We start from the raw sequence: 55,963 nt of genomic DNA on the forward strand, positions 1-55,963 counted from the left end.
GTTCTTCCCGATCTCCGACCGGCCCGAAGTGCTGGTGGAAGTGCAGCTGCCGTACGGCACCTCGATCAACCAGACCAGCACGGCTGCCGCCAAGGTGGAAGCCTGGCTGTCCAAGCAGAAGGAAGCAAAGATCGTGACCGCCTACATCGGTCAGGGCGCGCCGCGCTTTTTCCTGGCGATGGGTCCGGAACTGCCGGACCCCTCGTTCGCCAAGATCGTGGTGCGCACCGACGACCAGCACGAGCGCGATGCGCTGAAGCTGCGCTTGCGTGAGGCGATCGCGCAAGGCCTGGCACCGGAAGCGCGCGTGCGCGTGACGCAATTGACCTTCGGCCCGTATTCGAAGTTTCCGGTCGCCTACCGGGTGAGCGGTCCGGACCCGAAGGTGCTGCGCGGTATCGCTGCGCAAGTCATGCAGGTGATGCAGGACAGCCCGATGCTGCGCACCGTCAATACCGACTGGGGCGTGCGCACACCGACCCTGCATTTCAGCCTGGACCAGGATCGCCTGCAGGCGGTGGGGCTGACCTCGGCCGCGGTCGCCCAGCAGTTGCAGTTCCTGCTCAGCGGCGTGCCGATCACGCTGGTGCGCGAGGATATCCGCAGTGTGCAGGTGGTGGCGCGGTCGGCCGGCGATACCCGTCTGGATCCGGCACGCATCGCCGACTTCACCCTGGCCGGCGGCAACGGCCAACGCGTCCCGCTGTCGCAGGTAGGTAAGGTGGATGTGCGGATGGAAGAGCCGGTCATGCGGCGCCGCGATCGCGTGCCGACCATCATGGTGGGCGGCGATGTCGACGACACGCTGCAGCCGCCGGATGTCTCGGCTGCGATCACCAGGCAGCTGCAGCCGATCATCGACAAACTGCCCAGCGGATATCAGATCAAGGAGGCCGGCTCCATCGAGGAGTCCGGCAAGGCCATCGCCGCGATGCTGCCGCTGTTCCCGATCATGCTGGCGGCCACGTTGCTCATCATCATCCTGCAGGTGCGCTCGATCTCGGCGATGGTGATGGTGTTTCTGACCAGCCCGCTCGGCCTGATCGGCGTGGTGCCGACCTTGATCCTGTTCCAGCAGCCGTTCGGCATCAATGCGCTGGTGGGATTGATTGCGCTGTCGGGCATCCTGATGCGCAACACGCTGATCCTGATCGGACAGATCCATCACAACGAAGCCGAGGGTCTGGATCCGTTCCATGCGTTGGTGGAAGCCACCGTGCAGCGTGCGCGTCCGGTGATTCTGACGGCACTGGCGGCGATCCTGGCATTCATTCCACTCACCCATTCCGTGTTCTGGGGCACCTTGGCCTACACGCTGATCGGCGGCACGTTGGCCGGCACCGTGTTGACCCTGGTGTTCCTGCCGGCGATGTATTCGATCTGGTTCAAGATCCGGCCCGATCCCGGCAAAGGGAATAACGCACCGAACATTGCCCGGCCTGCATGAAGCACTTCTGCGACGGTGGCCACGGTGCCGTCGCAGCGCAATGTCGTGCGCCATCGTCACCACCTTCCGAACGCATGCCCTGCAGGCCGCACGCGTATCGCCGATGTCTTTCTCTTGATTGAAGGAACCGCAATGCAACAGCAGACCGTTGTGCTGATCACGGGCGTGTCGTCCGGCATTGGCCGTGCCGCCGCAGAACGCTTCGCCCGAGCCGGCTGCCTCGTTTACGGCAGCGTGCGTCACCTGGCCGGTGCCACACCGCTGACGGCCGTGGAGCTGGTGGAAATGGATATCCGCGATGCCGCTTCGGTGCAGCGTGCGGTCGATGGCATCATCGCCCGCGCGGGCCGCATCGATGTGCTGGTCAATAACGCAGGCACCAATCTTGTCGGTGCCATTGAAGAAACCAGCGTCGACGAAGCGGCCGCATTATTCGACATCAACCTACTCGGCATCCTGCGCACCGTGCAGGCCGTGCTGCCGCACATGCGTGCACGCGGCCAGGGCCGCATCGTCAATGTCAGCTCGGTGCTGGGGTTCCTGCCGGCGCCGTACATGGGCGTGTATGCCGCCTCCAAACATGCGGTGGAAGGGCTGTCGGAAACGCTGGATCACGAGCTGCGTCAATTCGGCATTCGCGTGACGCTGGTGGAGCCTGCGTATACGAAAACCAGCCTGGGCAGCAATTCGCCGGTGGTGCAGGCCACCATTGCCGGTTACGACCGCGAGCGTGGCGTGGTGGCGCGGGCAGTCACGCACAGCATCGACACCGCGCCGGAACCGCATGGCGTGGCCGCCACCGTGGTGGAGGCGGCGCTGGGCAGGTGGCGCATGCGCCGCACACCCGCCGGGCAGGCATCGCTGCTGAGCAAGCTGCGCCGGTTCCTGCCCGCCAGCGCGGTGGACGGCAGCCTGCGCAAGCAGCTCGGGCTGCGGTGAGATGCGTCAGGGCGTCGATGCGGCCGTGAACGCAGGGGTGGGCCGTACGGCGCGATTGCGTCAGTCCAGGCGCGCATGCCGCCATTTGGCGGTTCTGCAGCGCCACTTGATGCTGGATTCACCGAGGATGCCGCCTTGGCCTCACAATAGGCGGCCAGTCCCCACCACCGATGTCGCCATGCGCAAGACCTACCAGCTCAACCTCGAAGGCAAGAACCGCGATCGTCTGCTGGAATCCAGCAAGCACGATATCCGCAAGTACATCCGCCGCGAGCGCCGCAAGGAGCTGCCGGCCGGCGCGGACTACTGGGACTTCGAGATGCGCTTCGGTGTGGATGAAGCCAGCGCCGTGGCACTGCCGCCGGCCGAGCTGATCCGCTCGATCAACGCACTCGTCGCCGACGGTGGCGAGCAGTTCTTCGTCGAAATCCTGCGCAAGCCGGGCAAGCGCACGCCACGCGCGCAGAGCGATCATGCGTTCGGTGATGGCGAACTGGATTTCGAGCAGGATTGAGGTTTGATCGTCGTCCCGTCGGCGGCGCACCGCTGCGGAACGAGCAGTTGCTGGCGGAATGTCGACCGTATCGCATGGACGAGCCAGGCCTCGCGCGTTGCGGATGGCAACTGGCAGGGGTGCAGGAGGCCTGCGGGGACTTGACGCTGGCGAGCGTCCTTATTGGCGAAGCGACGGGGACGCTGCCACCGGCCAACCCTGCTGGTGCTTGGTAGCGGACACTTACCGCTCGGACGCAGCGGTTCGAGCGGGCCGTGGCTGGCCGACGCTGTTGCGCCAGCGCGTTTTGCTGGGCGGTTGCGGCTTAGGCATGCTGAGCGCGTTCGGCTGCCGAGGCGGGCGGTTGCCAGGCCAGCCCGCGCTGCAGTGCGGCGGTGTGGGCGCAGTCATCACGCGCCGGTGCTACGACTGCTCGCGACGATGCGTTCGCTACTCTCAGCCCGGCTTGCCAGCCTGCGCCTGCGCCGCGGCGCGTAATTTGTCTTTCTTGCTCGGCCGCTTGCCCTTGATGCCGCCGTTGTCATCCGCTGCACGCACCGCTGCGCCGGGCGCATGGTCGGGGGCAGGCGCCTGGACCGGAGTTGGCTCGAACCCTTCGATCACGCTGGTCGGCACGCGCAGGCCCTGGCGTTTTTCGATCAGCCGCCACTGCTGGGCGCTGTCTGCCGTGACGAAGCTGATCGCCACGCCGCTGGCACCGGCGCGTGCGGTACGACCGATGCGGTGGGTGTAGTCGACAGTGGAGCGGGGCAGGTCGTAATTGAGCACGGCCGGCAAGGCGTCGATGTCGATGCCGCGCCCGGCCAGGTCGGTGGCCACCAGCACCTGCACGTCCGCCTGTTTGAAGGCGCGCAGCGTGCGTTCGCGGCGGCCCTGGCTCAATTCGCCGTGCAGCGGCAAGGCGGCGATGCCGGTCTTGCTCAGTTTCTCGGCAACCTTGTCGGCGCCGTGGCGGCTGGCGACGAAGACCAGCAGTTGCGGCCATCCGTGTTCCAGCAGCAGGTGACGCAGCAGCTGCGTAAGTTGGCCGGCATCCACTGCGATGGCGCGTTGCGCGATCGATGGTGCCTGTTCGGGCATGGCGTCGTGGGTGATACGCAACGGATCGCGCAGGCGACGCTTGGCCAGCGACGCGATGGCGGCTGGGAAGGTGGCGGAGACCAGCACGCTTTGCCGCTGCGCCGGCAGCAAGGCCAGGATGCGATCGAGCTCGGCGCCAAAGCCCAGGTCGAGCAGGCGATCGGCTTCGTCCAGCACCAGCGTGCTTACCTGCGAGAGGCCCAGCGCATTGTGCGTCACCAGGTCCAGCAGCCGCCCCGGGGTGGCGATGACGATGTCGGCGCCACCGCGCAAGGCCATCAGCTGCGGATTGATGGCTTCACCGCCGGTGGCGGCGACGATCTTCAGCCGTCGCGGCAAGGCGGCGGCCAGCGACAGCAGGGTCTGCGCAACCTGCGCGACCAGCTCACGCGTCGGTACCAGGATCAGCCCGCCCAGCACGCGCGGCGCCTGTTCCGGCGCCTGCAGGCGCTGCTGCAGCAGCGGCAAGGCATATGCCAGGGTCTTGCCCGAGCCGGTCTGCGCGGTGGCGATCAGGTCGCGTGCGGCCAGCATCGGCGGAATCATCGCGACCTGGATCGGCGTGAGCGCATGCACACCGGCCCTGGCGAGCGCGGACTCGAATACGGGCTGTAGCTGTAGCGACAGCAAATCTGCTTTCAGTGACATCGCGCGATTATCCGCGCATTGTCGACGGCGTGCATGCCGAAACGAAGTGCAGGTGCGCTGGCCGCGCATGGCGCTCCATGGCGCCGCCAAGCGGCAGTGGCAACAACCGGTGTGTCGACCCGAGGTCTGCTACGTCCAATGCGACTAATCCACGGCCGTGGCCAGTGATCGCCAGCGTTGTGGCCCTGTGCAATGTCATCTGCGATGGTCGCAGCCCTGATGGCATTGCTGGATTGGCATGCGGCTGCCGCAGGGTATTGCGCTCGGTGCTACCGAAGGTTCGCAAGGATCTACAAAGTTGCAGGCGTCGAGCGTGCCGTCAAGTGAGCGAGAGTATATTAAAAGCCGAAACATGAAGCGGTGTGCGGCTAATTAATTAAACAAATGAATGTCTCGCTAACTATCTGATGAAGTCGCCTTGCGTGTGGCAGGCCGTGTTATCTAGCTTCGATATGTGGATCAGAAGTGACCTCTGGTCCTAGCCAAGAGATTGAGTAGATACACGGCATTGGTTGACGTAGTCCTGCTGGTGTCGGCGTAACGCCCCGCTGCTTGGGGTTGCCCAATTGTAATGTGGTATTCAAACCGTTTTTCGGATCAAAGAGGTGTAATGATGAAACCGAGTCACATCGGCAACGTGCATTCTTCCTATTACGGCGGCACCGATGAAGCGGTGGGCGGCACAGCAACCGGCAGCAGCAATCGTCCGGAGCCGTTTCGCATGAGCAGGTAAACCCCGCGCTACAAGGGTTGACCAGTGCATCCCGCAGCCGACGGGTCAGCTTCGGGAGTTGGGTTGGTGTGCAAGGCGAGTCTCATCCCGTCGGTCTTGATTCAAGGGAGAAGCACGAAAAATATCCGGACGCTAAATACAAATCTTCTACTGAAAACAGGGAGATGAAGATCTCGGATAACGCGCACAAGAGTGCTGCGAACTCGTACGATATGTTTCAAGGATCTCCATTGTCCAAGAGCGATAAGAAGGGTTACGAGTCAGGAAATTACGCAAGAATTGATGGAAATAAGAAGGAAAGGAAAAAAGAGGGAAAGATGGCATTGCAACAATATGAATACTTTAGGCGTGATGCCGCCGACCCCGAAGTGAATTACGAACACAAGACGCTACGGGCGCCCAGAGGCGAAAGGGAACGTTTTCTCCGTGAGCTGAAACGTGCTGAGAAAGAACAAGGCGGTGCTTCCGGTAGTGGCAGCTGAATCGGCCAATGCGCTCGCTGCAACCAAGCGTGGCCACTGACGCTGCGAAAGACGAGAGCGTCAGTTCGTTAGCACACACAAATTTTGCGCGGCGGCCGGCACCGTGATGTCTGGAATCGGCAACTGCCTTGCGCTCGCTTAGCTGCTCCGCGCACGCATCCGTCTGCGCCAACATTGACCGGTTGCGATAGCGCGTCCTGGTCCAGCCTGCGCGGCGAGCCGGCAAGCCCGCCGCGCAAGTGCTCAGTTGGCCAACGCCAGATCGTCCAGCAAGGCGCGCAGGAAGCGCGCCGCTTCACCGCCGGTGGCGGCGCGGTGATCGAAGGTCAGCGACAGCGGCATCACCTTGTGCGTTTCCACTCCGCCCATCACCGGGGTGAGCTGGTAGCGCGCGCGGCCGGCGGCCACGATCGCCACGCAGGGCGGCACCACCACCGGCGTGGCGTAGCGGCCGGCAAACATGCCGAAGTTGGACAGCGAGATGGTGTAGCCGCTCAGCTCGGACGCGGCGATGCTGCGGCTTTCCACCTGCTGGCGCAGCCGGTTGACGCCTTCGCGAATGCCATGCGCATCCAGCATGTCGGCGTTGCGCAACGCCGGCACGAACAAGCCTTCTTCGGTATCCACGGCAATGCCGATGTCGACCTGGTGGTGCAGGGTGCGGCTGAGTGCGTCGCCGTCGAACCAGGCATTGAGTGCGGGCACCGCCTGGCAGGCGCGCACGATACCGCGCACCAGACGCACGGTGACATCGTTACCGGGCTGCCAGGCGTGCAGATCGGCATCGTCGTTGAGCGTGGTCGGCACCACCTTGGTGTGTGCATCGGCCATCACACGTGCCATGTTGCGGCGCACGCCCTTGAGTTGCTCGGGTTGGCCCTTGGCGCTGATGCCGGGCGACTGGGTGCGCATCGGCTTGCCGCTGGCCGACAGCGTGGAGCGGGCGTTGCCCTCGTCCGCCCTGCGGGCACCTTCTCCCGCAGGCGGAAGAAGGGGTGCTGTTGCGGGTCGATCCCTGCCGTCGGCAGCTCTCCCACCGTCACCGATCGGACCACCTCTCCCGCTGGCAGGAGAGGTCGGCGCGCCATGCGCGCCGGGTGAGGGCTGCGCGGTACCGGCAGCCGCTGCCTGCTTTACGTCTGCCAGCGTGACCGTGCCGTCCGGGCCGGTAGCGCGCACCTGTGCCAGGTCCACACGCAGCTTGCGCGCCAGCGCGCGCACCACCGGCATGGCGCGCACGCCGCCGACGGTAATGGCCTGCTCGCTCTGCACGGCGTTGGAGCTCTGCATCGCGCCGACCACGGTGCCGGCATCGTCGCGATCGCCGCTGCCATCGCCAGCATCGGCATCGGCAATTTCGCCGCCGTTATCGGAGGCCACCACGCGCGTGGTGTGCCCAGCCGCGCTGTCGCCGGTGCTGGGCGTGGGTGCGTGCGTCGGCGCCGGTCCATGCGAATGGCCGGTGTCCTGGCCGTCGGCGCGTTGCGGCTGCGAGGCATCCAGCGCGAACTGCGCCAGCACCGAGCCGGTCACGATCACATCGCCGGCGGCGCCGGCGAGCTTGACCACGGTCCCGGAAAACGGCGAGGGCACCTCGACCACCGCCTTGGCGGTTTCCATCGACACCAGCGGGTCGTCCAGGCGCACGGTGTCGCCCTCCTTGACGAACCATTCCACGATGGTGGCGTCGGGCAGGCCTTCGCCCAGGTCGGGCAGGTGGAAATTCTTGTTGTCGCTCATGGCAGGTTCTCTTGCGCGGCCGGCAGCTGCGGCGTGGTGTCGTCGAGGAGTTCAAGGTCGGCGGCCGGCAGCCAGCCCTGCGTGCCGTCGGCACGTTCGGACCACCACCAGCCACCGTGTTCGTGATGCAGCAACACGTCCTCGCCTGTCTGGGCATCGAGTTCGCGTGCGTCGTAATCGCGCAGGGCTTCGGCCCGGCCGTCCCCCAGCGGGCGCAACCAGGCCAGCGGCGCCCAACCGGCGCGTCCGCTATCGGTCGTGACCCAGGCAAACGCCGGCCATTCTTCGTCGCGCACGCCCACGCCAACCTGCTGGCCTGCCTGGAAGCGGACCGGGTTGGCGTAGGCGGCGCGATGGTCGCAAAGCAGACGGGCGCGCATATCAGCCGGCAGCCACCGCGCGACGTGCCGCTGCGACGATGCGCTCCACGCTCGGCAGGAACTTCATTTCCAGCCGGAACAGCGGGATATGCGTGTCGTAACCGGTGACGCGTTCCACTGGCGCCACCAGGTCGTACATCGACTGTTCGGCCAGGCGCGCGGCGATTTCCGCACCGAAACCGGCGGTGCGCGGGGCTTCCTGCACGATGACGCAGCGGCCGGTCTTGGCCACCGATTCGGCGATGGTGTCGAAGTCCAGCGGGCGCAACGTGGCCACGTCGATGACCTCGGCGCTGATGCCTTCGCCAGCGAGTTTGTCGGCCGCTTCCAGCGCCTCTTTCACCTGCGCGCCCCAGGTCACCAGGGTGACATCGGTGCCGTCGCGCAGCACGAAGCACACATCCAGCGGCAGCGCTTGCCCGTCGTTGGCCACCACTTCCTTGTACTGGCGATAGATGCGCTTGGGCTCCATGTAGATGACCGGATCCGGGTCGCGGATGGCGGCCAGCAGCAGGCCATAGGCGCGCTGCGGCGAGGACGGCAGCACCACGCGCAGGCCCGGTACGTTGGTGAAGATGGCTTCGTTGGCTTCGCTGTGATGTTCCGGCGCGCGGATGCCACCGCCCCACGGCACGCGCAGCACCATCGGGCAATGCAGGCGGCCACGGGTGCGGTTGCGCAGGCGGGCGGCGTGGCAGATCAGATGGTCGACCATCGGATACACGAAGCCGTCGAACTGCGCTTCGGCCACCGGCTTCATGCCTTGCGCGGCCAGCCCGACGCTCAGCCCGGCGATGGTGGTTTCGTCCAGCGGCGTGTCCAGCACGCGGTCGCTGCCGAAGCGTTGCTGCAGGCCGGCGGTGGCACGAAACACGCCACCGTTGACGCCGACATCCTCGCCCAGCACCAGTACCGCGGGGTCGTGTTCCAGCTCCCAGGCTAGCGCCTGGGTGATGGCTTCGATCAGGGTGATGGGCGAACTCATGGCGATCTCTCCGCGCGTTGCCGCAGCGTTGTAGGGGGCACTGGCGTGCTGCGAGGTGTCTGCGGGCACATGGGTGAGCTCATCCATGGCGCGACTCCAGCGCCATCACCTCGGCGCGCTGTGCCAGCAACTCGGCCGGCGGGTCGCCGTAGAGGTAATCGAACATCGCTTCGACCGGCTGCACCGGCGTGTTGAGATAGGCGTTGACCTCTTCGTCCACGCGCGCGCTGCATTCGGCCTTCCAGGCGTCTTCCTGGGCGGCGTCCCACAGGCCTTGCGCGGTGAGGTAGCGGCGCAGGCGCAGCAGCGGTTCGCGCGCCCAGCCCTGCTTGACCTCTTCTTCGCCGCGATAGCGCCGCGCGTCGTCGGCGGTGGTGTGGTCGGACAGGCGATAGGTCAAAAACTCGATCACCGTGCCGCCATCGCCGGCCAGTGCGCGCACGCGTGCCTGACGCATGGCTTCGAGCACGGCAACCAGATCGTTGCCGTCCACCTGCAGGCACTGCAGGCCGCCGGCCAGGCCCTTCTGCGCAAGCGTCTGCGCGCCGGTCTGCGCCGAGCGCGGCACCGAGATCGCCCAGCCGTTGTTGATCACGCACAGGATCAGCGGCAGCTTGTAGGCGCCGGCCGAATTGAGTGCGGCATAGAAGTCGGTCTTGGAGCTGCCACCGTCGCCGCAGCAGGCCACCGCAACCTGCGGTTTGCCCTGCAGCTTGAACGACAGCGCCGAGCCGGCGGCATGCAGGCACTGGGTGGAAATGGGCACGCAGATCGGGAAATCGATCGCCGCATCGGCATCGCGCGGATAGTCGCTGCCGCGCTCGTCGCCGCCCCAGTACAGCAGCACATCGCGCGGGCGCACGCCGCGTTCGAACATGGTGCCGTATTCGCGGTAGCTGGGCGCAAATACATCGCCGCTGCGCATCGAAGCGCCGATGCCCACATGCGTGGCCTCGTGGCCGATGCAGGCCGCGTAGGTGCCCAGCTTGCCGGTGCGCTGCAAGGCCACCGACTTGGTGTCGAAGGTGCGCACGAACAACATGCGCTTGAACAGGGCGAGCAGCTGTTGCGGGTTGGCGGCGTCGGCCGGAAGGTCGTCGCGGACCCATTGGCCGTCCGCGTCCATGTATTGCAGATAGTCGATCTGGAACTGCGCGGCTACGCTCATTGCGACGACACCTTCATCAAGAAGTTTCAAATGATATGAGTTGCCATGTTAAGGACGGCGAAGCAAAACGCTGTCCTGCACCGCAGCAGACAATCATGCTGGCTTGCACAAAAAAAAGGGCGCGGACCAGGCCGCGCCCTTTGTCGCAGTAGAGAACTGCGACGTGTTGCACTGCGATCAGCGGCGCCCATCACCTCCGCCGATCGGCGTGACGATCAGCGCAGTGTTGTCGGCTGGGTTGGCATCGGGCGAACGCGAGGTGGCCGTGGCCTGCACCCGCACCGCGCCGTCGGCCGGGATGGGCCTGGTAGCGACGGTCAGCTGGAAAGTTGCCTGCGCGCCGGGCAGTACCACCGCGGCGGTGCTGCAGACGAAGCGGGCCCGACGCAGCGATTGGGTCTGCTTGTCGCAACGCCAGCCTTGCGGCGGTACCAATTGCGACAACGCCGACACCGTGTTGCCTTCGATCACCAGGCCGGAGCCTTGCGCCGGTGCGGCGCCGACATTGCTCACCAGCACGCGGTAGGTGGCGCTGAAGGCGGTGGTCGGCAGGCTGCTTGGACCGTCGAAACGTACCGCCAGGTCGCTGCGGGGTTGCGCCTGTACCGTCACGCTGGCCGCATCGGTGTCGTTGCCCGACTGCGGATCGGGGGTTTGCGAAGCCGCCGATGCAGCCAGGGTCAACGTCCGTCCGGCCAACGCCGCACCCGCCTCCACCTGCACCGAGAAGTTCTGCGCGTTACCGGCTGCCAACGCTGCAATGGTGCAGGTGACCACCGTCTGGGTGCCGGTCTGCGGCGGTTGGCACACCCAGCCAGGTGCGGCGGTGACGCGTGGGCTCACTGCGGCATCGAACGCCAAGGCAACCGCAGCGAACGCCGCACTGTCGGGGCCGCGGTTTTCAACGTCCACACTGAAATCGATGCGCTCGCCTTGGGTGACCTGATCGCGCGCAGCAGTGACCGCCACGCCCAGGTCCGCATTGACCTGTTTGGTCAAGCGCAACAGCACCACGGTGGGATCGTGATCGGACAGCCGCGTCGGTGTATTGGCATCGTTACGCGCGGTACCGGGGAAGTCGGCATTGATGCGCGCGTGGCCCACCGACAGCGAGGCGATCTGCGGCGCGCGCATCAGCGCATCGTTGGCCAGGATGTGATCCAGCGACTGCACGTTGCCGTCGAAGGCGTACGAGTAGCTCTGGTCGGGCGTGTTGAACCAGGTCAGGTCGGTGTAATCCGGGTTGACCAGATCGGTGCCATCGCCGCCCACCACGGTCTGCGCATCCGGCGCCGGTTTGCCGGTGACGGTGCCCATCGCATCCACATAGCCGTCGTTGAATTCGAAGGCGTTGAAGTCGCCCATGACCAGCACTTTTTCGTCGGGATTCAGTTGCTGACGCGTTTGCAGCAGGCGCGCCAGATACTCGGCCTGCGCCTGACGTTTGGCGCGGATGCGCATGCCGGCGGCATCGTCGGTTTCGGCGCCGTTGAGCGAACGCTGATGCACCACGATGGCGGTCAGCGGCAGCACGCGGCCGTCGGCCTGGTGCACGTTGGCGGTGAGCACCAGCGGCGGGCGGTCGTTGAGCAGGCTCACGCCGCCACCCGGCTCGGTCCAGGTGGTGGTCTTGCCTTCCTGAGCGATCGAGAGAACTTCCACGCGCGCCACGCCGCCAGCGATCTGTGCGGTCTTGACCAGGAAACCGACGTCGATGCCGCCCACGTCGTTGCCTTCCTGCAGGTACGCCACGTACTTGGGATCCTGCTGGCCGGCGGCCACCGCATCGGCGTTGACGCGTGCGGCCAGCGTCTGCAGCACGCTGAGGTTTTCCACTTCCACCGTGCCCAGGATGTCGGGCGTGTGCAGGTAGTTGCGGATCGCCAGCGAGGCCTTGTTGAGGCGGGCCTGGAAGGCGGCCGGCGTGAGCACCGGTTCGCCGATCGCCGGGTCGTTCTGGTCGTCGAAGAAGCGCTCCATGTTGTAGGTCGCCACGGCCACGTCGTCGGCCTGCGGCAGCGGTGCCGGGCGTGGTTGGTCGGCACCGTTGCAGTTCACCTGCGGGGTGCGTTCCGGATACAGCGTGTAGCGGCGGAAGCTGTAATCCAGCGGGCCGACCACATCGAGCACCTGGCAGCCGGAGGCCAGATCCAGCCGCTCGGCGCCGACGCCGGCACTGCCGACCGCGATCACTTCGGGATTGGTATTCCAGCGCGGCACGCCGGCAGGCGAGCCGGCCGGCAGCGGGTCGGGCAACTGCACGCCCGGCTCGCGGTAGGCACGCGGCACGCCGGTGACCACGGCATGGAAGACGCCATTGCTGGTCGCCGTGGCGTTGGTCTCGTTGACGCTGCCGCCGGTGGGCGTATTGACGGTGAGGCTGGCGGCGGCCACGCGCATGCCTTCCAGCGCTTCGAGCTGATCGAAAGCACCGTTGGGGTTGGGGAAGTTCGCGCTCAACGCCACCGGCATCGGCAACGGGTTGCCGGTGGAATCGGCCAGCACGGTCAGGCTGCCGCCGATCTCGGTGAGCGGTGGCTGGGTGGGGTCGGCGGTGGGCACGTATTCGATCACCGTGCCCTGCACGCGCACCCGGTTGCCGATGGCGGCCGCCTCCGGCGGTGCGCTGCCGGTGTAGACGTACACGCCTTCGGAGGTGGACGGGTCGGCGTCGGCTTCGCTATCGGGCGCCTGCAGGAAGAACCCGGCGCTGCGGCGTGCCGTCACGATGCCCGAGGTGGCCACCACCTGGCCCTCCAGCGGCGAGCGCGCACCCTTGCCCTGGATGGCGTGGATCGGCAGCAGGCTGAAGTCGTCGTTGAGGATGGTGCCGGTGGCGCTCAGCGTGGCCGGCAGCGCGCCGGTGAGGCCGCTGATCTGCAGCCGGAAGCTTTCATCCGGCTCCGGCGTGGTGTCGCCCAGGACATCGACGGAAATGGTGGCGCTGCGTTCGCCAGCGGCGATGCGCAGGGTAGTGGCGGGCAGGGCGACATAGTCGCTGCCGGCAGTGGCGGTGCCATCGACGGTGGCGGCGGTGAAGCTCACCCCGCCCGCACCGGCCGGCTGGCTCAGGCTCAGGGTGAACACCAAGCTGCGGGTGCCGGCATTGCCTTCGGCCTGGCTGACATCGGCCAGCGTGGCGACCGGCTGGCTGCCGCCGCTGCACAGGCGCGCGGGGCTGGCGGCATTGCGCGGGGCAGGCGCGCCGGTGGCGAAGTCGGCGGCGTTGTTGTCGGTATCGGTGCAACCGTCGTTGCCGCGCAGCACCGCCAGCGTGTTGCTGGGGGCCGGCGTGGGCGCATTGCCTTCGGCGCAGCTGGCCGTGCTGCCATAGCCGACCAGATCGGCATTGCCGGTGGGGCAGGTGCCGCTCAACGCGGAGGCGCTATTGCTCAGCGCCACCTTGCCGGCGGTGCCGCTCATGGCCAGCGTGCCGATGGCATCGGGCGTGGGCAGCGCCACGCTGCCGCCGCTGCCGTCGGCCTGCTTGATCAGGTAATAGCCGCCGGCCGGGACAGTGCCCGCCAGCGGGGTGACCTGCCAGCTGCTGCCGGCGGCGGAGGCGTACTGCACCGACCAGCCGTCCAGGCTGACCGGGGCACTGCCGATGTTGTGCAGCTCGATGAAATCGCTGCGGAGGGTGGCGCCGCTATTGCCGCCACCGCCGTAGACCTGGCTGATGACGACCTGGGCATTGGCGTGGCCGGCCACGGCCAGCGCACACAAAAATACGGCTGCACGACGCTGCAACACATGCATGAGATGAGAGTCCCCTGATCCTTGAGACGTGAAACGCTCCCCTGGTCCGGCCACGTCCCTGGCCGGCAGCGCCGTTCGATTCTGCATGAATTTGCAGACCTAGGTTGACGATATGGTGACAGCGGCGCAGTGGCTGAGACCGCACCGGGCGCCTGCCAAGTGGTTCAAAGCTGAAGGAAGCGGGCTCGACGCTGAGGCCCGGGCGTGCCAATCGTGCATACGGATTTCTACGAGGCACCTGCGCACGTATCTCGCTGGCCCCGATCCCCTCAGGCAATCCCGCCAGGGCTGCAAGCAGCCAGCCAGGGCCGGCGATAGCCGTGGGCCAATACGCTTCGCCATCCGCCATCCGCCATCCGCCATCCGCCAATCCCGAATCCCGAATCCCGAATCCCGGCCGCTGCGTTACCCTGCGTGGCCCGATCTTCAGCGCGATGCCATGCCCGTCGACAAGAACCTGCGTGACCTGGAACCTGGCATCCACACCGACCTGGAGGGGCGGCTGACCTACGGCGGCTATCTGCGGCTTGACCAGCTGCTGTCTGCGCAGCAGCCCCTGTCCGAGCCGGCGCATCACGATGAAATGCTGTTCATCATCCAGCACCAGACCTCCGAGCTGTGGCTGAAGCTGCTGGCGCACGAGTTGCGCGCGGCCATCGTGCATCTGCAGCGCGACGAGGTCTGGCAATGCCGCAAGGTGCTGGCGCGCAGCAAGCAGGTCCTGCGGCAACTGACCGAGCAGTGGTCGGTGCTGGAAACGCTCACCCCGAGCGAGTACATGGGGTTTCGCGACGTGCTGGGGCCGTCGTCGGGCTTCCAGTCGCTGCAATACCGCTACATCGAGTTCCTGCTCGGCAACAAGAACCCGCAGATGCTGCAGGTGTTCGCCTACGACCCGCACGGCCAGGCGCGGCTGCGCGAGGCGCTGGAAGCACCCAGCCTGTACGAGGAGTTCCTGCGCTATCTGGCGCGCTTCGGTCACGCGATTCCGCAGCACTACCAGGCCCGCGACTGGACCGCCGCACACGTGGCCGACGACAGCCTGCGGCCGGTCTTCGAGCGCATCTACGAAAACACCGACCGCTACTGGCGCGAGTACGCGCTGTGCGAGGACCTGGTGGATGTGGAAACCCAGTTCCAGCTGTGGCGCTTCCGCCACATGCGCACGGTGATGCGGGTGATCGGCTTCAAGCGCGGCACCGGCGGCTCCAGCGGCGTCGGCTTCCTGCAGCAGGCGCTGGCGCTGACGTTCTTCCCGGAACTGTTCGACGTGCGCACCTCGGTGGGCGTGGACGGCCGCCCCCCGCAAGGCGCCCCGGACACCGCGCAGGGCTGAGCAAGGCCAGGCATGCGCAAGGGCAAGGCAAGCGCACGCAAGCGCTTCTCCTTTCGGAAGGAGGCCGGCGCGATCTCACGCCGGCCCCTGGTGCCCCAGCACGCGGTCAAATTCCGCCAACTTCACCCACGGTCATCAGGCAGCTGACTCCGGCGAATTTGACGCGTACATGACGTCTAAGTGATCCTCGCGCGTCGCCCGGGCTCGCCTCGGTGCACCCAGCCATCACTGAATACGCAAGGGACCTCTATGAGCGTTGACGCGACCGCGCCGACATCCGCCTCCACACCGCCGCAGCCGCCGGCGCCTCCCGAGTTCCCCACGTTGCTCGGCCACCCCCGGCCGTTGTGGCTGCTGTTCATGACCGAATTCTGGGAACGCTTTGCGTTCTACGGCATTCGCTGGGCGCTGGTGCTGTACATCGTGGCGCAGTTCTTCAATGGCGATGCCACCGGCCAGGCGCCGGCGGGGCGGACCTATGGCGCCTACCTGGCGCTGGTGTACGCGGCGGCGATCTTCGGCGGCTACGTGGCCGACCGCGTGCTCGGTTACCAGCGCTCCATCCTGGTCGGGGCCGCCGTCATGGCGACCGGCCTGTTCCTGATCGCCATTCCCGACCACACCATGTTCGAGATCGGCCTGGCCACCGTGGTGGTCGGCAACGGGCTGTTCAAGCCGAACATTTCCACCATGGTCGGCAAGCTGTATTCGGTGGCCGATCCGCGCCGCGACAGCGGCTTCACCATCTTCTACATGGGCATCAACCTGGGTGCGATGATCTCGCCGGTATTGACCCAGTTGCTGGCCGAAAAGGTGTTCGGCACTGAAGTCATGCCGTCCTACAAGATGGTGTTCATGGCTTCCGGCGTGGGCATGCTGATCAGCCTGGTGTGGTTCTGGTTCGGCCGCGTCCAGCTCAAGGGCATCGGCGCCCCGGCGCCCAACGCGCAGGGCATGGGCCGCGTGCTGATGGTGCTGGTGGGCTGCTTGCTGGCGATTCCGGGCGTGTACTTCCTGCTCGCCGTCGGTGCGGACGTGTTGCAGATCGTGCTGACGGTGCTGTTCATCGGCCTGTCGGTGATGCTGCTGGTGGAAGGCATCCGTGAAGGCAAGGTACAGCGCGACAAGGTGATCGCGATGCTGATCATCTTCGCTTTCAACGTGCTGTTCTGGATGTTCTTCGAACAGGCCGGCAGCTCGTTCACCTTCCTGGCCGACAACATCGTCAACCGCAACTTCGGCAGCTGGACCTTCCCCACCGCGTGGTTCCAGTCGGTGAACTCCATCGCCATCATTGCGCTGGCACCGGTCATCGCGTGGATCTGGGTCAAGTCCGGCCGCTTCAATCCGTCGATTCCGCGCAAGTTCGGCCTGGGCCTGCTGTTTAACGGCCTGGCCTTCCTGCTGCTGATGTTTGCGCTGTCCAGCCTGGTCAACGACGCCGGCAAGATTCCGTTCTGGACCTTGTTCATGGTCTACGTCATCCAGTCGGTCGGCGAGCTGTGCCTGTCGCCGATCGGCCTGTCGATGGTGACCAAGCTGGCCCCGGTACGCCTGGTCGGTTTCGGCATGGGTGGCTGGTTTTTGTCCACCGGCATCGGCAACAACCTGTCGGGCATTTTCGCCGGCCATGTCAGCGGAAACGAAGGCATGAGCGTGTCCTCGGCGCTGGGTGGGTATACGTTCGGGTTCTGGGCGCTGGTGGGCGCCGGCGCGTTGCTGTTCCTGATCGCGCCGCTGATCAATAAATTGATGCATGGTGTGAAGTGAGGAGAACAGCGATGCCGATCAAACCCCTTGTCTGTGGCCTGCTGCTGACCGGTCTGTTGAGCGCCTGCGGGCAGACCAGCAGCCCGCAGGAGGCGCCCAAGCCGTTGGATACCTCGATGCAGAAGCCGCCCAGCGCCGATCCCAGCCAGCCGGTGTCTTCGGGCAACACGCCGACCGCGGCCGACATCGCCGCGGCCGCTGCGCTCAATGCGCAATACGACCCCTCGCGCGATCCGGCGGCCGATCTGGAGACGGCCAAGGTCGAGGCCAAGCGCGGCGGCAAGCGCATCGTGCTCAATGTCGGCAATGCCGCTTGCGAGCCCTGCAAGGCGCTGGACGAGTTGATGGGCGGCGATGCGGAACTGCGCAGCTTCCGCGACGCGCACTTCGTGGTGGTCAAGGTCAACCGCGATGCAGCCAACGAGAACGCTGCCTTCCTGTCGGCGTTCGCCCAGCTCAACGACGCCCCGTCGCTGCTGGTGCTGGACAGCGACGGCAAGCTGCTGACCACGCAGTCCGGCCCGGAGCTGCGCAAGGGCGAGGGTTTCGACCGCAAGAAGCTGTTCGATTTCCTCAAGCAGTGGGCGCCACCGCAGGCCTGATGCTGGGCGAACGCGTCACACAAAAACCCCCGCATTGCTGCGGGGGTTTTTGTCTGCATCGTGCCGATGGCTATCGCTCGGCGCGAACTCAGCCTGTGACTTTCACGCGCGCAGCCCTGGCGCGATGTGATGAGGCCTTGCTGGCGACGGCAGCGCACACCGGCATGCGATGCGCTGCGTCAATGCGCGATTTGCGAGCCAGCGAACAGTCGTTTCCGAGCGCGCCGACAATCTATCGAAATCGCGCGACAGCGCCGCGGCACGGCATCCAGGCCAGTGCTGCGCCAGCGCCGATTGCAACCGGATCCGATCCTGCGCGGCGCCAAGGCACCACGCATTGGCTCTCGGCGTAGCGCTGTTCAGTCCTTGCTGGCCATGCGCGGCAGCCCGTCCTTGGCCAGCCGGTCGATCAGCGTTTCCAGGACCTGCTGTTCTTCGGCGCTGAACACCGACATCAGCCGTTGTTCCATCTCGTTGACCAGCGGCGCGACGGTCTCGTAGACCTGCCGCCCGGCCGGCGACAACGCCAGCATCGAGCGGCGGCGATCGTCGCCATGGGTCTCGCGGCGGATGAAGCCGCGCTCCAGCAGGCGCGCCACGGCGCGGCTGACTGCCACCTTGTCCATCGCCGTGCGGTCGGAGACCTCGCTGGCCGAGGAACCCGGATACAGCGCCAGGATCGTGATCACCCGCCACTCGGGAATCGCCATGCCGTAACGATCGCCGTATACCTTGGCGATGTTGCTGCTGATACGGTTGGACAGCACGCTCAGGCGATACGGCAGGAACTGCTCGAGGTTGAGCAGCACGGGATATTGCGGCGGGTGGGGGCTGTCGAGATCGCTCATGTTGCACTGTGTCTTGATTTTGGTTTCATTTGCAACTACAAACCGAGGGTGGCCTGCGCATTCTCGCGGGTCTTCTGCTACTCCGCATAGCCCTGCGGCCCCCCAAGCGTGGAGAAACGAAGATGAGCGCACAACCGAACACCACTGCAACCCGCCCCGATCCTGGCATGCAGGTCACCACCTTCGACAATCCGATGGGCATCGACGGCTTCGAGTTCGTCGAATTCGCCGCACCGGCCGGCCAGGGGGAACAGCTGCACGATTATTTCCGCAAGATGGGCTTCAGCGCGGTGCTGCGTCACCGCAGCCGCCCCATTACCGTCTATCGCCAGGGCGGGGTCAACTTCCTGCTCAACGAAGATCCCGATTCGTTCGCTGCCGATTTCGCCGCCGCGCACGGCCCCTGCGCCTGCGGCTTTGCCATCCGCTTCCGCACCCCGTCCGAGACCGTGCTGCAGACGGTGCTGGGCAACGGCGGTGAAGCCGTGCAGAACAAGCCCGACACCCGCGCGGTCCCGGCGCCGGTGGTCAAGGGAATCGGCGATTGCATGCTGTACCTGGTGGACCGTTACGGTGAGGCCGGCAGTATCTACGACGCCGATTTCGAGCCGATCGACGGTGCCGACCAGCACCCGGCCGGCTTCGGACTGACCTTCATCGACCACCTGACCCACAACCTGTATTTCGGCAACATGCAGCGCTGGTCAGACTATTACGAGCGCCTGTTCAACTTCCGCGAGATCCGCTATTTCGACATCAAGGGCGCCAAGACCGGCCTGGTGTCCAAGGCGATGACCGCGCCGGACGGCATCGTGCGCATCCCGCTCAACGAATCCTCCGACCCTAAGAGCCAGATCAACGAGTATCTGGACGCGTATCAGGGCGAAGGCATCCAGCACATCGCCTGTTTTACCGACGACATCTATACCAGCGTGGAAAAGATGCGCGCCGCCGGCGTGAGTTTCCTGGATACGCCGGACACGTATTTCGATGTGGTGGACCTGCGCATCCCCGCGCATGGCGAAGATGTCGAACGCCTGCGCCGCAACAAGATCCTGATCGACGCCGACCCCGATACCAAGCAGCGCAAGCTGCTGCAGATCTTCACCACCAACTGCATCGGCCCGATCTTCTTCGAGATCATCCAGCGCAAGGGCAATGAAGGCTTTGGCGAAGGCAATTTCCAGGCGCTGTTCGAAAGCATCGAGCGCGATCAGATCAAGCGCGGGGTGCTTTGAGGGCGGGGATTGGGTATTGGTGATTCGGGATTCGGGATTCGGGATTCGCTTGGAGCAAGACCCTCGAGCGCCACCTCAGCAAGACCAGGCTGTCTGATAAGAAAAGCCCATGAAAACGGACGTGCTTGAAGCCCCTCTCCCCACGGGAGAGGGGTTGGGGTGAGGGTACGGTGGAGCGATGAAAATCAAACCGCCATTGCCTACCGTCACCCGTGCCCACGCACGCGCATTGCGTCGCCACATGACCGACGCAGAGCGTGCACTTTGGCGCTGTCTGCGAAGCAATCAGCTACAAGGCTTCAAGTTCCGAAGGCAGCATCCGATTCCACCGTACATCGCAGACTTTTGTTGCATTGAAGCTAAGGTGATTGTTGAGCTGGACGGATCGCAGCATCAGGCATCCTTCGATCAGGCAAGGACGCGGTGGCTTCAATTGAAAGGCTGGATCGTGCTGCGCTTTTGGAATAACGATGTGTTGCTTTCGCTGGATGCTGTGGTTGAGGCGATCTTCACGATAGTCGCGACGCCGTACCCTCACCCCAACCCCTCTCCCGGTGGGAAAGGGGCTTGAACATTGCGTTTCTCTAACATCGCACCTCCCTGCAACCATCGCACCTCCCTGCAACGGTGGTGCCGCAACCGAAGAGCCCACGCCCATGCATGACCAGACTTCCTACATGACCGGCTTCGGCAATGAGTTCGCAACCGAGGCGGTGGCCGGCAGTCTGCCGGTCGGGCAGAACTCACCGCAGCGCGTGGCGCATGGCCTGTACGCCGAGCAGTTGTCCGGCACCGCCTTCACCGCGCCACGCGGCGAGAACCGGCGCAGCTGGCTGTACCGCATTCGTCCGGCAGCGGTGCATGGGCGTTTCTCGCTGATCGAGCAGTCTCGGCTCCACAACGACTTCGGCGGCGGCCCGGTGCCGCCGGATCAGCTGCGCTGGAGTCCGTTGCCGTTGCCGTTGCCGGCCACGCGCACCGATTTCGTCGATGGCCTGTACACCATGGCCGGCAATGGCAGCCCGGAGGCGATGACCGGCGTGGCCGTGCATCTGTATGCGGCCAACGCCTCCATGCGCGATCGTTTCTTCTACGACGCCGACGGCGAGCTGCTGCTGGTGCCGCAGCTTGGCCGGTTGCGGGTCTGCACCGAACTGGGCGTGCTTGAACTGGAGCCGCAACAGATCGGCGTGATACCGCGCGGTGTGCGTTTCCGGGTGGAACTGCTCGATAGTGAAGCGCGTGGCTACGTCTGCGAAAACTTCGGCGGCCTGCTGCGCCTACCGGACCTGGGGCCGATCGGCGCCAATGGCCTGGCCAATCCGCGCGATTTCCAGACCCCTCGCGCCGCCTTCGAACGACGCGAAGGCAGGTTCGAACTGGTGGCCAAATTCCAGGGCCATCTCTGGCGTGCCGACATCGGTCACTCGCCGCTGGATGTCGTCGCCTGGCACGGCAATTACGCGCCTTATCGTTACGACCTGCGTCGCTTCAACACCATCGGCTCGATCAGTTTCGATCATCCCGATCCCAGCATCTTCACCGTGCTGACCTCGCCCAGCGACACGCACGGGACGGCGAACATGGATTTTGCGATTTTCCCGCCGCGTTGGCTGGTGGCACAGCACACCTTCCGCCCGCCGTGGTTCCATCGCAACGTCGCCAGCGAATTCATGGGCCTGGTGCATGGCGTCTACGATGCCAAGGCCGAAGGCTTCGCGCCCGGTGGCGCCTCGTTGCATAACTGCATGAGCGGGCACGGCCCGGATGCGGCCACCTTCGACAAGGCGTCACAGGCAGATCTCACGCGCCCGGACGTGATCGCCGACACCATGGCCTTCATGTTCGAAACGCGCGCGGTGTTGCGCCCTACGCAGCAGGCATTGAACGCCGCCCATCGGCAAGCGGATTACCAGCAGTGCTGGTCCGGATTGCGCGCTGCGTTTCAACCGCCGACAACGGAAGACGCAACCTAGCGCGCGGCCAAGACCTCGCAAGCAATTGGCAGATGGTGCGGACGATGCTCAGGCACACGGTGCCTGGAGTGGATGGCGGCCAGATGCCTGCCCCGAGTACCAGCCGGCTGCGCCTGGCGGCTGAGCGGCAGGGGTCCGACGCTCTCAAGCCGGACTGCAGCTGCTCTGTCAGCGCGTCAGCGATGTGATGCGAGCGGTGGGTGCGCGGGCTGCTGCCGTTGCGGTGATGCGGCGCTCGGCTCCAGCCCCTGCGCATGTTGAGCGACTCGGCAAGAGCCGGTCGGCGCGCGCTGGCCACCACTGCCAGATCACGCGGCTTGCAAGGTCTCCGGCAGCAGCTCGCCGATCCGTGTGCGGACGCGTTCGGCGTAGCTCGCCGAGGTGATCTGCGGCAGCGCGTGCAACGCCTCGGCGATGGTCGTGCGGATCTGATCGTCGTCGCGCGCGGCGTGCAGTTGCCGATGCAGCGCAGCGGCAAGGGCATTGCGTTGCAACTGCAGGATATCGAGCAAGTACAGGCGTGCATTGGTCGCTGCACGGCGACGCAGGCGCCGCAGCTCTTCTTCGCTGGGCCCTGCGTCCGGTAGGGCCACAGGGGCTTCGTGCACATCGGGCAGCGCGGCAGTGGCTGCCGTGCGCGTTTGACCCGCAGCACCGTCTGCAGCGGGTCCAAGATCCAGGTACCCCATCGCGCACAGGCTCTGCACCAAGCCGGTGCCGTCGCCGCCCAGCAGCGTGGCGAGCGTGGCCAGATCGCGCTGGCCGTCGGCCAGGATCAACGCGCGCCGTTGCAGCAGCGTCAGCGGGCTGCGGTGCGATTGCAACGTGGTTAGGGCGAGCTCGGTCTTGCGTGGGATCATGGCGGCGGTCCTGCGAAGCCAATAGCGTGACGCCCGCCAATGAAGCGCCGATGACATGGCGGCGACGGTGTGTGGCCACGCTCTGCACATGGTCGCGATGGTGGCTGTGTACGCTGTACTGCAACTCTAGGAAACGCGCAGATGACATCCAGACTATTGGGCCTGATGAGCGCATTGCTCGTACTGACCAGCTGCAACCGCGCCGACCAATCGCCCGCGCCGGCCGCGCCCGCCAACGCCGAGCACGCACCGGTTGCGGCCGCTGACGACCAACCGGCGGCCACTGTCCCGCCGGCCACGGCGCCAGCTGGCACATTTCCACCGCGCACCCAGCAGGACCCCGCTGCGCTTGCGCGCATGGATGGCTATGGCGATTTGCGCTTTGGGATGGATGCCAGCCAGGCGCGGGCTGCCTGGGGTGGCGATTTGCAGGGCGAGGCGGCACCCGATAATGGCTGTTACCTGCTGCGCCCACGGTGGGCCAGCGATGCGCGTCGCTTGGGCTTCATGTTCGAAGGCGGGCAATTGGTGCGCTTGCAGACCAACGAAGCGAAAGAGACGGCGCCGGGCGGCGGCAAGGTCGGCATGACATTGGCGCAGCTGCGTGCGTTGTACCCCGACGGCCTGACCGAGCAGCCGCATAAGTACATTCCAGGCGCGCTGACGCTGCGTCTCCCCGACGCTGCCACGCAGACCGCGCTGGTATTCGAGACCGATGCAGACGGCAAAGTCACCAGCTGGCGCGTGGGCAAGCCGCCGCAGGTGGATTACGTCGAAGGCTGCGGCTGACATGCAAGGTGCGATGGCGGTGTCGTCTTGCGCAGGCGTTTGTATCCTGCGCTAGCGGAGGGTGTGTCATTCCTGCTGCGGCCCATGCGTCGCGCCGGTGGGCGATGGTGGGCGGTCGCAGAATCGCTCTGCGCAACGGTGGCACAGCGCTGCGCGTGGTTGTTGAGTCGCGCCACACTGCAGTTGCATGCCCATCTGTGGTTGGCGAACGCACGAAGTGAGCGCTCGTGAGTCGATACCCCATGTGCCGGCGACCGACTCAGCCAGTTGCGCCGTTGAGAAGGCTCTGAGCAGCAACCGGACCTGATCGGCAAACAATCCACGCCGGGCAGCAACGCCTCAGCCACCCTCGGACGCAGGCCCCGGATGCTGCTTCTCGGTTTCTTCGTTCTCGCCAAGATCGCCTTTGACCTGCGGCAATCCTTCCTGCTGCGCGTCGCCGTGGTTCGGTACTTCCGGGCGGTTTTCCATCATCAGCGACAGCGCTGCCTTGGCCATCAAGTGCGCGCTGATCGGTGCGGTGATGAACAGGAACACGGTGATCAGCAATTCGCGCGGCTGCGGGTCCACGCCGAGAAACAGGTGGTAGCCCACCGAAGCCAGCAGCACGCAGCCCACGCCCAGCGTGCTGGCCTTGGTCGGTGCATGCAGGCGCTTGAAAAAGTCCGACAGCTTCACCAGGCCGAAAGCGCCGATCAGGATGAAAAACGTGCCCGCCAGCAGCAAGGCGCTGAGCAAGTATTCGGTGAGGGCGATCATTCGACGATACTCCGCCGCAACACGTACTTGCTCAGTACCACGGTGCTGCCGAAGCCGAGCATCGCAATGACCAGGGCCGCCTCGAAGTAGATCGGCGAATCCAGGTACATGCCCAGCAGCATCAATTCGGCAATGGCGGTGACCGAAAGCGTGTCCAGCGCCAGGATGCGGTCTGGCACGGTCGGCCCGCGCAGCAGCCGCCATAAGGCCATCAGGATGGCCAGGCCCACCGCGTGCATGCAGATCACGATGGTTGATTCGATGAACATGTGGCCGGTCATGGAAAGATCTCCATCAGGGGCTTTTCGTAGCGGGTCTTGATCTCGGCAATCAAGGCCTGCGGATCGTCCAGATGCAGTACGTGCACCAGCAGATATTTGCGGTCGTCCGACAGCGCGGCCGAGACGGTCCCCGGGGTCAGCGTGATCATGCTGGTCAAGGCGGCAATGCCGTGGATGTTGGCGATGTCCAGCGGCACCCAGATGAAACCGGGGTGGATACGCGATTCTGGCCCGAGCACCTGCGCAGCGACCTTGATGTTGGAGCGCACGATGTCGCCCGCGGCCACCAGCAGCATGCGCGGCACCGAGCGCAGCGAGCCGATCTGTGCGAACTCGCGGTCCAGCCGCGCCGCAAAGATCGGTACCACCACGCCCAGCAGCATGCCCAGGACCCATTGCTGCGGGCCGAAGCTATCGCTGAGCAGCAGCCAGAACACGAAGACCGTCACGCTCAAGGGCGGCGAGGGAAACAGGCGGCGACGCAGTGGCAGACGCGTGTTCATGGCTGCCTCCGTTGCGGCGTGGTGGCGCGGACCTGGTCGACATACGCGCCGGGGTCGCGCAACTGCGCAGCGGCCGCATCGGTGTAATGCATCAGGGGACCTGCGGCGCCGGTCATCGCAACCAGCCCGCTCAGCAACAGCACCGTGGCGGCGGTCTCCACCGGACGCATGCGGCCACGCCGCGGCGGCTGCAGTTCCGGCGCATTTTCCGCCGCCGCCGGCACCCGCCAGAACAACCGCACGCCGGCGCGGGTGAGGCCGATCACGATCAGCAGGCTACTGCCGAGCACCGCGATCCACACCGGCCCGACCAGCCCTTCAGGCACGTGTTGCAGCAATGCGGCCTTGGCCAGAAATCCGGAGAGTGGCGGCAACCCGGCCACCGCCACCGCGGCAATCATGAACATCGTGCCCGGAATGGCCCGCCCCGGTAGCGGCGCCACCACTTCCTTGCGGTCGCTGGCACTGCCGCGGCGACGGCGGATCAGGTCAGAGACCATGAACAATGCAGCGGCGACAAAGCTGCTGTGCGGCAGGTAATACAGCCCCGCGCCCAGTGCGCCGGCATCGTCCAGCGAAAACGCGATGAACAAGGTCGCTGCCGAAAACACCACCAGGTACGACACCATCACCCGCAGCCGCGATGCGGCCATCACCCCGAACGCGGCCATCAGCAGCGTCGCAATGCCCAGCCACAACAGCGCATGACGACCGAAGCCGTGCATCGAGCCGGCACCGGCGCCGAACCACAGCGACGACACCCGCAGCGTTGCATACAGCCCCACCTTGGTCATGATGGCGAACAACGCAGCCACCGCCGCCGGTGCACGCGAGTAGGTTTCCGGCAACCACAGATACAGCGGCAGCAGTGCGGCCTTGCTGCAGAACACCAGCAGCAACAAGCCCAGCGTGGCCTTTGCCAACGGCAGGTCCTGCGCCGGCAGATCGGCAATGCGCTGCGACAGCTCGGCCATGTTGAGCGTGCCGAACACACCGAACAGCAGGCCCAGCGCAATCAGGAACAACGTCGACGCACACACGTTGAACACCACGTAATGCAGGCCCACCCGCATCTGCAACCCGCGCCCGCCGCTGAGCAGCAGGCCGTAGGAGGCGATGAGCATCACCTCGAAGAACACGAATAGGTTGAAGATGTCGCCGGTCAGGAATGCGCCGTTCAAGCCCATCAACTGGAACTGGAACAATGCATGGAAATGCGGTGCGCGCCGGTCCCAGCCTGCGCATGCATGCAGCAGGCACGCCGAGCCCAGGATCAAGGTCGTCAGCAGCATCCATGCCGACAAGCGGTCGCCCATCAGCACGATGCCGATGCGCGCCGGCCAGTCGCCGAGCAGATAGACCAGGATCTGGCCGTCGGCCGCGCGTGCGAACAGGGCGATGACCGCCGCGGCCAACAAGGCGATGCTGACCCACGCCACGCTGCGCTGCACGCGCGGCCCATAGCGGCGGTGCTCGACGAACAACGATGCCGACGCGCCCAGCATCGGGATCAGGATGGGCAGGATCAGCAGATGGTTCATCGCCGGGCCTGCCGCGTATCCGTGCCGGTCGCGGCATCTTCGTGCGCATCCACATGGTCGCTGCCATTGTCGCTACGGCTGCGGATCGCCAGCACCAGGCTCACCGCGGTCATCGCAAACGCGATCACGATGGCGGTCAGCACCAAGGCCTGCGGGAGCGGATCGGTGTGATGCATCAGCTCGGCCGGCACGCCGTCGCGCAACACCGGCGCCTGGCCGCTGCGCAAGCGCCCACCGGCAAAGATCAGCAGGTTGGTCGCATACGACAGGAAGGTCATGCCCAGGATCACATCGAAGCTGCGCGCGCGCAGCAGCAGATAGATCGCCAGTGCGGTGAGGACGCCGATCGCGCTTGCCACTGCCAATTCCATCAATGCTGCTCCGCGGTGCGTGTCGAACGTTGGGTGGGGTCGATCTCGCCGCGCTGCGAACTGCGCGTACGCGAGGGCTTGATCGTGCCCATCATCGACAGCATCAACATCGCCGCACCGAACACCACCAGGTACACGCCGGTATCGAAGCCCAGCGCACTGGCCAGTTCCAGCTCGCCCAATAGCGGCAGCGGAATTTCCAGATGTCCGCTGCTCAGGAACGGCAGCCCGAACACCAGCGAGCCGGCGCCGCTGACCAGCGCGCACAACAAGCCGATGCCGATCAGGCGGATGTAGTCGAAACCAAAGCGCGACTCCACCGAGGCCGTCCCCTGAATCACGTACTGCATCAGCAATGGCACCGCCAACACCAGCCCGGCAATGAAGCCGCCGCCCGGCGCGTTGTGCCCGCGCAGGAACAGGAACAGCGACACCGTCAATGTCAGCGGGAACATGATCTGCGCCAGATCGGCCGGCACCGGCAACTTGATCGGCGGCCCCGGCATGGTGCGCTCCGGTGCCATGCGCGCGCGGCGCAGCAAGGCGTGCACCACCAGCCCGGCGATGGCGAAGACGGTGATCTCGCCAAAGGTATCGAAGCCCCGGAAATCCACCAAAATTACGTTGACCACATTGCGCCCATACGCTTCGGGCAAGGCGCGCTGCAGCAGTTCGCCGGCGACCGAATGGCTGGGTTGCGTCATCAAGGTATACGCCAACGCCGCAAGACCGGCACCGCCGGCAATGGCAATTGCGGCATCACGCATCTTGCGCAGCCGCGCACGTTCGGGCAACGAGCGCTCGGGCAGGTAGTTCATCGCCAGCAGCATCAGCACCAGCGTGACCATTTCCACCAGCAACTGCGTCAGCGCCAGATCCGGCGCCGACAAGAACACGAACGTCAGGCTGACCGCCAGTCCGGTGCCGCCGAGCACCAGCACCGCCAACAGGCGCTGCTTGTACAGGAACAGGCTGCCCAGGGCGCATGCGATCATCAACAGCCACACCATCCACCCCAGCGCCGGCATTGGCATGGGTGCAGGCCATTGCGGCAATGCACCGCCTTGCAGGAACGGCACCAGCGCCACCACGACCGCGCTTAGCACCAGCAGCATCAACATGCGCTGCAGGTTGCCGTTGGTGACGGCGTCGGTCATGCGTGCGGTGGCACTGAACAAGGCACGCAGGTTCCATTGGAACAGTGCCTTTCCCGGCGAACGGTTCTGGATTGCATACAGATCCAGCGTGCGGCGCAGCGCCACGTACAACAACGCACCGCCGACGATGCCGGCAACGCTCATCGCCAGCGGCAAATTGACGCCATGCCACAGCGCCAGGCTGTAGTCGGGCAGCCGGTCGCCCAAGATCGCGGTGGCACCGGCGCGCAATACGGGCGCCACTGTCCATGCCGGCACGATGCCCACCGCCACGCAGGTAAGTACCAGCACGTCGACCGGAATCCGCATCCAGCGCGGCGGCTCGTGCGGCGTGGTGTCCAGCGCGCGCGGGCCTTCGCCGAAGAACGTGTCGTGCACGAAGCGCAGGCTGTACGCCACGCCCAGCAGGCCGGCCAGCAGCGCAGCGGTGCTGGCCAGGATGCGCATCAGTTGCGGCGCTTCGGTATCCAGCGCAACCGCGAAGAACATTTCCTTTGACAAGAAGCCGTTGAGCAGCGGAATGCCGGCCATGGCCAGCGAAGCGGTGATGGCCAGCGCGCTGGTCACCGGCATCAACCGGCGCAGATTGCCCAGCTTGCGCATGTCGCGCGTGCCGGTCTCATGGTCGATGATGCCGGCGGCCATGAACAACGACGCTTTGAAGACCGCATGGTTGATGAGGTGAAACACGCCGGCCACCACCGCCATCGGCGTGGACAGGCCGAACAGCATCGTGATCAGGCCCAGATGCGAAATGGTCGAGTACGCCAGCACGCCCTTGAGATCGTGCTGAAAGATGGCGTGCCAGGCGCCCAACAGCACCGTGATCGCGCCGATGCTGGTCACCGTATAGAAAAACAGATCGGTACCGGCCAGCGCCGGATGCAAACGCGCCAGCAAAAATACGCCGGCCTTCACCATCGTGGCCGAATGCAGATACGCCGACACCGGCGTGGGCGCCGCCATTGCGTGCGGCAACCAGAAGTGGAACGGGAACTGCGCGCTCTTGGTGAAGATGCCCAGCAACACCAAGCCCAGCGCGTACGGATACAGCGGGCTGGCGCGGATCACATCGCCGGCGGCCAGGACGGCATCGAGCTGAAAACTGCCCACGATGCGGCCGATCATCAACACGCCGCCCAATAACGCCAGGCCGCCGCCGGCAGTCAGCACAAAGGCCATGCGTGCGCCTTCGCGCGCGTCCTTGCGATGCGACCAGAAACCGATCAACAGGAACGAGCTGATGCTGGTGAGTTCCCAGGACACCATCAGCAAGAGCAGGTTGCCCGACAACACCATGCCGAGCATCGCGCCCATGAACAGCAAGAGATAGGCAAAAAAGCGCGACGCGCTATCGCGTGCGCTCAAATAGTAATGCGCGTACAGCACCACCAGCGCACCGATGCCCAGCACCAGCAGTGCGAACATCCAGGCCAGGCCGTCGAGCCGCAGCGAAAACATCAGGCCAATCTGTGGCAGCCACGCGTGCTCGCTGGCAATCACCTCGCCGCGCAGCACCGCGGGCGTCAACAGCGCCAGCACCAGCAGCCCGGCCAACGGCGCGGCCGCAGCCAACCACGCAGTGATCGAACGGGAGGCGCGCCAGAGCAGCGCAGCGGCAGCGGCCATGACAAATGGCAGCGCCAGCAGAATTTCCAACGAGAAAGGCATGCAGGGAACACAAGATTCGCGAGCAGGCCCGAGAGCTTAACAAACCCTTGACTGACGTCCGCGTCAACGCCGCCAGCGCACATGGCCTGCCATCGGCCCCACTGGGCTGCACATTGCAATGCCGCACTCGCTATGCTGCAGGCATTCATGCATCGATAATGCCCTGTGACTGCCGCCAATCCCGCTCCGTCCACCGCTGCATCTGCGCCGCGCGCCCTGGTCTTCGGCGGCAGCGGGCAAATCGGCGAGCGCTTGCTGACCCGTCTGCTGAGCGGCCGATGGCAGGTGACAGCGTGGTCGCGCCAGCCGCGCGCAGCGCGCTCCGGACTGGTCTGGCGGCAGGGCGATCTGGCTGTGCCGGCAGCTGCTGGCGAGGCGTTCGAGGTGATCTTCAGCTGTGGTCCGCTGGACCACTTCGCACGCTGGTATGCCGAAAACCCGGTGGTAGCGCCGCGTATCGTGGCGTTCGGTTCCACCAGTGTTGAGGTCAAGGACTACTCCATCCCCGCACCAACTGAACCGGCACGCCGCGATTTCGGCTATGCGCCGCGTGCGTTTCGCCCACTGCCCGAAGAGCTCGGGATCGGCGCGTGAGGCTTGGCTGGTCTGTCGGCGACGCTCAGTAACGCCAACCCAGCTGGCGATACGCCTTGGCCAGCACCCAGATCGGCCCGATCAGCAGATAGGTCAGATCGGTTAGGAAGCTCGGTTTGCGGCCTTCGATCTTGTGGCCGACGAACTGTGCAATCCACGCCAGCACGAACACCGTCAGCGCGGTGGTGAACAGGCCGCCAAGCCCGACGCGGCCTTCGATCAACCGGCACACACAGCCGAAGAAGAAAAAGATCCCCAGCATGCCCAGCCCCAGCGGGCGCGACAGCCGGTTGTAGTACGACCACGCCGCAAACATCGACAGCGCGGCCCACACGCCGCTGCTGAACCAGCTACCGCCGACCGGGATGCACCACAACAGCGCCACCACCGACCACAGGATGGCAGGCACCGCCAGCACGTGGATCTGCTGATTGGTCGCGTTTTGATGATCGTCGGAATAGCTGGCGAAATAGCGCTCGATCGGTCGCGCGGTCGTGGTGCTTTGGCTCATGTTCCCTCCCAGGAATGATCCAAGCATACGCGCGCGGATGGCGCCATGGCAGATGTGCCCTCGCCACGCCTTGGTGGCGTGGCGAGGGACGCACCGTCAGTTCACCGAGACCGCGCTCCACGCCGCCGCTACTGCGCGGTATTGCGTGGACGTGCTGCCGTACAGATCGGTGGCCGCGCTCAGCGTGGCCCGACGGGCAGCCGCGTAGTTGGTGGACGAGGTCATGTAGACCGTCAGTGCGCGATACCAGATGCGGCTGGCCGCGGCGCGGCCGATCGCGGTGAGCGCCGTGGAGCCGCTGCAGACCAGACTGGTCGGGGTCAGGTTGTAACTGGTGCCCGAGCCGAACCCGCTCGGCACCACCGCCCCTTCGGCCAGCAGATAGTAGAAGTGATTGGCCACGCCCGAGCTGTAGTGCACATTGAGCGAGCCCAGGCTGCTGCTGTAGCAATCGGGCGATTTGCCATCCAGGCTTGGCTTGAACATGTAACGCAACGCCAGTGTGCCGGTGCTGTTGTTGGGGATGATCTTCTCGCCAATCAGATAATTGCCCGGCTCGGCGCTGTTGGCAGCGGAGTACTCCACCATGGTGCCCATGATGTCGGACGTGGCTTCATTCAAACCGCCCGATTCGCCGGAGTAGGTCAGCGCGGCGGTGCGGCTGGTCACACCGTGGGTCATCTCGTGGCCGGCCACATCCACCGACACCAGCGGCGTGAACGTGCTGCCGTCGCCATCGCCGAAGGTCATGCAGAAACAGCTGTCCTGCCAGAAGGCGTTGTTGTAGCGACTACCGTAATGCACCCGGCTCCGTGCACCGGCGCCATCGTTTGCAATGCCCGTGCGCGAATGCGTGGTGCGGTAATAGTCCCAGGTCAACGCCACGCCGTAATGCGCATCGACCGCTGCGGTGATCGTATCGCCGGTGGTGCCGCTGCCCCAGGCATTGTCGGCATCGGTGACCAGCGTGCCATTGCCGGAGGTGCTGTTGCGCATGTTGTAGGTCGCACCGCTGCCGCGACTGAGATCGGTCATTTCGTAGCTGGTGCTGCTGCAGCGCGTCGTGTTCACCGTCACGCTGCCCGCATACAACGAACGTCCTGTGCCAGCGGCGCTGGTGCCGCCGCTACATGCGGTATGCACGGTATCCCAGGATTCGAGGATGCGCTGGTTCACCGCATCGACGATGTAATGCATCTCGGTCGGTGTCTGGTCGGGTTTGACGCCGCTGTAAATTACCTCGTACACCAGGCGCGGCGCGCCCTGGCGTGCATACAGCGCCAGACTCGCACGCGGCGCGGCATCCTGCGCCACATCGAAGTGCGAACCGGCCACACGCAATGCGGTTGCCGCATCGATTCCCGGCACCAGGCTCGGACGCACCGTGGTGTCCATGCGACGTCCCCCCGCTCTGAGTAGCGGCCGGGTTTAGAGTCCGGGGTTGATGATATCGGTGTTGGCCAGCTGTTGGGCATACGCAGATGGCGTCATGCCGCCAATGGCCTTCTTGGGTCGCTCCTCGTTGTATTCGCGTCGCCAGCGTTCGATCTCGGTACGCGCATGCAGCAGGGTTGGGAACCAGTGCTCGTTGAGGCATTCGTCGCGCAGCCGGCCATTGAACGATTCGACGTAGGCGTTCTGGTTTGGCTTGCCAGGCTGGATCAGCCGTAACTGCACGCCACGCGCATGTGCCCAGGCCACCATCGCTTTGCCGCAAAACTCCTTGCCGTTATCTGTGCGGATCACCTGTGGCAAGCCGCGACTGTGCGCCAGCCGATCCAGCACGCGTGTCACGCCATGGCCCGAGATTGCGCGCTCCACCTCGATGGCGATCGCTTCGTGGGTTGCATCGTCCACGATCACCAGACACTTGATCACTCGGCCTTCGGCGCTGCGGTCGAACACGAAATCCATCGACCACACCTGATTGGCCTGCGATGGCCGCAGCAGCGGCTGACGCTCTCCTATCAGCACCTTTTTGCGCTTGCGGCGCCGGACCTGCAGCTGCTGCTCGCGGTACAACCGCTCCACACGCTTGTAGTTCACGATGCGTCCTTCCTGTCGTAATTTGAGATAGATCATCCCCACACCATAACGGCGATGGCGATGCGCCAACGCACAGATGCGTTCGCGCAGTTCGACGTTGCGATCTTCGCGCGGGCAATATCGCAGCGCACTGGCGCTCATGCCGATCACTGCCAACGCACGACGCTCGCTGGCACCACGCCCGATCCACTCGCGCACCAGCATGCGACGCGCCGGTGCGCTCACCACTTTTTTCGCAGTGCATCCTTGATCAGGTCGTTCTCGAACAGCTGCTCGGCCAGCAACTTCTTCAGCCGCGCGTTCTCGGACTCAAGGTCCTTGAGCCGCTTGGCATCGGGCACGCTCATCCCGCCGAACTTGCTGCGCCACAGATAATAGGAAGCCTCGCTGAAGCCATGCCGCCGGCACAGGTCCTTGATCGCCACACCGGCATCAGCTTCGCGCAGGAAGCCGATGATCTGTTCTTCAGAAAAACGCTTCTTCACGTCCAATCTCCTCGAGTTAGGGAATTGGACTCCAAACTGAGGTGCTACTCAAAATCGGGGGGGCGTCGCATGGTCTGGCTCAATTCACGCATCACCCCGCGACGCGAGTGCACCACCACGTCGCCGCCGATCACTGGCAGGCCCTGATAGGTGCGATCGAAACGCACATGTTCGGTACCGTCGGCATCGACGATGCTGTCGCGTGCGATGAAGGCGTCGGCCGGCGCGCGATTGGCCAATGCAGATGCGTTGTTCCCCAATAACGATTGCGCGCGCGAAACAGCGGCATTTGCCGACACATCGGCAGCATTCGCGGCAGCAGAAAACGAGAGCGCGCAGCAGATTGCCGCGCCCAGGACATGGAATTGCATGACGACTCTCTCCAGAAAACGTGCAATGCAAAGACCGGCAGCCCCCCGACGGCCGGTCGCCGATGGCACCTTGGGTGCCGGCAGTTACGCTTGCACAGTCACGAACTGGACAGTAGTAAAAATTACGGATGTGTTGCGTTCTGTGCGCCCGGCCACTTTCCGCTGTGGCGCGCATCGCAGAGGCGCAGCGGAAAGTGGTGTGATTGGCCGCTGCGGCCAAGCATGCGCGCAATGCAGTGGTGTCAGGCAGGGTTGCGCCGTATCGTTGCGCCAGCGCGGGGGTGTTGCGGTGTCACATCACCACGCGCGCTGGCCGTTGAATGACGATCAGCTTGCGCGATGTGTCGTGACTCCCGCGGTGCATGTGGAAACAAGAACGCCGGCCAATCTCCTGGCCGGCGTCTTCTTGATCTATCGCTGAAAGATCAGCGACCTCCCATCGCAACCTTCTGCTGTTCTTGCTGGGCCTGTTGCTGCTGCGAGTGACCAGCCAGCAACTGCGCGCTGGTTTGCTCAAGTGTCGGGGTAGGTTGGTTCAGGTCCACCGCCGCACGGAAGCCCGGCGTGGTGCCCATGACGAACGCCTTGCCGTCCTGCACTGTCACGTTCTGCAATTTGTCCGCGCTGTCGATCCCATTCTGCTTCGCCTGCAGCGTGACATGTGCCGCCGTCTCGTTGGAGATCATGCTCGGCAGCCTGCTGCGGATTGCGTTATGTAGCGCGTGGTCGGGATGCGATGCATCGTTGAGCGAAGGCCCTTTCGGCGCAGCAACCTGCGCCTCGCGCGTCTGCGCCGGTTGTGCAGCCAATGCTGCACGCGTATCGCGGCCGACAACACCGTCCTGCTGCAGCCCATGCTGCTTCTGGAACGCCATTACCGCCTCACGCGTGTGGTCGCCGAAGCGCCCGTCTTCGGCCAGGCGGTTGCCTTGTGCATCGCGTACACCGAGACGGTTGAGGTCCTGCTGCAGCGACTGAACTTCTCCGCCCCGCGCGCCGTGCCTTAGTGAATGAGACGTACCCTCTACAGCGGCCTGATGAATTGACGATACGCTGCTGGAAGACTGTGTACGTGCTGTGGTTGCTTCCGCATTGCCATGTAATGGCGCCCGCACCTGGAATTCTGGTTTGGGCGTGAGCGCGCCAACGATATGCGTCCCACCGCCGTCCCAATATCCACCTGGTTTGATAGTGACTTCTGCAGGTCCCGTTGTGCCTTGAGAGCCGATGAATTGAATGTTTCCGTTGGCGTCATAGCCTTTAAAGATGCCTACATGTTGCCCTTGCGAAGATGAGAACATGAGGATGTCACCTTGATGCAGTGATCCATTTGGTTTGCGTGCTTCCGATCCTGGAGTGACATCGAAATGTTCACGCGTGTAAGGGGTGACGCTTGTTCCATTGAATAGCTTGGCGGTGGTGAAGTTTGCCGCGTTTTCGCCGGGTACGTCGTAGCCGGCATTCTTGAGCCCTCTCCACACAAACGCGGAGCAATCTACCCCCAGCCGGCCATCACCGTCGTTGTCACGCTCGAGTCTGCTGCTATCTCGGCCCGGGCGCGGATGATCTGGGCGGCCGTACTCATACTTGCGACCTTCCCCCATGAAATGCTGGTAAGCCTCGTTGTAGACCGCCGCTCCGCCTGCCGCCTTCGCGCCTTGCGTCACCGCTGAATTGTTTGCGGCTGGCGTGTTCAACGACGGGGTTTGCACCTGCGCATGTCGAGCCGACTGCGCATGAGCGGGCTGTTGGGTAGTTGTGACCTCACCTGCGCGCCACCCCTCAAATCGACGAATGCCATCTGCAAGCACTTCGCGCTCGCGCTCACTCATTTGGCCAACCGTCTTGTCGCGAAGGTTGACGCCATTCTTGTCTCCTTCGGCAAAAATCGCTGCAGCCTGCTCTTTGTGATGCGTGCGCCCGCTGTAGTCAGCCGTGGAATAACTCGGGAGCATCTGTTCTACAGTCTTCTCACCAAAGCGACGTTCCAATAATTGAATCTTGGCTGCGCGCCCAGCTTCGTAACTTTCGAATACGGCATTACCCCATTGGTCCAGGCCAACCACACCGCGGTAACGATCTTGCGCAGCCTCAAGCGCTTGTTCTCGGGTGCGTGGGTTGTGCACCGTCTTGTCGGCACTACCGGAAAACTCAAACTTAAGATTGCCCGGATTATTGTTGCGCCAGGACACGGTGCCCCCAGAGCGCGTGACGACACTGCCGTCGTCCATTTCCAATGTGCGGGTCGTGCCTACGCTACTGACCACACGGGTAATTTTGGGATCCGACATGAGCTTTTCCTTGGCTGGTTGGTTGGTCGAACCTGATCAGGATTATATGACTCACAATCCGTTCGAAAATATATCGAGTGCATCCGCACTTACCCATCCTTGCGCGCAATTGCCAACGTATTGTCCTGGTGCTGCCGCGTGGCAGCTCTCACTACTTTCAGGCTTGATCTGCTTAATCGGCCTGTCGCCATAGGTTTTGCACAATGCGTTGTTTTTGCACTTTGCAATGGTGTCCGCTGGAATTGCGGCCACGTAGTAATAACGCGGGTTTTGTCCGGCTCGGCCGATCGCCTGGACGCAGACGAGCTGGCCTTGGGTCAGGTTTGCCGTAGCTGTTGCGCTGCTGCCGGTGGTGGGCACAACGTTCAATAGATCTACTCCGTTCGCCTGGGCTATGCCGGCGAAAAATCCCTCATTGCCGCAATCGGGCGAAAACTCCACGTCATAAAAATCACCACTATCGACATTGCCTGCTGTGCATCCCTTTGCAGCCTTCGCATCCGTGCAGCTGACGCCAGTGGCCTGTATCAACGCGCCTAGTCTGTCGTTGACCTGCGAGACCGCAGCTGTGTTGCTTTTCGCAGATGCTGCTGGAGCGGACGAGGCTGCAGATTGGCCGTCCGTGCAGGCGCTTAGCGCTAGCAACAAACTGGACAGTGCTGCATTGCGGAAGGCGGGCAACATGCGAAAGAAGTGACTTGACCGTGCCATTGCGACCTCGTTGGGCAAGAGCGCACGCCATCGCGGCGAGCGTGGTGGAATAAACTAGATGCGATTGTGTGCGGTGGCCGTCATGAAGTTTCACACACCGCCGCCAGCTTGGCCTTAGTTGGCGGGCGATGTGCTCGAAACGCGCCAATTATTTCAACGCTTCAGTTATGACGGCGTCAGCGAAATGCGCCACATTACCCCTTCAAATCCGGGGTAGGCAATCAATCCACCGAAATGTCCGCCAGCCGCTGCAGCGCTTCGGCATATTTCGCACGCGTGCGATCGATGACGTCGGCCGGCAGGCGCGGGCCGGGCGCGGTCTTGCCCCAGTCCAGGGTTTCCAGATAATCGCGCACAAACTGCTTGTCGTAGCTCGGCGGGCTGGTGCCCGGTTCGTATTGGTCGGCCGGCCAATAACGCGAGGAATCCGGAGTCAGCATCTCGTCCATGATGTACAGGCGGCCATCGGCATCGGTACCGAATTCGAACTTGGTATCGGCCAGTAATATGCCGCGTTCGGCAGCAAAATCGGCTGCGAACCGGTAGATGCGCAAGGTGGCATCGCGCACGCGTTCGGCCAGCTCGGCGCCGACCGTCTTGACCATTGCATCGAAGTCGATGTTTTCGTCGTGGTCGCCAACCGCTGCCTTGGTCGAAGGAGTGAAAATCGGCTCGGGCAGTTTCTCGGCCTGACGCAGGCCGTCGGGCAATTCGATGCCGCTGATCTTGCCGGTGCGCTGGTAATCCTTCCAGCCGCTGCCGATCACATAGCCGCGGGCGATGGCTTCCACCGGCACCGGCTTGAGCTTGCGCGTGACCACGGCGCGTTTGGCGTACAAGGCCGGATCGACACCCTCGGGCAATACCTGCTCCACGCGGATGTCCACCAGGTGGTTGGGCATCAGGTGTTCGGTCTTGTGGAACCAGAAGTTGGATACCTGGCACAGCATCTCGCCCTTGCCGGGAATCGGGTCGGGCAGCACCACGTCGAACGCGGACAGGCGGTCGGTGGCCACCATCAACAGATAGTCGCCCGGGGGCGCATCGGCGGGCAGGCGGTCGCGGGGAAGATCGAAGACATCGCGGACCTTGCCACGGTGACGCAACGGCAGGCCGGGCAGATCGGATTGCAACAGCGTGGTCGACACAGGCACTCCTAAGGACGTCGCTATGACGCTGTCCCCGGGACCCGGCGGGCCCGCGGGTAGGCAGCGGGCCGCGTAGTGTACGGCGCTTCGCCGCCTCCCGCAGAATTTATTGGAGGCCCGCGCGGTGGGGCTTGTGCAGGAGCCGTCAGCCAGGCCGGGCGGGCGTTCGGGTAAGATCGCCAGCCCGCCTCCCGCCCCCGATCGCCCCCATGTCCTGGTACGGAAAACTGCTCGGCGCATTGGCCGGTGCCTTGCTGTTTCGCGGGGCGCCGGTGGTGGGGCTGCTGATCGGGCTGGCGATCGGCCACGCGGTCGACGCCGGCTGGTTCAAACGGCGCGCGGAAAATCCGTACGAGGCGCTTGGCCTGGAGCCGGACGCCACCACTGCCGAGATCGACCTGGCCTATCGCCGGCTGATGTCCCGCTACCACCCGGACAAGGTCGCCAACGCCGACCCGGAAGCCCGCCGCCAGGCCGAAAAGAAGGCCAGCCAGATCAACGCCGCCTACGACCGGATTCAACGGCAGCGCAAGCGCTGAAGCAAAGGCTCACGCCGAAAACCGCTGTGTTACGCAGTGCCGGGCGTCGACGCAGCGCGCTGTACATCGAAAGCCCCAGCGCCCAGCGGCATCCGGCTTTCCTCTCCGGGCCACGGTTGCGACAATGGCGCTCCTGCATTTTTCCGAGCTGCCCATGCAACCGACGGCGATCGCCCCGTCCATCCTGTCCGCCGATTTCGCCCGTCTGGGCGAGGAAGTGAACAACGTCCTCAAGGCTGGTGCCGACTGGGTGCACTTCGACGTGATGGACAACCACTACGTGCCCAACCTCACCATCGGCCCCATGGTGTGCCAGGCGCTGCGCAAGCACGGCATCACCGCGCCGATCGACGTGCACCTGATGGTCGAGCCGGTGGACCGCATCGTGCCGGATTTCGCCGAAGCCGGTGCCACCACCATCAGCTTCCACCCCGAAGCCAGCCGCCACGTGCACCGCACGATCCAGCTGATCAAGTCGCATGGATGCCAGGCCGGACTGGTGCTCAACCCGGCCACGCCGGTGGACATCCTGGATTGGGTGCTGCCCGAGCTGGATCTGGTATTGGTGATGTCGGTCAACCCGGGCTTTGGCGGGCAGGCCTTCATCCCGTCCGCACTGGACAAGCTGCGCGCCATCCGCCGCAAGATCGACGCGACGGGCAAGCCGATCCGGCTGGAGATCGATGGCGGGGTCAAGGCCGACAACATCGGTGCGATTGCCGCGGCCGGCGCCGACACCTTCGTCGCCGGCTCGGCCATTTTCAATGCGCCCGACTATGCGCAGGTGATTGCGCAGATGCGCGCGGCGGTGGATGCGGTGCGATGAGCCGGCCCGCGCCGCAGATCCGCAGCGCCACGCCTGAGGATGTGCCGCTGCTGCATGAACTCATCACCGCGCTGGCGGTGTACGAGCGCGAGCCGGGCGCGGTCAAGGCCGGCCTGGAGGAGTTGCGCGCCAGTCTGTTCGGCGACGGCGCCACCGCGCATGCGCTGATCTGCGAGCAGGACGGTCAGGCGCTGGGATTTGCGGTGTATTTCTTCAACTACTCCACCTGGCTGGGCCGCAACGGCCTGTACCTGGAAGACCTGTTCGTCCGGCCGGAAGCGCGCGGCAAGGGTGCGGGCCTTGCGCTGTTGCGGCACCTGGCGCAGCTGGCCGTGCAGCGCGGCTGCGGGCGGTTCGAATGGTCGGTGCTGGACTGGAACCAGCCGGCCATCGACTTCTACAAGGCAGTCGGTGCGCGCCCGATGGACGGCTGGACCGTGTACCGGCTCGACGGCGAACGGTTGGCCGCATTTGCGGCAGGCGCCTGAGCCAGGCACGCCGCGCAATCCAGCCTCATGCAAAAGGAAGGCCGCTCCTATCGGGGCGGCCTTCAAGAAAATTGGAGGCTGATCCTGCCTCCGCCCGTCGTCCCTGCTATGGCCTTCCACTCTCCGGGTCATCGATGACACCGCAATGACAGTGCGCAGCCAGCGCCTATTCACGATCTGCCCATTGGCCCGCTGCTAGCCTGCGGCCATTACCCTCACAGCATCGGCAGCGCGCATGGCCCCGTCCCACTGGCGTGTGATCCTCAACGGCAAGTCCACCGACAACATGGACCTGCGTGAGGCGGTGGGAACGCTGCGCAAGCGCGGCATCCAGCTCGATGTGCGGGTCACCTGGGAAGACGGCGATGCCGAGCGCTACGTGGGCGAGGCGGTGGCCGATGGCGTGCACACGGTGGTGGCCGCCGGTGGCGACGGCACCCTGAGCGAAGTGGCCGCCGCCCTGGCGCACCACGAGGGCGATGCGGCCTCGCTGCCGTCGCTGGGCCTGGTGCCGCTGGGCACCGCCAACGACTTCGCCACCGCCGCCAATCTGCCGATCGCCCCGCTGGAGGCGTTGACCCTGATCGCCGAGCGCGTCGCGCAGCCGGTCGACCTGCTGCGGATCGACGCCGACCACGGCCCACACTGGTGCGCCAATGTGGCCAGCGGCGGCTTCGGCACCCAGGTCACGGTGGAAACCGACGAAGGCCTGAAGAAGATGCTCGGTGGCCTGGCCTATCTCATCACCGGCATGTCGCGGCTGGGCCGCATCGACCCGATCAGCGCCCGCTTCAGCGGCCCGGAGTTCAGCTGGGAAGGCGAATTCATCGCACTTGGCCTGGGGAACGGGCGCCAGGCCGGTGGCGGCCAGGCGCTGTGCCCGGAAGCACTGATCGACGACGGCCTGCTGGATGTCACCATCGTCCCCGACCTCGACGGGGAAGTGGCCGCCACGCTCGGCACCCTGGTCACCGGCGGCAAACAGGCCGCGCTCGAACGCGTGGCCGTGCGCGCCCGCGTGCCGTGGCTGGAAATCGTTTCCCAGCAACCGCTGACTTTGAACCTGGACGGCGAACCGGAAACCTCGCGGCACTTCCGCATCGAATGCGTCCCGGCGCGTCTGCGAATGCACTTGCCGGGTGAGTGCCCTTTGCTTGGCGGGTGAGAATCGGGAATCGGGAAAGCTTCGCATGCGTTTCGGGTGGGCCAGGCAATCGCCGCAGCCCACCTTCGCCGTTGTTGAACGGCGTTCGCCCCCGCCTGCTGCCCTGGGCCAGCAGTTGCGCTACAGTAGCCGTGTGTCCCGCCTGACGACTCCACGCTCCTTCTCTTCCGCTCGCCGCTGGTGGCGATGGTGGCCCGTTGCCGTCGTCCGCCCCGCCACAGAGTCCCGGAAGGAAAGTCGTCTTGATCACTGCAGAGCAGTTCCAGCGCCAGGCCGCTGAAGGTCACACCCGTATCCCCGTTGTCCGCGAAGTGCTGTCCGACCTGGACACGCCACTGTCGGTCTATCTGAAGCTCGCCGACGGCGCCTATACCTATCTGTTCGAATCGGTCGAAGGCGGGGAGCGCTTCGGGCGCTACTCCATCATCGGCCTGCCGGCGCGGCGCGTGTACAGCTTTCGGGGCCACACGCTGGAGGTCAGCGAACACGGCGAAGTCGTCGAGACCCGTGAGGTCGCCGACCCGTTGGCCGAAGTCGATGCGTTGCGCGCCGAACATTCGGTGCCGCAACTCGATGGCCTGCCCGGCTTCACCGGCGGGCTGGTCGGCTGGTTCGGTTTCGAATGCATCCAATACATCGAACCGCGCCTGGGCAGTGGCGACAAACCCGACGAACTCGGCACGCCCGACATCCTGCTGATGCTCTCCGAAGAGCTGGCGGTGTTCGACAACCTCAAGGGCCGTCTGTACCTGATCGTGCATGCCGACCCGCGCCAGCCGCAGGCCTATGTGCGCGCCAATCGGCGCCTGGACGAGCTGGCGCATCGCCTGCGTCAGGGCGGCGCCGGTTATCCGCGGGCGCAGATTTCCGACGCGATCGACGAAGCGGACTTCCATTCCTCGTTCACCCGCGAGGAGTACCACGCCGTGGTGCGCAAGGCGCAGGAATACGTGCGAGCCGGCGACATCTTCCAGGTGGTGCCATCGCAGCGCTTGCGCGTGCCGTTCCGCGCGCGCCCGGTGGACGTGTATCGCGCGTTGCGTGCGTTGAACCCGTCGCCGTACATGTATTTTCTCGATGTCGGCGGTACCCAGGTGGTTGGTTCGTCGCCGGAAATTCTGGCGCGCCTGCGCGATGGCGTGGTCACTGTGCGCCCGATCGCCGGCACCCGCCCACGCGGCGCCACGCCCGAACTGGACAAGGCACTGGAAGCCGAACTGCTGGCCGACCCGAAGGAACGCGCCGAGCACGTGATGCTGATCGATCTGGGGCGCAACGATGTCGGCCGCGTGGCCGAACCGGGCACGGTCAAGGTCGGCGAGCAGTTCGTGATCGAACGCTATAGCCATGTCATGCATATCGTCAGCGAAGTGACCGGCACCCTGAAGGCCGGTCTGAATTACAGCGATGTGCTGCGCGCCACCTTCCCGGCCGGCACCGTCAGCGGCGCGCCGAAGATCCGCGCGCTGGAAATCATTCGCGAGCTGGAGCCGGTCAAACGCAATGTCTATTCCGGCGCGGTGGGCTATATCGGCTGGCATGGCGATGCCGACACCGCCATCGCCATCCGCACTGCCGTCATCCAGGACGGCTACCTGTATGTGCAGGCCGGCGGCGGCGTGGTCTACGACTCCGACCCCGACCTGGAGTGGCAGGAGACCATGAACAAGGGGCGCGCGCTGTTTCGCGCAGTTGCCCAGGCGGCCAAGGGCCTGTGATGGACGGGCAGGGCAGCACGACGCGCATCAGCTTTCGCAACGACTACAGCGAAGGCGCGCATCCGCGGCTGTTGCAGGCGTTGGCGCAGGCCAGCGCCGATCAGCACCCCGGCTACGGCACCGATCGGCACACAGCGCATGCGGTTGCGTTGATCCGCCATGCCGTCGCGCAGCCGCAGGCCGACGTGCATCTGCTGGTCGGCGGCACGCAGACCAATCTGATTGCGATCAGCGCGTTCTTGCGCCCGCATCAGGCCGTCATCGCGGTGGACGCGGCGCATATCGCCACGCACGAGACCGGCGCCATCGAAGCGACCGGCCACAAGGTGCTCACTGTCCCGGCGCTGCACGACAAGCTGACGCCTGCGTTGATCCGGCCGGTGCTGGCTATGCATGGCAACGAACACATGGTGCAGCCGCGCCTGGTCTACATTTCCAACAGCACCGAAAGCGGCACCCTCTATACACGTGCAGAACTCGAAGAATTGTCTGGCTTCTGTCGCGCGAACGATCTGCTGCTGTACCTGGATGGCGCGCGCCTGGGGGCGGCGCTGACCGCCGACGGCAACGATCTGGATCTGCCCACCATTGCCGCGCTGACCGATGCGTTCTATATCGGCGGCACCAAGAATGGTGCGCTGCTCGGCGAAGCGCTGGTCATCGTCAATCCGGCGCTGCAGCCCGATTTGCGTTACCTGATCAAGCAGCGCGGCGCGCTACTGGCCAAGGGCATGGTGCTTGGCGCGCAATTTGCGGCGTTGTTCGAAGATGGTCTGTTCTTCGAACTGGCCGCGCATGCCAATGCCATGGCGCAACGCCTGCGCGCCGGCCTGCTTGCGGCAGGCGCGCATTTCACCAGCGACTCGCCGACCAACCAGCAGTTCATCGCCGTCAGCGCGCAGCAGGCCGCGCAGCTGGCGCAAGGCTACGACTTCGAGCGCTGGGAAGTGCGCACCGATGGCAGTCAGGTGATCCGCTTCGTGACCTCGTGGGCGACCACGGCCACGGCGGTCGATCGGCTGTGTGCGGATGTGGCGGCCCTTTTGCAGCACCCCGCAGTGCAGGGCCATGACTAGACCTCAAGGACGACAACGATGAACACAATCGCTGGTTGGATGCTCGCCGCTGTGCTGACGCTACCCACTGTTGGAATGGCGCAGATCAATGCCCTGCCGTCGCAGCCGCATTTGTTGGTCAAAGGCCAGGCGTTTCGCACGGTCGATCCAGACCGCTTTATCGTTGACCTCAAGATCAGCAAGACGGAATTACAGCCCGACTTGGCGCGGAAGTTTGTCGAAGACCGTGCCAGGTTGGTTCTGGATGGATTACAGCGCGATCACGTTCTCAAGGACTCCCTTTACGCCTCTGCACTCTCGATTTCTCCGCAATCGCGTTATGAGGCGGGCAAATCCGTCTTCGAGGGGACCCGGGTGGAGCGCAGGATTCGTGGCACCTTTACTTCATTGAAAGATGTGCGTGCCTTCCTCGGCGACTTGGACGCCAACGAGAATGTGCAGGTGTTATCGATGCAAACGGCCTACGCCGATGCTGCCGCGTTACGTGCGGAACTCAAGCGTGAAGCCGCGACGCAGTCACGCCAGTCCGCTCAGGGGCTTGCCGCTGCGTACGGCGTCCGGCTCGGCGGCATTTACAGCATTTCGGATGTCGCTCCCAATTTTGCCTATGGCGTCGAAGCAGGCACCTGGTCGGCCGCCACAGCGGCAACGCCAGGCTCGATCGTGTCTCCGCCTTCGCCGCCGGCTCCACCGTCGTCGCCTGCGCCAAGCGCAGTGGGCCAGGGAGTCGGCGAGAGCCTGATGACCGGCACTATCACTTATACCGAAAACATCTATGCGGTCTTCCTGATCGCGCAATGAGTCCTTTGCCATGCTGCTGATGCTCGACAACTACGACAGCTTCACCTACAACCTCGTGCAGTACCTGCAGGCGCTGGGCGCCGAGGTTATTGTGGTGCGCAACGACGCCATGAGCGTCGACCAGATCGCCGCGCTCAAGCCCGAGCGCATCGTCATCTCGCCCGGTCCGTGCACGCCCAACGAAGCCGGAATCTCGCTGCAATTGATCGAGCAGCTGGGCCAGACCACGCCGATCCTGGGCGTGTGCCTGGGCCATCAAAGCATTGGCCAGGTCTACGGTGGCGATGTGATCCGCGCCGGCAACATCATGCACGGCAAGACCTCGCCGATTCGTCATCAGGGCAAGGGCGTGTTCGCCGGCCTGCCGGACAGCTACGAGGCCACGCGCTATCACTCGCTGGTGGTGGACAAGACCACCTTGCCGGACACACTGGAGGTCACCGCCTGGACCGAAAATCCGGATGGCTCGATGGAAGAGATCATGGGCCTGCGCCATCGCCAGTTTCCGGTCGAAGGCGTGCAGTTCCATCCCGAATCGATCCTGACCCAGCACGGACATGCCTTGCTGAAGAACTTTCTGCAGCGTTGATTGCGATGTGCCTGTGCCATCGTGACGTATCGCATTGCGGCATCGGTGCAGCGACGATGCGAAATCGCGACATCGCCCGACGCGCGCCGTACTACGCACCGTGTTCAAACACCGCGCCGCCTTCCACTGCATTCGAATCACGATGAGCACACCCGACGACAGCATCCATTTCTACGAGCCGACGCAGGGTCACGGGCTGCCGCACGATCCGTTCAACGCCATCGTCGGCCCGCGTCCTATCGGTTGGATCGGCTCGCGCAGCGCCGAGGGCATCGCCAATCTGGCGCCGTACAGCTTTTTCAACGCATTCAACTACATCCCGCCGATCGTCGGCTTTGCCAGCATCGGTCGCAAGGACAGCCTGCGCAACATCGAAGCCACCGGCGAATTCACCTGGAATCTGGCCACCCGGCCGTTGGCAGAAGCAATGAACGCCAGCGCGGCGATGGTGCCTGCGGAGGTCGATGAATTCGGTCTGGCCGGCCTGCAGGTGGCGCTATCGCGGCTGATCGCTGCGCCACGGGTCGCTGCCAGTCCGGTCAGTTTCGAATGCCGGCTCAGCCAGCTGCTGCCGCTGCAAACCGCTGCCGGTCACGCCATCCAGACCTGGTTGGTGCTGGGCGAAGTGGTCGGCGTGCACCTGGCCAGGTCGGCGCTGCACGAGGGCATCTATGATCCGGGCGCAGTGCAGACGATTCTGCGCGCGGGCGGGCCGGCCGATTATTACGAAGTGCAGCCGCAGGCGCGTTTTCGCATGACGCGTCCAGGCCAGTGATCGTCGCAGCTGCCACGGCAGTCGCGTCGCCTGGCGCTTGCGCTTTCCTGCATTGATCGCGCGCGTCGCAAGCCGCCTGCGTCTCCATCCATCACGTTCTGCCACGGTTGTTTCCATGCCCATCACGCCGCAAGAAGCCCTGCAACGCACCATCGAACACCGCGAGATCTTCCACGACGAAATGGTCGAGTTGATGCGGCAGATCATGCGCGGCGAGGTCTCCGACATGATGGTCGCGGCCATCCTCACCGGGCTACGGGTCAAGAAAGAGACCATCGGCGAAATCGCCGGTGCGGCCACGGTGATGCGCGAGTTCTCGCGCCGCGTGGACGTGGCCGATCGCCAGCACATGGTGGACATCGTCGGGACCGGCGGGGACGGTTCGCATACCTTCAACATCTCCACCTGCGCCATGTTCGTCGCCGCAGCCGGCGGTGCCAAGGTGGCCAAGCACGGCAATCGCAGCGTCTCGTCCAAATCCGGCAGTGCCGATGCACTGGAAGCATTGGGCGCGGTGATCGAGCTGCAGCCCGAACAGGTTGCCAGCGCGTTGGCGCACACCGGCATCGGCTTCATGTATGCACCAGTGCATCACCCGGCCATGAAGGTGGTGGCACCGGTGCGGCGCGAAATGGGGGTGCGCACCATCTTCAATATCCTTGGTCCGCTGACCAATCCGGCCGGCTCGCCGAACATCCTGATGGGCGTGTTCCACCCCGACCTTGTCGGTATCCAGGCGCGCGTCTTGCACGAACTCGGCGCCGAACGCGCGTTGGTGGTGTGGGGGCGCGACGGCATGGACGAACTTTCGCTTGGCGCTGGCACGCTGGTTGGCGAATTGCGCGATGGCCAAGTGCGCGAATACGAAGTGCACCCGGAAGATTTCGGCATCGCGATGTCGGCCAGCCGTAACCTCAAGGTGGCCGATGCTGCGCAATCGCGCGCGATGTTGCTGCAGGTATTGGACAACGTGCCCGGCCCCGCGCTGGATATCGTGGCGCTCAACGCCGGTGCTGCGTTGTACGTGGCCGGCGTGGCCCACAGCATTGCCGATGGCGTGCTGCGCGCACGCGCGGTCATCGCCGACGGCTCGGCGCGCGCGCGGGTGGACGCCTATGTCGCCTATACCCGCCAGCTTGCCGGGCAGGCCTGAGCCATGCCGGCAACCGCCACGCAGCGGCCATCACCCGCCGGCGTCCCCACCGTGGCGCTGGCATGCTGCGTGATGGCGCGCAGCCGCGCTGCAGTACGCCCGTCTTGACCGATAATGCCCGCCCGCCAGGACCCGATACGATGAGCGACATCCTCAACACCATTCTTGCCCGCAAGGCCGACGAAGTCGCCGAGCGCAGTGCGCGCGTGCCGCTGGCCGAGTTGATCGCGCGCAGCGCCGACCTACCGCTCACGCGCGGATTTGCAGCTGCCATGCAGGCCAGCATCGCCGCAGGCGACCCGGCCGTGATCGCCGAAGTGAAGAAGGCCAGCCCGTCCAAGGGTGTCATCCGGCCGGACTTCCAGCCGGCCGATATCGCGGTCAGCTATGAATTCGGTGGCGCGACGTGCCTGTCGGTGCTCACCGATGTGGATTTCTTCCAGGGATCGGATGCCTATCTGCGCCAGGCGCGCGACGCCTGCACGCTGCCGGTGCTGCGCAAGGATTTCACCGTCGACCCGTATCAGGTCTACGAAGCCCGCGTGCTCGGCGCCGACTGCATCCTGCTGATCGTCTCCGCGCTGGAGGACGCCCAACTGGCCGATCTATCGGGCCTGGCCATGCAGCTGGGCCTGGACGTGCTGGTGGAAGTACACGACATCGACGAGCTCGAGCGTGCGGTGCAGGTCCCGGTGCCCTTGATCGGCATCAACAATCGCAACCTGCGCACCTTCGAAGTGACGCTGCAGACCACGTTGGACATGCGCGCGGCGGTGCCGCGCGATCGCGTGCTGGTCACCGAGAGCGGCATCGTCACCCAGGCCGATGTGCAACTGATGCGCAGTCACGATGTGAACGCGTTTCTGGTCGGCGAGACCTTCATGCGCGCGGCCGAACCCGGCGAGTCGCTGCGTCAGCTATTCTTCGCGCATGACTGAGTCGTATCCCGTTCCGCGCGAAGACGCACCGCTGGTGGTCTTCGACTTCGACCACACGTTGTACGACGGCGATTCCGGCAGTCATCTGTTTGCCTGGCTGATCAAGCGCAACCCGTTGCGCTTGCTGGTTGCGCTGTTGGCCTCGCCAATTCTCGGTCCGATGGTGGCGATGCTGCCAACCCGGCGGCGCGGCGTGTCCGGCTATGTGTGGATCGCCACGTTCGGCCTGCACCGCGCGCGCGAGTTCAACCGTTTCATCGACGCATACGTGCTCAAGCATGAAGCGCAGATCCGCCAGCGCCTGCTCCCGCATGCCTTGAAGGTCTTCACCCAACACCGCGCCGCCGGCGACCGTGTGGTGGTCGCCACCGGCGCACCGCCGGAGTTGGCGCGCGCCATTCTCGGTTTCGTGGCCCACCAGGACGTGCCGGTCATCGGCAGCCTGGTCGGCCCGCGCCTGGGCGCAGTCACTGCACGACGTCACTGCCATAACGAAGAAAAGATGCGCATGCTGCGCGAGCGCGGCTACGCCGATATCGCCATCGCCTACTCGGACAGCACCGCAGATCTGCCGCTCTTGAAGGCCGCGCGCGCGCCGGTGGTGGTCAACCCCAAGGCCAACCGCGAAGCGCTGTTCCGCCAGGTACTGCCGACAGGCACGCCCATCCTCAACTGGGGTTGCCGCGACCGCGGCGGCAAGGCGCCGTAGGCGAGCGCAACATTCAGGCAGCTAGGTCGTTTCGCGCGGAGCGCAACGATTGCGCAGTCCAGCTTGCGATGGCGCACTTGCACGGCGGGTCGCGCGGGCAAACGGATACGACCTGTAGCGCAACGAATCTTCAGGATCGTGACGCAGTCGCGATGCAGAGCGTGCGGTTCGACGGCGCGAAGACTCTCTTATAAGAGGTATCGCGCAAAAGTGCCGCTGCAGAGGGCATGAAGTGCCGATGTTGGCACCGTCGCAATCGAATCCATCGGAGCCGAAACCGGCATGCAGCCAGTGCACAAGGCACTGGCTGCACAGCGCCGTCAGCGGGTGCCGTACAGCACGACGGTCTTGCCGCGTGCATGCAGCAGGCCGTCGGCCTGCAGCTTCTTGAGCACGCGGCCGGCCATTTCGCGCGAGCACCCGACCAGGCGTGCCAGCTCCTGGCGCGAGACACGCAGCTGGGTGCCCTGCGGGTGGCTCATCGCTTCCGGTTCCTTGGCCAGGTCGTGCAGCGTGCGCACGATGCGGTCGGTCACGTCGAGGAAGGCCAGGCGGCTGGCTTTCCTTGTGGTATCGAGCAGCCGTTTTGAAAGCTGAACACCGATCGCATACAGGATCTTCGGCGCATCCGGCGACAGGCTGGTCTGGAACAGCTGCTGCAGCCGCTCGTAGCTGATCTCGGCAAGCTCGCACTGAGTGCGGGTGCGCAGGATCACCTCACGGGTATCGGATTCGATGAACAACCCCATCTCGCCGACGAATTCGCCGCTGCCGAAGTAGCCCAGCACCAACTCACGGTCGTCATCTTCCTCGGCGATGATGCTCACCGAGCCGCTGATCACGTAGTAGAGGGTGCCGGCCGGGTCTCCTGGCCGGAACACATCGGTCCGGGTCGGATAGCGCCTTCGATGGCTGTGCGCCAGGAAACGCTCGATGGTGCCCGCGTCCAGCGCCAGGGAAGGGGTAGCGTTACGTACCGTCGTAGTGACAACCGTCGTATTTCCTGGGCTCATGGTAGTTCCGCGTGTGATTCCTGAAGCTTAACGGCATGAGTCATGCAAGGTAAACCACTCTTAACATCGGCATTTCGTTGCTGGGATCTTTGGCTCATAATTGACTCCTTTCCCGCTTTCCATAAGGACAGACCGACGTGGTCAAGCCGTTGCCTCGTCTGAGGCTACAGGGGTTCAACAACCTCACCAAGGCGTTGAGCTTCAACATCTACGACGTCTGTTATGCGCGTACCGAAGAGGAGCGTCAGCGCTACATCGAGTATATCGATGAGCAATACGACGCCGATCGTCTGACGCAGATCCTGACCGATGTGGCCGAGATCATTGGCGCCAACATCCTCAATATCGCACGTCAGGACTACGATCCGCAGGGCGCATCGGTGACGATCCTGATCTCCGAAGAACCGGTGATCGACAAGAAGCAGGCCGGCAAGGAGCTGATCTCCGATGCCGTGGTTGCTCATATGGATAAGAGTCATATCACTGTCCATACATATCCGGAAACGCACCCGCAGGAAGGCATCGCCACGTTCCGCGCCGACATCGACGTCGCGACCTGCGGCGTGATTTCGCCATTGAAGGCGCTCAACTACCTGATCGAGAGTCTGGAATCGGACATCGTGATCATGGATTACCGCGTGCGTGGCTTCACGCGCGATGTGAAGGGCAAGAAGCATTACATCGATCACAAGATCAACTCGATCCAGCAATTTCTCGCCAAGAACGTGAAGTCGCGCTACGAGATGTTCGACGTCAACGTCTACCAGGAAAATATCTTCCACACGAAGATGCACCTGAAGGACTTCGACCTGGATCAGTACCTGTTCGAAGAGCGCGCCAAGAACCTGTCGTTCAAGGAGCGCATGAAGATCGAAACGCTGCTCAAGCGCGAAATCGAAGAACTGTTTCACGGACGCAACCTGAGCGAATAAGCGCAGGCGCATCCTGTCGCGTGCTTGCTCGCAAGCGCGCAAACGCCACAAGGCGGGACGGCCCGCCACGCGACGACCTCGCGTTCCACAGCCGACGGCGGCCCAGTGTGCAGACACTGGGTCGCTTTTTTTTTTGTCCGTTTTTTCTGTGAGGAGTACTGCAATGCCCTGGATCTATCTGTTGCTGGCCGGCCTGTTCGAGATCGGCTTTGCCATGGGACTGAAATACAGCGACGGGTTCACTCGCCTGTGGCCGACCGTGCTGACAATCGGCCTTGCCGGCATCAGCCTGTGGTTTCTGACACAGGCGCTGAAGACCATTCCGGTCGGCACCGGCTATGCGATCTGGACCGGCATCGGCGCCCTGGGCGTGACCATTGCCGGTATCGCGCTATTTGGCGATAGCGCCTCGTGGTCGCGATTGGCATGCATCGGTCTGATCGTGGCCGGCGTGATCGGGCTGAAGCTGGTCGGGTAGTCAGTCCTCCAGCGTTTGCTGCGCAAACGCTGGGCTCCGACTGGAGGCTGCCTATCCACCCGTTCGGCCGTAGCTGCACGCGCAATGCGGGAACAGCCCCAGTTTGCGGCGCAAAACCTTGGGACCCCGACTCAGAGGCCTATCCCCACGCCTTTGGCGCGCGCCCCCCTAAACAAGGGGGGCTGTGCTTCAGTGGTGTGCCGGCCAGCGGTTGATCGCCGTGTCGGGTGTACTCGGGTACGGGCTAGATTCTGGTCGTCAGTCCCCAGTCCCCGATTCCCAATTTCCAATTCCCAACTAGAGGCGGTAAGCAACCGTCTTCATCAGCTTGGAGGCCAGGGCCATCGCGCTTGGGATCGGAGCCGGGAGCGGGCGGGCGCCAGCCTGCTCGGCCTGGTCGGCATGGCGGGCCTCGTCGATCTTCATCACGCGCAGGATGGCGCGGCTGCGTTGGTCGTCCTGGGGCAGGGTTTCCAGATGCTCGTCCAGGTGCGCTTCGACTTGGCGTTCGGTCTCGACCACGAATCCCAGGCTCCAGTCGTCGCCGCGCAGCCCGGCCAGCGCGCCGAGCGCGTAGCTGCCGGCATACCACACGGGGTTGAACAGGCTGGGGCGGCTGTCCAGCTCGTGCAGGCGGTCGGCGCACCAGGCCAGGTGATCCGTTTCTTCCTGGGCAGCTTCCAGCAGGTGGTGCTGGGTGTGTGCGTCGCGGGCGACGGCGGCCTGGCCGAAATACAGGCCCTGCGCGCACACCTCGCCAACATGGTTGATGCGCATCAGGCCGGCCGCATGACGACGCTGCTCCGGGTCCAGGACGACGTCGGGCGTGTCGGCGGCGGGATTGGGACGCTCGGCCGGCGGATTGCCGAAGACGGTGTCCAGCGCGCGCTGGGCTTCGACCAGCAGCCGGTCGAGCGGGCTATGCAGGCGGGTGGGGGAGATCTGGGTCATACGGCGATTCTGGCCCCGGTCCGCCGTGCTGCCAACCGCCATGGCGCGGTTGTTGCTGCAACTTGCGCCGCCGCCGAACGTCCCGTACAATCCCGCCTCTTCTGTTTCGCCTTCACAACGCGTGGCAAAGTTCCAGTGGTCATCGGCCGCTGCAATCCGCCCGACCACTCAAGAGTTTTCTCATGACTACGTTCACCGCCAAGTCCGAGACCGTCCAGCGCGACTGGTATCTCGTTGACGCCGCCGGCAAGACGCTCGGCCGTCTGTCCACCGAACTGGCCCGCCGCCTGCGCGGCAAGCACAAGCCGGTTTATACCCCTCACGTCGATACTGGCGATTACCTGGTGGTAATCAACGCCGAGAAGATCGTCGTCACGGGCAACAAGCTGAAAGACAAGAAGTATCACCGCTTCACCGGCTACATCGGTAACTTGAAGACCGAGAGCCTGGAGCAGGCGCTGCAGCGCCACCCGGAGCGCGTGATCGAAATCGCCGTCAAGGGCATGCTGCCGAAGGGCCCACTGGGTCGCACCATGTACCGCAAGCTCAAGGTCTATTCGGGTGCCGAGCATCCGCACGCCGCCCAGCAGCCGCAAGTTCTGGATATCTAATCATGGCTATCACGCAAAACTACGGCACTGGCCGCCGCAAGTCCTCCACCGCTCGCGTGTTCCTGCGCAAGGGCACCGGCAACATCACCGTCAACGATCGTCCGCTGGACGAATTCTTTGGTCGTGAGACTGCGCGCATGATCGTGCGCCAGCCGCTGGAACTGACCAAGAACACCGAAAGCTTCGACATCATGGTCACCGCCTCCGGCGGCGGCACCACCGGCCAGGCCGGTGCGATCCGTCTGGGCATCGCCCGTGCGCTGGTCGAGTACGACGAAACCCTGAAGTCCGAGCTGCGCAAGGCTGGCTTCATGACCCGCGACGCTCGCGAAGTCGAGCGTAAGAAGGTCGGTCTGCATAAGGCCCGTCGCGCCACCCAGTTCTCCAAGCGCTGATCCATTGCGTTTGGTGCATCCCGGTTCGCCGGGATGCCTGCTTCAAGAGCCCGGCCACGCCGGGCTTTTGTCGTTTTGGGTCCTGGTATGTGCCCTGTACGAGCGCGTGGCCAGGATCGTCCTGGAGGCCGAATGCGATATGCATGAACGCAGATGCGCCATGCGTTGCCGCCGGACGCCGGGCAACAAAAAAGGCCCGATCTTTCGATCGGACCTTTTGTGTTTGGCTGCCCCGGATGGATTCGAACCACCGAATGCCTGAGTCAGAGTCAGGTGCCTTACCGCTTGGCGACGGGGCAATAAAACGTGTTGGCCCAAGATTATTGCATGCCGGTGAGGGCGTGAACACCTTGGTGGCTATGGGTGGACTCGAACCACCGACCCCAGCATTATGAGTGCTGTGCTCTAACCGGCTGAGCTACATAGCCTAGGGAGCCGGCAATTCTCACGATGCGTCGTGCTGTTGTCAAGCATTTCGTTTTCAGCTTGTGAGCCAGGCGTCGCCGTGGCAGAGTCGGTGGCAGTAGATTTTCAGGAGTCCGCATCGTGATCGATCCGGACGGTTTCCGGCCAAACGTCGGCATTGTGCTGATGCGGCAGGACGGTCAGGTGTTCTGGGCACGACGCGTGCGCAGGGACGGCTGGCAGTTCCCGCAGGGTGGCATGAACACCGATGAGACGCCCGTTGAAGCCATGTACCGCGAGTTGCGCGAAGAAACCGGGTTGTTGCCCGAGCATGTGGAATTGCTCGGCGCCACGCCTGGCTGGCTACGCTATCGGCTGCCCAGCAGGGCAGTGCGCCGCAATGAGCGGCAGGTGTGTATCGGGCAGAAGCAGGTCTGGTTCCTGCTGCAGTTCACCGGCGATGAATCCCATCTCAAGCTCGACCATACCGACACCCCGGAGTTCGACCACTGGCGCTGGGTGGATTTCTGGTATCCGGTCGAGCACGTGGTGATGTTCAAGCGCGGCGTCTATGCGCGCGCGCTGCGTCATCTGGCGCCGCTTGCGCAAAGCCTGGCCGGCCCGGCGGCAGTCGGTGCGATGCCCCAACGTGCGCTGGAGGCGTGGCTGCCGGGCAGCAGCGCGGCGGGGCACGACAGCCCACGCAAGCGGCCACGCAAGCGCAGCGGGGCTCGCGCGATGCGGATTAATAATGATTAACGGATGGAATTGACACCTATTCTCGTTTGCGGTGCAATCAGCGCCGGTCCTTTCCGGATCGCCAACACCCGACCGATACTGTGTACGTCTGCATCTGTAATGGGGTCACCGACCACCAGATCCGCGAAGCGGCCGAGAATGGCTGCGCCAGCCTTGCCGAACTGACCATGCGTACCGGCTGTGGCTCCAATTGCGGCTCATGCCTGGAGATGGCGGGCGATCTGTTGAGCCAGGCACATGCCACCCGCGCATTGCCGTTGCCGCTCCTGGGGCTGGCTAGCGCTGCCTGAGGCAGGCGCTCGGGGCCGATGTCCCGACGATGGCTGTTCCGGGATTCCCACGCGGTACCTGATGCCAGATGCATCTGCCGGCCCGCGCCGCGAATGCCAGTTCCATCCTGCCTCGCCGGCGCCACCTGCGGCAAAGTGGTCGCCCGTTGATAGCCGGCACAAGACTGCGGCCTTCCACGCCTGATTCGCGATTGCAGCTGGCAGCTGCCCGCGGCGCGTCCCGCAACTGATCACGATTCGCGTTCCTTCATGTGCCGCGCCAACGCGCTAGAGTGCGGCCGGCTCACTGTCTCGGAGACATCGCATGAAGGGCGATACCAAGGTCATCGAGTACCTCAACAAGGTGCTCTACAACGAACTCACTGCGATCAATCAGTACTTCCTGCACGCCAAGATGCTGAAGAACTGGGGCCTGAAAGAACTGGCCGAGCATGAGTACAAGGAATCCATCGACGAAATGAAGCATGCGGACAAGCTGTCCGACCGCATTCTGTTTCTCGAAGGACTGCCCAATTTCCAGGCCTTGGGCAAGCTGCGCATCGGCGAGAACCCGACCGAGATGTTCCGCTGCGATCTGACCCTGGAGCGCGAGGCGGTTGTCGTGCTGCGCGAGGCGGTGGCGTATGCGGAGACCGTCAAGGACTACGTGAGCCGCCAGTTGCTGGTGGACATCCTGGAGTCCGAAGAAGAGCACATCGACTGGCTGGAAACCCAGCTGGACCTGGTGGCGCGCATCGGCGAGCCGAATTACCTGTTGACCAAGCTGGACGACTGAACGCGCATGGTCAAGGCTGTCTTGTTTGGCCCTGAATTTGCGGATGCGCGGTACTGCTGCCGGTCGGGGTTCTCAGCGATTGTTCGCTGATGATTTGCTTCTACAGATTCTGTTGCCGGGTGAGAGTGCGCGGCTTCGTCCTTACCCTCGCCCCAACCCCTCTCCCGCAGGAGAGGGGCTCTGGTGTCCTTTCGGAACCAGGATCCCGGGCCGCTCACCGCGCTGTCAGGGCAGCGGCCGAATAACGTTCGTGGTTAGGGCGGCTCTACCCGAGCGTGTTCGCGGCCGGGATGGCATCCCTCGGCAGTTCGATGCAGGTGGCGGCGCCAGGCGTCTGCTGCTGCTTCGACAGCGCTGATGCGACTACGGATTTGTGGTGCTGGCGGCGGCTTGCAGGCGGGCGACCTGGCCTAGCAGCGCCAGGCGGGCGCGGGCGTATTCGGCGATGACCAGGGCGACCATGACCGAGGGGCGTTCGATGGTGCCGGTGCGGGCGGCCAGTTCGATGCGCCGGGCCGCGTTGGACACCGCCTGCGCACCGACGTTGGCGCTGGAGGACTTGAGGGTGTGGGCGAGGTCGCGCAGCTGCATGCTGTCGCGGTTGGCGGCGGCCGCTTCCAGTTGCTCGATGATCAGCGGTGCGTCTTCCAGGAACAGCTGCAGGATGGTGATGGTGTCCGCGCCGGCCACTTCGTACAGCTCGTCGATCACGCTGTTGTCCAGGATCGGCAGTGCGCGTGCCTGGGCAGCGGCGCTGGCGCTTTCGGGGTCGTGGGTCGCCTGGCCGGCGCTGCTTGGGCCGGGCAGCAGCGCCTGACGCGGCAGCCAGCGCTGCAGACAGGC

The 55,963-nt window shown here is 64.5% G+C and carries 51 protein-coding genes, 2 tRNA genes and 4 pseudogenes (2 of these 57 running past the window's edge); 31 read left to right on the plus strand and 26 right to left on the minus strand.

Annotated elements, in window-relative coordinates; translation table 11 throughout:
- The 3 genes from ACCQ16_RS02200 to ACCQ16_RS02210 all read left to right on the plus strand — a co-directional run.
- On the plus strand, positions 1-1,447 hold the 3' end of the coding sequence (locus tag ACCQ16_RS02200; protein WP_277572997.1) for an efflux RND transporter permease subunit. The gene continues 1,652 nt to the left of window position 1, outside the view; the window shows 1,447 of its 3,099 coding nt (coding positions 1,653-3,099); the start codon falls outside the window, past its left edge; it ends in the stop codon at positions 1,445-1,447.
- A 15-nt stretch (positions 1,448-1,462) separates the two neighbouring features.
- Positions 1,463-2,386, plus strand: coding sequence for an oxidoreductase (locus ACCQ16_RS02205; RefSeq protein ID WP_277572996.1), 924 nt, complete (start codon positions 1,463-1,465; stop codon positions 2,384-2,386).
- 178 nt (positions 2,387-2,564) lie between these two features.
- The gene (locus ACCQ16_RS02210) at positions 2,565-2,900 is read left to right on the plus strand and encodes a DUF6172 family protein (protein ID WP_008575519.1); all 336 of its coding nucleotides are present in this window, start codon (positions 2,565-2,567) and stop codon (positions 2,898-2,900) included.
- 435 nt (positions 2,901-3,335) lie between these two features.
- On the opposite strand, the gene ACCQ16_RS02215 is transcribed toward ACCQ16_RS02210, so the two are convergent.
- The gene (locus tag ACCQ16_RS02215) at positions 3,336-4,628 is read right to left on the minus strand and encodes a DEAD/DEAH box helicase (RefSeq protein ID WP_372380192.1); all 1,293 of its coding nucleotides are present in this window, start codon (positions 4,626-4,628) and stop codon (positions 3,336-3,338) included.
- A gap of 741 nt (positions 4,629-5,369) precedes the next feature.
- Here ACCQ16_RS02215 and xopW point away from each other — a divergent pair.
- A pseudogene (gene xopW / locus ACCQ16_RS02220) lies at positions 5,370-5,843 on the plus strand (type III secretion system effector XopW); the annotation flags it as partial.
- A gap of 243 nt (positions 5,844-6,086) precedes the next feature.
- Here the strand turns inward: xopW and ACCQ16_RS02225 are convergent.
- The 5 genes from ACCQ16_RS02225 to ACCQ16_RS02245 all read right to left on the minus strand — a co-directional run bounded on the left by ACCQ16_RS02225 (position 6,087) and on the right by ACCQ16_RS02245 (position 13,875).
- Positions 6,087-7,583 carry a dihydrolipoamide acetyltransferase family protein gene (locus ACCQ16_RS02225; RefSeq protein WP_277572994.1) on the minus strand — a complete coding sequence of 499 codons (1,497 nt, stop codon included), beginning with the start codon at positions 7,581-7,583 and terminating at the stop codon, positions 6,087-6,089.
- The gene (locus tag ACCQ16_RS02230; RefSeq protein WP_008575527.1) at positions 7,580-7,963 is read right to left on the minus strand and encodes an SH3 domain-containing protein; all 384 of its coding nucleotides are present in this window, start codon (positions 7,961-7,963) and stop codon (positions 7,580-7,582) included. Before ACCQ16_RS02230 ends, ACCQ16_RS02225 begins: the two co-directional genes overlap by 4 nt.
- A 1-nt stretch (position 7,964) precedes the next feature.
- Positions 7,965-9,035: an alpha-ketoacid dehydrogenase subunit beta gene (locus ACCQ16_RS02235; RefSeq protein WP_011346140.1), complete on the minus strand. Its 1,071-nt coding sequence runs from the start codon at positions 9,033-9,035 to the stop codon at positions 7,965-7,967.
- Positions 9,028-10,116, minus strand: coding sequence for a pyruvate dehydrogenase (acetyl-transferring) E1 component subunit alpha (gene pdhA / locus ACCQ16_RS02240; RefSeq protein WP_008575531.1), 1,089 nt, complete (start codon positions 10,114-10,116; stop codon positions 9,028-9,030). Before pdhA ends, ACCQ16_RS02235 begins: the two co-directional genes overlap by 8 nt.
- A 177-nt stretch (positions 10,117-10,293) precedes the next feature.
- Positions 10,294-13,875, minus strand: coding sequence for a lamin tail domain-containing protein (locus ACCQ16_RS02245; protein WP_277572993.1), 3,582 nt, complete (start codon positions 13,873-13,875; stop codon positions 10,294-10,296).
- 439 nt (positions 13,876-14,314) lie between these two features.
- Here ACCQ16_RS02245 and ACCQ16_RS02250 point away from each other — a divergent pair, with 439 nt between their 5' ends.
- The 3 genes from ACCQ16_RS02250 (at position 14,315) to ACCQ16_RS02260 (ending at position 17,583) form a co-directional block, all read left to right on the plus strand.
- Positions 14,315-15,211: a tryptophan 2,3-dioxygenase gene (locus tag ACCQ16_RS02250; protein ID WP_029818459.1), complete on the plus strand. Its 897-nt coding sequence runs from the start codon at positions 14,315-14,317 to the stop codon at positions 15,209-15,211.
- Between the two features lie 249 nt (positions 15,212-15,460).
- Positions 15,461-16,981 (plus strand): peptide MFS transporter, encoded by a 1,521-nt coding sequence (locus ACCQ16_RS02255; protein ID WP_011346143.1) that lies wholly within the window; start codon positions 15,461-15,463, stop codon positions 16,979-16,981.
- Between the two features lie 11 nt (positions 16,982-16,992).
- The gene (locus tag ACCQ16_RS02260) at positions 16,993-17,583 is read left to right on the plus strand and encodes a thioredoxin family protein (protein WP_008575538.1); all 591 of its coding nucleotides are present in this window, start codon (positions 16,993-16,995) and stop codon (positions 17,581-17,583) included.
- A 359-nt stretch (positions 17,584-17,942) separates the two neighbouring features.
- On the opposite strand, the gene ACCQ16_RS02265 is transcribed toward ACCQ16_RS02260, so the two are convergent.
- Entirely contained in the window at positions 17,943-18,431 is a 489-nt protein-coding gene (locus tag ACCQ16_RS02265; RefSeq protein WP_008575539.1) for a MarR family winged helix-turn-helix transcriptional regulator, read from the minus strand.
- Positions 18,432-18,553: 122 nt separating this feature from the next.
- Here ACCQ16_RS02265 and hppD point away from each other — a divergent pair, with 122 nt between their 5' ends.
- The 3 genes from hppD to hmgA all read left to right on the plus strand — a co-directional run bounded on the left by hppD (position 18,554) and on the right by hmgA (position 21,645).
- On the plus strand, positions 18,554-19,669 hold the full coding sequence (gene hppD / locus ACCQ16_RS02270) for a 4-hydroxyphenylpyruvate dioxygenase (protein WP_008575541.1): 1,116 nt from the start codon (positions 18,554-18,556) through the stop codon (positions 19,667-19,669).
- Positions 19,670-19,847: 178 nt separating this feature from the next.
- Positions 19,848-20,240, plus strand: a complete 393-nt coding sequence (locus ACCQ16_RS02275) for an endonuclease domain-containing protein (RefSeq protein ID WP_277572992.1) — start codon at positions 19,848-19,850, stop codon at positions 20,238-20,240.
- A gap of 85 nt (positions 20,241-20,325) precedes the next feature.
- A complete protein-coding gene (gene hmgA, locus ACCQ16_RS02280) occupies positions 20,326-21,645 on the plus strand; it encodes a homogentisate 1,2-dioxygenase (RefSeq protein ID WP_277572991.1) in 1,320 nt (439 codons plus the stop codon).
- A gap of 308 nt (positions 21,646-21,953) precedes the next feature.
- Here the strand turns inward: hmgA and ACCQ16_RS02285 are convergent, their stop codons facing one another.
- Positions 21,954-22,505, minus strand: a complete 552-nt coding sequence (locus tag ACCQ16_RS02285; RefSeq protein WP_218559150.1) for a hypothetical protein — start codon at positions 22,503-22,505, stop codon at positions 21,954-21,956.
- Between the two features lie 165 nt (positions 22,506-22,670).
- Between ACCQ16_RS02285 and ACCQ16_RS02290 the strand changes: the two genes are divergently transcribed.
- The gene (locus ACCQ16_RS02290) at positions 22,671-23,294 is read left to right on the plus strand and encodes a hypothetical protein (protein WP_041469981.1); all 624 of its coding nucleotides are present in this window, start codon (positions 22,671-22,673) and stop codon (positions 23,292-23,294) included.
- Positions 23,295-23,633: 339 nt separating this feature from the next.
- On the opposite strand, the gene ACCQ16_RS02295 is transcribed toward ACCQ16_RS02290, so the two are convergent.
- The 6 genes from ACCQ16_RS02295 to ACCQ16_RS02320 are packed head-to-tail and all read right to left on the minus strand — an operon-like array spanning position 23,634 to position 29,577.
- The gene (locus ACCQ16_RS02295; RefSeq protein WP_008575549.1) at positions 23,634-24,053 is read right to left on the minus strand and encodes a Na+/H+ antiporter subunit G; all 420 of its coding nucleotides are present in this window, start codon (positions 24,051-24,053) and stop codon (positions 23,634-23,636) included.
- A complete protein-coding gene (locus ACCQ16_RS02300; protein ID WP_003486364.1) occupies positions 24,050-24,334 on the minus strand; it encodes a K+/H+ antiporter subunit F in 285 nt (94 codons plus the stop codon). The genes ACCQ16_RS02295 and ACCQ16_RS02300 overlap by 4 nt, the downstream gene beginning before the upstream one ends.
- The gene (locus ACCQ16_RS02305) at positions 24,331-24,837 is read right to left on the minus strand and encodes a Na+/H+ antiporter subunit E (protein ID WP_008575552.1); all 507 of its coding nucleotides are present in this window, start codon (positions 24,835-24,837) and stop codon (positions 24,331-24,333) included. The genes ACCQ16_RS02300 and ACCQ16_RS02305 overlap by 4 nt, the downstream gene beginning before the upstream one ends.
- Complete coding sequence (locus ACCQ16_RS02310) at positions 24,834-26,378, minus strand: monovalent cation/H+ antiporter subunit D (protein WP_029818466.1); 1,545 nt, start codon at positions 26,376-26,378, stop codon at positions 24,834-24,836. Before ACCQ16_RS02310 ends, ACCQ16_RS02305 begins: the two co-directional genes overlap by 4 nt.
- Entirely contained in the window at positions 26,375-26,749 is a 375-nt protein-coding gene (locus ACCQ16_RS02315; protein WP_011346152.1) for a Na+/H+ antiporter subunit C, read from the minus strand. Before ACCQ16_RS02315 ends, ACCQ16_RS02310 begins: the two co-directional genes overlap by 4 nt.
- Positions 26,749-29,577: a monovalent cation/H+ antiporter subunit A gene (locus ACCQ16_RS02320; RefSeq protein WP_277572989.1), complete on the minus strand. Its 2,829-nt coding sequence runs from the start codon at positions 29,575-29,577 to the stop codon at positions 26,749-26,751. Before ACCQ16_RS02320 ends, ACCQ16_RS02315 begins: the two co-directional genes overlap by 1 nt.
- Before the next feature lie 165 nt (positions 29,578-29,742).
- Here ACCQ16_RS02320 and ACCQ16_RS02325 point away from each other — a divergent pair.
- Positions 29,743-30,087 (plus strand): annotated as a pseudogene (locus ACCQ16_RS02325) (NAD-dependent epimerase/dehydratase family protein); the annotation flags it as partial.
- A 109-nt stretch (positions 30,088-30,196) separates the two neighbouring features.
- On the opposite strand, the gene ACCQ16_RS02330 reads toward ACCQ16_RS02325, so the two are convergent.
- The 7 genes and pseudogenes from ACCQ16_RS02330 to ACCQ16_RS02360 all read right to left on the minus strand — a co-directional run bounded on the left by ACCQ16_RS02330 (position 30,197) and on the right by ACCQ16_RS02360 (position 37,734).
- Positions 30,197-30,682: an Mpo1 family 2-hydroxy fatty acid dioxygenase gene (locus tag ACCQ16_RS02330; RefSeq protein WP_014089180.1), complete on the minus strand. Its 486-nt coding sequence runs from the start codon at positions 30,680-30,682 to the stop codon at positions 30,197-30,199.
- Between the two features lie 96 nt (positions 30,683-30,778).
- Positions 30,779-32,080: pseudogene (locus ACCQ16_RS02335) on the minus strand (M4 family metallopeptidase); the annotation flags it as partial.
- A 30-nt stretch (positions 32,081-32,110) separates the two neighbouring features.
- Positions 32,111-33,213, minus strand: a protein-coding gene (locus ACCQ16_RS02340) for an IS3 family transposase (protein WP_094030629.1) whose coding sequence is annotated in 2 segments (ribosomal slippage) — positions 32,111-32,955 and positions 32,955-33,213 — 1,104 coding nt in all. Because the reading frame shifts where the segments join, the coding sequence is not laid out codon by codon here.
- A gap of 68 nt (positions 33,214-33,281) precedes the next feature.
- Positions 33,282-33,584 (minus strand): annotated as a pseudogene (locus ACCQ16_RS02345) (M4 family metallopeptidase); the annotation flags it as partial.
- A 425-nt stretch (positions 33,585-34,009) separates the two neighbouring features.
- Positions 34,010-35,875, minus strand: a complete 1,866-nt coding sequence (locus ACCQ16_RS02350) for a C40 family peptidase (RefSeq protein ID WP_218502345.1) — start codon at positions 35,873-35,875, stop codon at positions 34,010-34,012.
- A gap of 51 nt (positions 35,876-35,926) precedes the next feature.
- On the minus strand, positions 35,927-36,559 hold the full coding sequence (locus ACCQ16_RS02355; protein ID WP_236615007.1) for a hypothetical protein: 633 nt from the start codon (positions 36,557-36,559) through the stop codon (positions 35,927-35,929).
- 248 nt (positions 36,560-36,807) lie between these two features.
- On the minus strand, positions 36,808-37,734 hold the full coding sequence (locus tag ACCQ16_RS02360; RefSeq protein ID WP_008575574.1) for a phosphoribosylaminoimidazolesuccinocarboxamide synthase: 927 nt from the start codon (positions 37,732-37,734) through the stop codon (positions 36,808-36,810).
- Between the two features lie 209 nt (positions 37,735-37,943).
- On the opposite strand from ACCQ16_RS02360, the gene ACCQ16_RS02365 reads away from it, so the two are divergent.
- From ACCQ16_RS02365 to ACCQ16_RS02420, 12 genes are all read left to right on the plus strand, one after another.
- A complete protein-coding gene (locus tag ACCQ16_RS02365) occupies positions 37,944-38,273 on the plus strand; it encodes a J domain-containing protein (protein ID WP_014089186.1) in 330 nt (109 codons plus the stop codon).
- A gap of 124 nt (positions 38,274-38,397) precedes the next feature.
- Positions 38,398-39,099 carry a ribulose-phosphate 3-epimerase gene (rpe, locus tag ACCQ16_RS02370; RefSeq protein WP_029818472.1) on the plus strand — a complete coding sequence of 234 codons (702 nt, stop codon included), beginning with the start codon at positions 38,398-38,400 and terminating at the stop codon, positions 39,097-39,099.
- Positions 39,096-39,587: a GNAT family N-acetyltransferase gene (locus ACCQ16_RS02375; RefSeq protein WP_011346164.1), complete on the plus strand. Its 492-nt coding sequence runs from the start codon at positions 39,096-39,098 to the stop codon at positions 39,585-39,587. Before rpe ends, ACCQ16_RS02375 begins: the two co-directional genes overlap by 4 nt.
- A gap of 235 nt (positions 39,588-39,822) precedes the next feature.
- Positions 39,823-40,752, plus strand: coding sequence for a lipid kinase YegS (yegS, locus tag ACCQ16_RS02380; RefSeq protein ID WP_014089189.1), 930 nt, complete (start codon positions 39,823-39,825; stop codon positions 40,750-40,752).
- Positions 40,753-40,994: 242 nt separating this feature from the next.
- The gene (gene trpE, locus ACCQ16_RS02385; RefSeq protein ID WP_011346166.1) at positions 40,995-42,470 is read left to right on the plus strand and encodes an anthranilate synthase component I; all 1,476 of its coding nucleotides are present in this window, start codon (positions 40,995-40,997) and stop codon (positions 42,468-42,470) included.
- Positions 42,470-43,546, plus strand: coding sequence for a threonine aldolase family protein (locus ACCQ16_RS02390; protein ID WP_031420843.1), 1,077 nt, complete (start codon positions 42,470-42,472; stop codon positions 43,544-43,546). Before trpE ends, ACCQ16_RS02390 begins: the two co-directional genes overlap by 1 nt.
- Positions 43,547-43,564: 18 nt before the next feature.
- Positions 43,565-44,347: an SIMPL domain-containing protein gene (locus ACCQ16_RS02395; RefSeq protein WP_014089191.1), complete on the plus strand. Its 783-nt coding sequence runs from the start codon at positions 43,565-43,567 to the stop codon at positions 44,345-44,347.
- Between the two features lie 10 nt (positions 44,348-44,357).
- On the plus strand, positions 44,358-44,936 hold the full coding sequence (locus tag ACCQ16_RS02400) for an anthranilate synthase component II (protein WP_057681085.1): 579 nt from the start codon (positions 44,358-44,360) through the stop codon (positions 44,934-44,936).
- 142 nt (positions 44,937-45,078) lie between these two features.
- On the plus strand, positions 45,079-45,711 hold the full coding sequence (locus ACCQ16_RS02405; RefSeq protein WP_277572976.1) for a flavin reductase family protein: 633 nt from the start codon (positions 45,079-45,081) through the stop codon (positions 45,709-45,711).
- Positions 45,712-45,826: 115 nt separating this feature from the next.
- Positions 45,827-46,864, plus strand: a complete 1,038-nt coding sequence (gene trpD / locus ACCQ16_RS02410) for an anthranilate phosphoribosyltransferase (RefSeq protein ID WP_218195926.1) — start codon at positions 45,827-45,829, stop codon at positions 46,862-46,864.
- A 140-nt stretch (positions 46,865-47,004) separates the two neighbouring features.
- On the plus strand, positions 47,005-47,802 hold the full coding sequence (gene trpC, locus ACCQ16_RS02415; protein ID WP_011346178.1) for an indole-3-glycerol phosphate synthase TrpC: 798 nt from the start codon (positions 47,005-47,007) through the stop codon (positions 47,800-47,802).
- Positions 47,795-48,511 (plus strand): haloacid dehalogenase-like hydrolase, encoded by a 717-nt coding sequence (locus tag ACCQ16_RS02420; RefSeq protein ID WP_022558099.1) that lies wholly within the window; start codon positions 47,795-47,797, stop codon positions 48,509-48,511. Before trpC ends, ACCQ16_RS02420 begins: the two co-directional genes overlap by 8 nt.
- 320 nt (positions 48,512-48,831) lie before the next feature.
- Here ACCQ16_RS02420 and crp read toward each other — a convergent pair whose 3' ends face one another.
- The gene (gene crp, locus ACCQ16_RS02425; RefSeq protein WP_005914205.1) at positions 48,832-49,524 is read right to left on the minus strand and encodes a cAMP-activated global transcriptional regulator CRP; all 693 of its coding nucleotides are present in this window, start codon (positions 49,522-49,524) and stop codon (positions 48,832-48,834) included.
- A 137-nt stretch (positions 49,525-49,661) separates the two neighbouring features.
- Here crp and speD point away from each other — a divergent pair, with 137 nt between their 5' ends.
- Both speD and ACCQ16_RS02435 read left to right on the plus strand, forming a co-directional pair.
- Entirely contained in the window at positions 49,662-50,456 is a 795-nt protein-coding gene (speD, locus tag ACCQ16_RS02430) for an adenosylmethionine decarboxylase (protein WP_007967854.1), read from the plus strand.
- A 163-nt stretch (positions 50,457-50,619) separates the two neighbouring features.
- Positions 50,620-50,934, plus strand: coding sequence for a DMT family transporter (locus ACCQ16_RS02435; protein ID WP_003483069.1), 315 nt, complete (start codon positions 50,620-50,622; stop codon positions 50,932-50,934).
- Between the two features lie 297 nt (positions 50,935-51,231).
- Here the strand turns inward: ACCQ16_RS02435 and coq7 are convergent, their stop codons facing one another.
- On the minus strand, positions 51,232-51,885 hold the full coding sequence (gene coq7 / locus ACCQ16_RS02440; RefSeq protein WP_277573073.1) for a 2-polyprenyl-3-methyl-6-methoxy-1,4-benzoquinone monooxygenase: 654 nt from the start codon (positions 51,883-51,885) through the stop codon (positions 51,232-51,234).
- Between the two features lie 182 nt (positions 51,886-52,067).
- On the opposite strand from coq7, the gene rplM reads away from it, so the two are divergent.
- Positions 52,068-52,496, plus strand: a complete 429-nt coding sequence (gene rplM / locus ACCQ16_RS02445) for a 50S ribosomal protein L13 (RefSeq protein WP_003483082.1) — start codon at positions 52,068-52,070, stop codon at positions 52,494-52,496.
- 2 nt (positions 52,497-52,498) lie between these two features.
- Positions 52,499-52,891 (plus strand): 30S ribosomal protein S9, encoded by a 393-nt coding sequence (gene rpsI, locus ACCQ16_RS02450; protein ID WP_003483085.1) that lies wholly within the window; start codon positions 52,499-52,501, stop codon positions 52,889-52,891.
- A gap of 224 nt (positions 52,892-53,115) precedes the next feature.
- On the opposite strand, the gene ACCQ16_RS02455 is transcribed toward rpsI, so the two are convergent.
- Positions 53,116-53,190: transfer RNA gene (locus tag ACCQ16_RS02455), tRNA-Gln, on the minus strand.
- Between the two features lie 52 nt (positions 53,191-53,242).
- Positions 53,243-53,319, minus strand: a tRNA-Met gene (locus tag ACCQ16_RS02460).
- A gap of 118 nt (positions 53,320-53,437) precedes the next feature.
- Between ACCQ16_RS02460 and ACCQ16_RS02465 the strand changes: the two genes are divergently transcribed.
- The 3 genes from ACCQ16_RS02465 to bfr all read left to right on the plus strand — a co-directional run bounded on the left by ACCQ16_RS02465 (position 53,438) and on the right by bfr (position 55,120).
- Positions 53,438-54,055 (plus strand): RNA pyrophosphohydrolase, encoded by a 618-nt coding sequence (locus tag ACCQ16_RS02465; RefSeq protein ID WP_011346181.1) that lies wholly within the window; start codon positions 53,438-53,440, stop codon positions 54,053-54,055.
- Positions 54,056-54,135: 80 nt separating this feature from the next.
- Positions 54,136-54,345, plus strand: a complete 210-nt coding sequence (locus ACCQ16_RS02470; protein ID WP_029818492.1) for a (2Fe-2S)-binding protein — start codon at positions 54,136-54,138, stop codon at positions 54,343-54,345.
- A 304-nt stretch (positions 54,346-54,649) separates the two neighbouring features.
- The gene (bfr, locus tag ACCQ16_RS02475; RefSeq protein WP_003483093.1) at positions 54,650-55,120 is read left to right on the plus strand and encodes a bacterioferritin; all 471 of its coding nucleotides are present in this window, start codon (positions 54,650-54,652) and stop codon (positions 55,118-55,120) included.
- 363 nt (positions 55,121-55,483) lie between these two features.
- On the opposite strand, the gene ACCQ16_RS02480 is transcribed toward bfr, so the two are convergent.
- Positions 55,484-55,963, minus strand: partial view of an ATP-binding protein gene (locus tag ACCQ16_RS02480; RefSeq protein ID WP_029818494.1) — the final stretch only. 1,791 nt of this gene lie beyond the right edge of the window; 480 of the gene's 2,271 nt are visible here — the last part of the coding sequence; the start codon falls outside the window, past its right edge; it ends in the stop codon at positions 55,484-55,486.

Origin of the sequence: Xanthomonas sp. NCPPB 1062 (assembly GCF_041481705.2) — a bacterium.
Taxonomy (GTDB): domain Bacteria; phylum Pseudomonadota; class Gammaproteobacteria; order Xanthomonadales; family Xanthomonadaceae; genus Xanthomonas; species Xanthomonas euvesicatoria.

Coding starts and splice junctions, on each gene's coding strand:
- ACCQ16_RS02210 (WP_008575519.1), top strand. CDS start 2,565: ATGCGCAAGACCTACCAGCTCAACCTCGAAGGCAAGAACCGCGATCGT.
- ACCQ16_RS02215 (WP_372380192.1), bottom strand. CDS start 4,628: ATGTCACTGAAAGCAGATTTGCTGTCGCTACAGCTACAGCCCGTATTC.
- ACCQ16_RS02225 (WP_277572994.1), bottom strand. CDS start 7,583: ATGAGCGACAACAAGAATTTCCACCTGCCCGACCTGGGCGAAGGCCTG.
- ACCQ16_RS02230 (WP_008575527.1), bottom strand. CDS start 7,963: ATGCGCGCCCGTCTGCTTTGCGACCATCGCGCCGCCTACGCCAACCCG.
- ACCQ16_RS02235 (WP_011346140.1), bottom strand. CDS start 9,035: ATGGATGAGCTCACCCATGTGCCCGCAGACACCTCGCAGCACGCCAGT.
- pdhA (WP_008575531.1), bottom strand. CDS start 10,116: ATGAGCGTAGCCGCGCAGTTCCAGATCGACTATCTGCAATACATGGAC.
- ACCQ16_RS02245 (WP_277572993.1), bottom strand. CDS start 13,875: ATGCATGTGTTGCAGCGTCGTGCAGCCGTATTTTTGTGTGCGCTGGCC.
- ACCQ16_RS02250 (WP_029818459.1), top strand. CDS start 14,315: ATGCCCGTCGACAAGAACCTGCGTGACCTGGAACCTGGCATCCACACC.
- ACCQ16_RS02255 (WP_011346143.1), top strand. CDS start 15,461: ATGAGCGTTGACGCGACCGCGCCGACATCCGCCTCCACACCGCCGCAG.
- ACCQ16_RS02260 (WP_008575538.1), top strand. CDS start 16,993: ATGCCGATCAAACCCCTTGTCTGTGGCCTGCTGCTGACCGGTCTGTTG.
- ACCQ16_RS02265 (WP_008575539.1), bottom strand. CDS start 18,431: ATGAGCGATCTCGACAGCCCCCACCCGCCGCAATATCCCGTGCTGCTC.
- hppD (WP_008575541.1), top strand. CDS start 18,554: ATGAGCGCACAACCGAACACCACTGCAACCCGCCCCGATCCTGGCATG.
- ACCQ16_RS02275 (WP_277572992.1), top strand. CDS start 19,848: ATGAAAATCAAACCGCCATTGCCTACCGTCACCCGTGCCCACGCACGC.
- hmgA (WP_277572991.1), top strand. CDS start 20,326: ATGCATGACCAGACTTCCTACATGACCGGCTTCGGCAATGAGTTCGCA.
- ACCQ16_RS02285 (WP_218559150.1), bottom strand. CDS start 22,505: ATGATCCCACGCAAGACCGAGCTCGCCCTAACCACGTTGCAATCGCAC.
- ACCQ16_RS02290 (WP_041469981.1), top strand. CDS start 22,671: ATGAGCGCATTGCTCGTACTGACCAGCTGCAACCGCGCCGACCAATCG.
- ACCQ16_RS02295 (WP_008575549.1), bottom strand. CDS start 24,053: ATGATCGCCCTCACCGAATACTTGCTCAGCGCCTTGCTGCTGGCGGGC.
- ACCQ16_RS02300 (WP_003486364.1), bottom strand. CDS start 24,334: ATGACCGGCCACATGTTCATCGAATCAACCATCGTGATCTGCATGCAC.
- ACCQ16_RS02305 (WP_008575552.1), bottom strand. CDS start 24,837: ATGAACACGCGTCTGCCACTGCGTCGCCGCCTGTTTCCCTCGCCGCCC.
- ACCQ16_RS02310 (WP_029818466.1), bottom strand. CDS start 26,378: ATGAACCATCTGCTGATCCTGCCCATCCTGATCCCGATGCTGGGCGCG.
- ACCQ16_RS02315 (WP_011346152.1), bottom strand. CDS start 26,749: ATGGAATTGGCAGTGGCAAGCGCGATCGGCGTCCTCACCGCACTGGCG.
- ACCQ16_RS02320 (WP_277572989.1), bottom strand. CDS start 29,577: ATGCCTTTCTCGTTGGAAATTCTGCTGGCGCTGCCATTTGTCATGGCC.
- ACCQ16_RS02330 (WP_014089180.1), bottom strand. CDS start 30,682: ATGAGCCAAAGCACCACGACCGCGCGACCGATCGAGCGCTATTTCGCC.
- ACCQ16_RS02350 (WP_218502345.1), bottom strand. CDS start 35,875: ATGTCGGATCCCAAAATTACCCGTGTGGTCAGTAGCGTAGGCACGACC.
- ACCQ16_RS02355 (WP_236615007.1), bottom strand. CDS start 36,559: ATGTTGCCCGCCTTCCGCAATGCAGCACTGTCCAGTTTGTTGCTAGCG.
- ACCQ16_RS02365 (WP_014089186.1), top strand. CDS start 37,944: ATGTCCTGGTACGGAAAACTGCTCGGCGCATTGGCCGGTGCCTTGCTG.
- rpe (WP_029818472.1), top strand. CDS start 38,398: ATGGCGCTCCTGCATTTTTCCGAGCTGCCCATGCAACCGACGGCGATC.
- ACCQ16_RS02375 (WP_011346164.1), top strand. CDS start 39,096: ATGAGCCGGCCCGCGCCGCAGATCCGCAGCGCCACGCCTGAGGATGTG.
- yegS (WP_014089189.1), top strand. CDS start 39,823: ATGGCCCCGTCCCACTGGCGTGTGATCCTCAACGGCAAGTCCACCGAC.
- ACCQ16_RS02390 (WP_031420843.1), top strand. CDS start 42,470: ATGGACGGGCAGGGCAGCACGACGCGCATCAGCTTTCGCAACGACTAC.
- ACCQ16_RS02395 (WP_014089191.1), top strand. CDS start 43,565: ATGAACACAATCGCTGGTTGGATGCTCGCCGCTGTGCTGACGCTACCC.
- ACCQ16_RS02400 (WP_057681085.1), top strand. CDS start 44,358: ATGCTGCTGATGCTCGACAACTACGACAGCTTCACCTACAACCTCGTG.
- ACCQ16_RS02405 (WP_277572976.1), top strand. CDS start 45,079: ATGAGCACACCCGACGACAGCATCCATTTCTACGAGCCGACGCAGGGT.
- trpD (WP_218195926.1), top strand. CDS start 45,827: ATGCCCATCACGCCGCAAGAAGCCCTGCAACGCACCATCGAACACCGC.
- trpC (WP_011346178.1), top strand. CDS start 47,005: ATGAGCGACATCCTCAACACCATTCTTGCCCGCAAGGCCGACGAAGTC.
- ACCQ16_RS02420 (WP_022558099.1), top strand. CDS start 47,795: ATGACTGAGTCGTATCCCGTTCCGCGCGAAGACGCACCGCTGGTGGTC.
- crp (WP_005914205.1), bottom strand. CDS start 49,524: ATGAGCCCAGGAAATACGACGGTTGTCACTACGACGGTACGTAACGCT.
- ACCQ16_RS02435 (WP_003483069.1), top strand. CDS start 50,620: ATGCCCTGGATCTATCTGTTGCTGGCCGGCCTGTTCGAGATCGGCTTT.
- coq7 (WP_277573073.1), bottom strand. CDS start 51,885: ATGACCCAGATCTCCCCCACCCGCCTGCATAGCCCGCTCGACCGGCTG.
- rplM (WP_003483082.1), top strand. CDS start 52,068: ATGACTACGTTCACCGCCAAGTCCGAGACCGTCCAGCGCGACTGGTAT.
- rpsI (WP_003483085.1), top strand. CDS start 52,499: ATGGCTATCACGCAAAACTACGGCACTGGCCGCCGCAAGTCCTCCACC.
- bfr (WP_003483093.1), top strand. CDS start 54,650: ATGAAGGGCGATACCAAGGTCATCGAGTACCTCAACAAGGTGCTCTAC.